The following is a 42910-nucleotide window of genomic DNA, read 5'->3' as shown; positions in this document are numbered from 1 at the left end:
TTTGGGATAAATTGTGTGAACACCCCAACATTTAGTGTAGAACCAGCTTTTTTAGATTCATGTGGTAGCCGATATTCCGCAAAACCGCTGCGCTTGCCGCGGGCGAGCGCCAAGCCTCCTCAGCCCGCTATCGCGTGCTTCCGGGGTCTCGGCTGTCTCGCTATCCCGCAGGCGTCTCGGCTGTTTTGCTCCATATCTAGATTCCAAAGCATACGTCAGTAAATTTATCTTTCGTGTTTTTATAAAAGAACCTTTTTGCTATTAAGAGATACCTTTGAATGAAGCGTCAGCCGGCGACTCCAGCGGGAGCAGCGTAGCGACGCGAGCTGAAGGCCCCGCAGGAGCGTTAGCGACGAGGAGACTGAAGCCGTTCCCGCGGAAAGCGTCCGGCTGAAGCGAAATGAAAAGGCTATTAAAAAAATATAAAATAAAAAACGCTGTACCTCTATTGAGGAACAGCGTTTTCCGTTTTGTCTTGCAGTTTCTTGAACTGGAAGAACATCGCGAGGCGCCATGGGACGATCATGCCGAATGCCAAGATCCAGAACATGCCGCCGAGTTCGCCGATATCGATCGTCGCGCTCAAGATTACTTTGCCGATCAAACGCACCAGCAGCAAGCCGATCAGGATGAAGACGAATGCCTTCGATTGCTTCAAGTAGATGTCGCCGTCACGCACTTCGAATTTCGATGTCCAGATAAGCACCGTCGAAAACAGCATGCCGACTAGCAGCGCTTCGACAATTTGCATCGGTGCTACCCGGAAAAATGGGAAGATGAACATCAATGCACCGGTCGACATGAACAACGGTGGCAAAATGATCTTTTTCGCCGAAGCCGGCTTTTTCGCTGATTTGGAGCGCACGAACATGGCCAGAACCCCCATGCCGGCTGCGCCGATCGTTGTGGCAATGAGCATCAGCTCAGGAGAAATCCATTCAAACATGCCGCCCCTCCTCTGCTTTCAGCCTGGTTTCTATATCGAACATTTCTTTCATTTTCTCCACCTGCTTAGTTAATTAAAATCCTTGGAAGTCGCCGAAGAACGGGCTTAGGATACGTATAATATACGTCATTCCGTCGAAGAATAGCAAGATGCCGACAGCAATCATGATGTAGCCGCCCGCTTTCATGATTTTTTGGCTATTGCGTCGCAGCCATCCGGTCTGTGCGACAAAGAATGACAGCACGAAGAACGGAATGCCGAATCCAAGGACGTAAGCGAGCATATACCAAATGCCCGAACCCGGGTTGGTTGCTGCCAGCGCGTAGATCGCCGCTGTGATCGGTCCGGTACAAGGCGTCCAGCCTGCCGCAAACGCAAGGCCGATGACGAATGTGCCCAAGAAACCACCCGGCCGGTTTTTAAAAGCGAACTTCCGGTCTTGCATCAAAAATTTCGGTGTAAAGATTCCGACGACGATCAGTCCGAAGATGACGATGAAAATCGCACCCATCTGGCGAATCAAATCATCGTAGCGCAAGAACCATTCATAGAAGAAAGAAGTGCTGAATCCTAATGCGATGAAAATGGTTGAAAAGCCTAGCAAGAAGAATAGCGTGTGGAACATGCCGCGCCGCTGCATCGTCTTTTTGTCGTTCTTGATTTCATCCAGCGTCATTCCTGTTATATAAGATAGGAATGCTGGATACAAGGGCAATGTACACGGAGAGATAAAACTCAGGAATCCCGCGCCAAACGCCAGAAATAAATTGATATCGGTCCCCACAAAAGTCACTCCTTTGGTATCTTCCCCTATCTTACCAAATTTCCCTCTACATCACTGCCCCTTTGCCTGTGACATCTTTGTGGACATTGGGCGCTGAACTGCGAATTTGCCCTTTTTTCAGTTGTTTCAGCTCTAGTTCTTGTTACGTTCTTTTTTTATTCAATAAAACCTTATGTAGTTTTGTACATTTATTTCTTCTAAGACCAGATTCGGTTTTTTGCCGAATTGCTGGAATGGATTGTGCATGAAAAATGGCGGCCGGAGCCGCCCTGTCTATCTTTTCGCTGTTTCGACGATGCCGTTTTGCAGCAAATACATTTTGTGGTAAAGCCCGCGGTGCGCCAGCAATTGCTGGTGTGTGCCCCGTTCGACGATTTCGCCGTGGTGCAGCACGAGGATCAAATCTGCATCCTGGATTGTGCTCAGACGGTGCGCGATCGCAATCGTCGTCCGCCCCAGCCGCATGCGCTTTAGCCCTTGCTGGATCGCCACTTCGGTTTCGGTATCGATGTTCGCTGTCGCTTCATCGAGGACCAGGATTTTCGGGTCTGCCGCCATCGTCCGGGCAAATGCCACCAATTGTCGCTGCCCGCTGGAAAACGTTGAACCGCGTTCCGTCACTTTTTGGTGAAAGCCGTCCGGCAATTTATTGATGAATTTATCGGCTTGGACAAATTGTGCCGCCGCCCGCACTTCTTCGTCAGTCATGGCGCTGTTATGAAGCCGGATATTGCTTTCGATCGTGCCGTAGAACAAGAACGGGTCCTGCAGCACGAGGCCGATTTTATTGCGCAGTTCCGCTGCAGCATATTCTTTCACCGACTGGCCGTCGATCAGGATATCGCCATCCGAGAACTCGTAAAAGCGCAGCAGCAAATTGATGATCGAGCTTTTCCCGCTGCCGGTGTGGCCGACCAGCGCGACGGTTTGCCCCGGCAGTGCCTTGAACGAGATGTTTTTCAATACGTCGGTTTGGCCGTCATAGGAAAATGTCACATTGCGGAATTCGATTTCGCCTTTGCTGATTTCGCCCGCTGTCCCGGCCTGCTTCGGAACCAGGTCTTCTTCATCGAGCAATGCGAAGACACGCGAAGCCGCGACAATCGCCTGCTGGAAAATGGACAGCCGCTGCATCACTTGGTTGATCGGTTCGAAAAAGCGGTCGATATACGTTACGAATGCATAAATGACTCCGACTTCCACAGAGTTTGAGAAAGACGTGATGCCGAAATAGCTGAGCACCATGATGAGCGCCAACGCGTAGACCAAATCGATTGCCGGACGCAATAACAGCCCGTCGATTTTGATGTTGCGCTTGCCAGCTTGCCAGTGCTGGCGATTGATGTCGTTGAATTCATCCTGCAAACGCGACTCCTGGCCGAAAGCCTGAATCATGCCCATGCCTTGGATTGATTCCGACAGCTTCGCGTTCAATTGCCCGAGGCGTTCGCGCAGATCCTGGTAGAACACCGAGCTGTATTTGCGGTACAAGTAGATGATCCAGCCCAGAATCGGCAGCAACACGACGGTGATCAACGCCAGGCGCACATTGAGGATGAACATCGCGATATAGACGCCGACCACAAGGAACGCGCTTTGCAGAAAGCCGATGAGCACGCTGACGAACATTTCCTTGATCGCTTCGGTGTCATTCGTGACGCGCGACACGATGCTGCCTGCCGGTGTGCGGTCGAAATAGCGCATCCCGAGGTTCTGCACTTTCGTGAAGACATCGATGCGCAGCTGCTGGATGATTTTCAGCGCCGCTTCCTGGAACTTCAATAATTGAAAATAACTGATGACGACATTCGACGCCTGGATAAAGACGTACGCTACTGCGAGCCCAACGACGGGTCCTGTCGGGAAATTCCCTGGCGTTAAATAATCATCGATGAACGTCTTGATGAGGATTGGCCCTAAGACGTCGCCGATGACCGTCAGGACGAGGAGGCCCATTGCCAACGCCACCATTTTCTTATGCGGCAATAAATACCCAAGCAGCCGTTTGAAGACGAGCCATTGGTCTTTTCCGGTCAATTCACGCTGCTTTTCCATTACGCTTCGCCTCCCATTTCGACGAGCGCTTCAAGCTGCTGCAGCTCATACATTTCGAAATAACGCCCTTTTTTCTTCATTAAACTTTCATGTGTGCCGATTTCCGCAACCGTTCCTTCGTGCATGACCAGAATCTGATGGGCATGCTGGATCGCGCTCAACCGGTGGGACGTGATGATCGTCGTCTCGCCGGTGCGGGTTTTTTTCAGCGATTCCAATATCGCTTCTTCGGTTTTGGCGTCCACTGCGGACAGTGAATCATCCAAGATGAGCAATTCTGGCTCCATCATCAGCGCACGGGCGATGGAAATCCGCTGCTTTTGGCCGCCTGACAGCGATACGCCCCGCTCCCCGACAACGGTGTCATAGCCGAACGTGAAGTTCAGGATGTCGTCGTGGATATGCGCAAGCTTTGCTGCTTGGTGGATTTCTTCTATAGAAGCATCCGGGCGGGCAAATGCGATATTGCCGGCCACTGTCGCCGAAAACAGGAAATGATCCTGCGGCACATAGCCGATTGCTTCACGCAGCCGCTGTTTTTTATAGCGGTTGATGGACACGCCATCGAATGTAATATCGCCTTCGTAATTGTCGAACTCCCGCAGCAATAAGCGCAAAATCGCCGATTTCCCGGAACCGGTCTTGCCGGCGATGCCCAGCGTTTCGCCGCGCTTGATGGTGAAATGGATGTCCCGCAGCGCCGAGCGTTCGTCGCCGGTGAACTGGAACTTTTGGAGCGAAAACTCGATATCGCCTGTCGGCCGCCGGTCAATGGCGTCTTCCCGGTCATCGATTTCAGCCGGCTGCGCGAGCAGCGCCCGGATGCGGTCGTAGGAAGCCCGCCCGCGTTCGACGATGTTGAAGAGCCAGCCGAATGCCAGCATCGGCCAGACGAGCAATCCAAGATACGCGGTAAACGCGATCAAATCGCCGATTGTCATCTCGCCGCCGACCACGAAATACGAACCGAAACCGATTGCCAGCAAGTAACAGACGCCGATGATTGCCGAAATGGTCGGGTCGAACATCGAATCGATTTTTGCCACGCGGATGTTCTCGTCGACGACTTCGCCGGACATGCGTTTGAAGTCTTCAATGTCCTGCTGCTCCTGGCCGAAGGTCTTGATCACTTTCATGCCGGATATGCTTTCCTGCGTCTTGTCGTTGAGCCCGGAAAAAGAAGCTTGTGCGCCGTGGAAGCGCTCGTGCATCAATTTCCCGTAATAATTCGTCATGTAGGCCATCAACGGCAGCGGCAGCAAGACGATCAACGTCAATTTCCAACTGACCGTCAGCGCCATCGCGGCAATAACGAAGCCGCCTGTCGCAATCGAATCGACGAGCGTCAAGACGCCTGCACCGGCCGTTTGCTGCACCGCCTGCAAATCATTCGTCGCATGCGCCATCAAATCACCGACGCGCCGCTTCTGGTAGAACGAAGGCGACATCCGCGTGAAATGGCGGAACAAATTCTCGCGCAAATCGCGCGCCAGAATGATCGCCGACCCGAAAATCATCAGCCTCCAGGCATAACGCAGCACGTACATGCCGAGCGCCGCTGCCGCGAGAACACCTAGCCACTTTCCTAGAAAACCTGCGGTCAAGGTGCCGCGGCTGATTTCATCGACGATTAAACCGATGATGCGCGGCGGCAGGACGCCGAGGAATGCCACAATCAGCAGCATGAAAATGCCAATGGCGTATTGCTTTTTCCGTTCCTTGAAAAACCAGCCCAACTCCAAAAATACGCGCATGTTCTTTTCCCCTTGCTGTAATGTATGTATTGTGTCTATTCAATCTTTTTTATTCTAGCAAAAATCATTCAGCAAGAGGAGAAAATAATTCGGTTTTTGAAATAAATCAGCCTTCTGGCGTAAACGGATTGCCGTCCGCCTTGTGGCCGCCGATCAGTTTCGCGCGTTCCCGTGCAGTGCCCGCTTCCGTATACGACACCGCGCGCAGCACCGCAGTCGAGCCGTATTTCTGGCGCAGCTGGTCCATCGCGCCGCCCAAGCGCCGCGTCTGCCATTTGCGCTGCTCGAACAAGCTCAGCTGCATCGACGTTTCGTCTTCCAATTTGCCGAGCGTGATGGACAAACGGCGTACGGGGCGCCCGATATAAAATTCATTCAATAGCTTCTGGCACGCCCGGTATAATTTCAGCGTGTCGTTCGTTGCTTCTTCGATCGTCAGCGCTCGGTTAAAGCCGCCGCCGAACGCGTGCTTGCTGTAGCCGACCGCGAGCGTCACCGTACGGCCAGCTTTGCCTGCGGTGCGGGCGCGCATCGCCACGTCTTCCGCCATTTCCAGCAGCACCGCGGAAATCTCTTCGACGGTCGTGTAATCGCGGTACAGAATCTGCCCTTTTCCATAGCTGACCTGCCCTTCGACGAGCGGTGCACCAAGCTCAGACAGATCGATGCCCCAGGCATGGTGGTAAAGCTGGTTGCCGACAATGCCGAACACGTCTTCGAGGTTCGTAAGCTCCGCACGCGCCAAATCGCCGACCGAAAAGATGCCCATGCCGTTCAATGTATTTTCCAAGCGCGAGCCGATTCCCCACATCTTGCTGAGCGGCGTGACCGGCCAAAGCTTCGCCTCTACGTCTTCGAATGTCCAATGCGCAAATCCCGTCTTTTTCGCATCCAGGTCGAGCGCCAGTTTTGCCAGCAGCATATTCGGTCCCATGCCGATCGCCGACGGCAGTGAAAACTGCCGGATGATGTCGTCCTGGATGCGGGCAATAAGCGTCTCCGGTGTGCCCCATAGCTTTTCCGTGCCGGTGAGGTCGACGAAGCTTTCATCGACGCTGTAGACATGGATTGCTTCCGACGGCACATATTGCGCCAGAAGCTTGGTGATTTCCATCGATACTTTCAAGAAAAAGCCCATCTTCGGCTCGATTTTCTGGATGCGCGGGTCATCCGGAATCTCAAACAGCCGCGTGCCCGTGCGCACCCCGAAATCCCGTTTCAGCACTGGCGATGCGGCCAGCACCACACTGCCCCGCCGTTCCTGGTTGCCGATGACTGCGATGCACGCCGTCATTGGATCCAAGCCAAGGTCTACTGCCGCGCAGCTCGCATAAAAGCTGCGCATATCGATGCAAATGATTGGCCGCCGCTCCATCTCTTCATACATATGAACCCCTTCTTTCTCATCGTTCGCTGCCATTACCTTCAGCATATACGAACACTTGTTCTTAATCAATAACCGTTTTGCCCGAAACCTAAACACCGCATGGTTTTTACCAGAACCGCAAAATGACGTCAAAAAAACAGGACACGGCATGATTTTGCCGTGTCCTGTTTTTTAATTTCCTTCTATTACCTAGACAATCCCAAACAAGGTATAAACCGCGATGACGACGAACACCGCCAATGTCTTGATGATCGTGATCACGAAAATATCTCCATATGATTGCTTGTGCGTCAGGCCGGTCACCGCAAGCAGCGTGATGACCGCGCCGTTATGCGGCAAGGTGTCCATGCCGCCGGACGCCATCGCGACGACGCGGTGCATGACTTCCGGCGGAATGTTGGCCGCAGCAATGGCTTGGTTGAATTGGTCGCCCATGGCGCTGAGCGCGATGCCCATGCCGCCGGAAGCGGATCCCGTGATGCCAGCCAAGGCGCTTGTCGTAACGGCGCCGTTGACCAGCGGATTGGTGAATGTGCCGGATATGCCGGCGCTGATTTTCGCGAAGCCGGGAAGGGCTGCGATGATGCCGCCGAAGCCGTATTCGGACGCCGTATTCATGACGGCCAATAACGAACCGTTGATGCTCGTGTTGAGCCCTTCTTTCATGTTCGCTGTGACCCGCTTCCAATCGAAGGCAAGCGCAGCAAGAATGCCGGCAACGAGTGCAATTTCAACGGCCCAGATGGCAACGTTCGCCGAGACATCGATCGAATAGCTGTCGAGCCCCATAGCGGCGAAGTCGAAGCCGTTCGGGTACCAGCCCGGGATTGCTTTCACCAGATAATTGTTCATGACCGCTACCAAAATGAGCGGCACGAAAGCGAAAATCTGCTTGAATAACGATTGGTTTGAGGACAGCGCTAAGCTGGCATCTTCTTCTTTGCCGTGCGTATCGACACGCGGTGCATCGGTTGCGAAGCCGCTATAGCCTTCTCCTGCTTTTTTCGCCTGTCTGCGCCTGAACTCAAGATAACTTAAGCCCGTGAACAATACGACCGCTCCACCGATGATGCCGAGAATCGGCGCGGCGTAGATATCCGTGCCGAAGAACGATGTCGGAATGACGTTCTGGATTTGCGGCGAGCCCGGCAGCGCGTCCATCGTGAACGTGAATGCCCCGAGCGCAATCGTTGCTGGCATGAGGCGCTTCGGAATATCCGCTTGCTTGAATAATTGCACAGCGAATGGGTAAATCGCGAAAACAGCGACAAACAAAGAGACGCCGCTATACGTCAGAATCGCCCCGAGAATGACAATGGCGAGCATCGCCTGTTTGGCACCGATCAAGCGCACAATCGTCTTGGCGATCGATTCCGCGATGCCGGACATTTCAATGATTTTGCCGAAAATGGCGCCCAGCAAAAAGACCGGGAAGTACAGCTTGATAAAGCCGACCATCTTCTCCATGAAAACACCCGAGTAAAACGGCAGGATGTTGCCTGGATCGATCAGGAAGACCGCCAGCAGCGCACAAAGCGGCGCGAACAAAATCACCGAATAGCCTCGATAGGCAGCGAACATCAACAGCCCCAGCGACAAAAGAATAATCAATAAATCCATCAGTTTCCCTCCAAAATAATGCAGAACTCCAATAAGAAGCAAATGAACGCAGCCGCTTACCGGACAAATTTTGAATGTTTTTGAATCGTTGCATTTTTAGCTTAATTAAATAATTCTAAAATAACATTTATTTCAAAAACATTTCATGTCCGCAAGCAAAATAATACATAACCGCTTTCAGTCTTTCCTACAGAAGCTTAATTAAAGAGCATTTTTAATAAAATTACAAGAAAAAATGAAAATATCGAAATAATTTATTATTTATTACGCTAAGCAATATCTATTTCAATATATCTTTATTCCTGTATAATGAGCATTGCTTTACTAAAGTAAAGGGAATTTTATGGATTGGAAAAGAGGTGAGTACATATGTTAAGCATTCTTATTGGATTGATCCTGTTATTGGCACTCGCCTATCTGGGATGGTCGATTATTTGGGTTGCTCCATTAGCAGCCGGCGTCGTCGCGCTCCTAAGCGGACTCGATGTCTACACGGCATATACGGATACTTACATGGAAGGTTTAGTGGGATTCGTTAAAAAGTGGTTCCCGATCTTCCTGCTTGGTGCAGTATTCGGAAAGTTGATGGAAGAAACAGGCGCGGCGAGGGCCGTTGCCAAGAAAGTCACCCAGCTGATTGGGGGCAAACGCGCGATTTTGGGCGTCCTCATCGCATCGGCTTTACTGACCTACGGAGGCGTCTCTTTGTTTGTTGTCGTCTTCGCGGTCTACCCGATTGCGCTTGAGCTGTTCCGGGAAGCCAATGTCACCCGTAAATTGCTGGTGCCCACGTTTGCACTTGGTGCCTTCACGTTTACGATGACGTCGATGCCCGGAACGCCGCAGATCCAAAACTTGATCCCAATGGATTATTACAATACGACGCCGACCGCAGGGCCGGTCATCGGAATTGTCACCACGTTGATCATGGCGGTTGGCGGCTATGCCTGGTTGGCTTACCGCGAGAAAAAATTGTCTGCTAAAGGCGAAGGCTTCGTCCAACAGGAAAAAGCCGGCGCATCGACTTCGGATGAAGCGGCTTCAACACCGAACTGGCTCCTATCATTGGTTCCACTGATTGTCGTCGTCGTGCTGCTGAACGTTGTGAAATTAGAACCGATTTATGCCTTGATTCTCGGCGTCGTCAGCATCATGCTGATCAACGCGAAAGATTACAAGAAGTTCGTCTTCTCGATCAATGAAGGCGCGAAGGGCTCTGTCATGGCCATTCTCAACACCAGTGCCGCTGTCGGTTTTGGAGCCGTCATCGCGATTGTTCCGGCATTCGACAACATCACCGAATGGCTGCTCAACGTATCGGACAACCCATTGGTCGCACAATCTTTAGCAATCCAGATCATGGCGATGATCACGGGATCCGCTTCAGGCGGCATGGGCATCGCGCTCAGCACGCTCGGCGATACGTTCTATAATTTGTCGCAGACAACCGGCATTGACCCGGAAGTGTTCCACCGGATGGCCGCAGTGGCTTCTGGCGCGTCCATCCTGCCGAACAACGGTGCGTTATTGACCTTGCTTGCGGTCACAGGCTTGACGCATAAAGAAACGTATAAAGATGTCTTCGTCGTAGCGTTGGTCATTCCGACAATCGCTGTTATCGCCGGCATCATCATGGGCGGCATCGGCTTGGTCTAATGCCCCTGACAACGCGAATAAAAAATAAATTACAAAATAATGGAGGAATTTAACATGGTAGAACAAAAAGTCGTTATTATCACAGGATCTGCACGCGGCATCGGTTTTGAAATCGGAAAGCATTTCGCGGAAAAAGGGTCGAAAGTCGTCTTGTCGGATATCAATGACGAGGTTTTGCAAGAAGCAGCTCAATCGTTGAGAAATTCAGGCTTTGAAGCAATGGGCGTCAAAGCGGATGTAACTAGCGAAGCGGAACTTCAAAACCTGGTTGCGGAAACGAAAAAAGCTTATGGCCGCGTCGACATCGTCATCAATAACGCCGGCTTGCAGCACGTATCGCCAATCGAAGAATTCCCGACAGAAAAATACGAATTGATGCTGAAAATCATGTTGACGGCGCCGTTCATCTTGACGAAGACGGTTTTCCCGATCATGAAAGAGCAAGGATTCGGCCGCATCATCAACATTTCATCAATCAACGGCTTGATCGGCTTTGCCGGCAAAGCCGCATACAATAGCGCGAAGCACGGCGTGATCGGTTTGACGAAAGTTGCTGCCCTTGAAGGCGCAGAGCACGGCATCACGGTAAACGCAATTGCACCGGGCTATGTCGATACACCATTGGTGCGCGGACAAATGGCTGATTTGGCTAAGACCCGCAATGTACCGATTGAAAACGTATTGGCTGAAGTCCTGCTTCCGCTAGTGCCGCAAAAACGCCTGCTCGAGGTCAGCGAAATTGCGGATTGCGCAATTTACTTGGCAAGCGAACAAGCGAAGAGCATCACGGGCCAAACGATTGTCATCGATGGCGGTTATACAGCTCAGTAATTTCCAACATAAATAAGCGCGGTGAGCATCCCAGGATGCCCACCGCGCTATTTTTCTGCTTTCAGCTGATTATTTGTTCATACCCGGTTAAGTTCTTGCGGACGCACCGGCTCGGAACGGTATGCCGGGAAAAATTCCGGTTTTCCTCCAGCCTCCAGCCGTTCGCATAATTCGTGATAAACTGCTTTATTCCATATTTTTCTTCCGGTGTAAAATTTAAAAGCAGTCTGTCTGCCGAATTGTTTTTTGAAAAGATAAAGGCTGTCGTCCGGGCTGTTCGACCGGCCTCCACCGCCGTGGATCAATGCCACATCGTGCTCAATTCCCCATAAAGCCAGCGCATAATTCAACACCGATGCTGCCGACAGGTGGTTGAACTCCGCAAGCGTGCCTGACAAATGCGTATGCGCCAACTTTCCGTAAATGAAATTCAATCCTGCTCCGATGACTTGCCCGTTGTAGAGCACTTCAACCAATAACACGTTGCCGCCCAACAGCGCCATCAAGTCCTCAAAATAATCATCGCCGAAATAATAAAACGAATCGGCTTGGTTGCGTTCCATTGTTGCGTAATAAATGCGCTTGAATGCACTCAAGTCCTGCGGATTTAGCACAGTGCGGTATTCAACACCGGCCTTCAGCGCCTGTCGGATGTTCTTGCGCGTCGATTTGGAGAATTCCAAGTCGATGGACGCCTCGCCGTCTTCCAGGTTCGTCCCCACGGTATCGCGCAAATACACCGCATCGTAGCACTTCAGAAAGTCTTGCGCATTTTGGAGCACAGGATGGAAGCGTACGAACTCGCTGACAACATCGTTGTCGGCGCAATAACGCTGAAACACCCGTTCAAACGCCTGCACCAATTCCTCTTTTTTGCCTTCTGCACAGTGCAGGATTTGCGGGCCGCCATAGCCGTATGGCGTCACGAGATCATAATATTGCCGCCCAGCCAGCGGCACAGGAATTTCACGCTTGATGAACGAATGCCGGATCGCACCGGACTCATGCTGAAATTCGAATACCTCAAAATGCCCCGCTTCAATTTTTTCGAATAAACGCCCGTAGCGTTCGTCAAAGTAGATGTCTGCCATATCATAGCCCCGCTTCTCTCGTCATTTGTCTAAATTTCCACTGTGCGCGCCTATTTCCGCATTTTTTATGCCAGGCGTCGCGCTTTTTTCCATTCTACAATCCTTAAGTGAAAATTGAGTGAAAATTCTATCTTCTAAAAATTTTTTCATTCTTTTCCAGTTGGGCTGGACATGCGGAGGCAAGAGCGGAATAATAATGGGACATAAGTCCTTTTGAGCTTTGCAGATAAGCTTTAAAGTAAAGAAAAAAGGAGCGTGAAAGCCATGAAAGGCATTTTATTCGCATTGGCAGGAGGTTTTTTTCTGACCTTCCAAAGTGTTGCGAACGCCGCCATCAGCAATGGAATCGGCACATGGCAAGCAGCGACGATGACGCAATTCACCGGATTCGTCCTGGCGCTGGCAATCGTCTTGGCGCTGAAAGACCGCTCGTACCGGAACTTGCCGCAGGTGCCTCCGCTTTATGCATCCGGCGGGATGTTGGCGGCAATCGTGCTGTTCAGCAATATGACAGCGGTCCACCGCATGGGCGTCACACTGACAATCGGCTTGTTTTTGATTGCACAGCTGATTACCGCTGTAGTAATCGACACAAAAGGCTGGCTGGATATGCCGAAAAAGAATATTGGCCGCAGCCAGATCCTTGGCGTTGCGTTGATGATTGCGGGTGTTATTGTCTTGAAATGGTAAAGGAGTGACGGGATGGAGAAACAAGTGATAGCAGTCTATCTGGAGAAATTCGGGCTGGCCACCATGTTTCCGGAGAGTGTCAAAAAAACGATGCGGCTGGAAACGTTCGCCAGTGGCAGCCAACTTTTTGCACAAGGCGAAGAAGCCCATGCCCTGTATTTGCTGGCCGAAGGAAAGTTGAAAATTTCAATGTTGTCGCCTGAAGGCAAGCGCCTTATTGTAGCATTCAAATCCCCTTTTGATTTTGTCGGCGATGTTGAATACGTTCGGAAATGCCAGCTGATCAATACCGTCGAAACCGTCACCGCGACGACCGTCATCCGCATTCCATACGAGGTGCTGGAAAGCGAAATGGCCGGCAACGCCGAATGGCTGCAATTTCTGCTCGAATCGATCACCCGAAAATTCGAAATCAAATCGCATGCCATGAACTTCAACCTGCTTTACACGGTGGATGTCCGGGTTGCGAGTTATTTACTGGCAATGACACCGAACAAAACGACGCTCGATTCCACCTCGCTCGTCGACATGGCCGATCTGATCGGCACGAGCTATCGGCATTTAAACCGGGTCTTGAAGCATTTCGAAGAACAAGGCTGGCTTGTCAAGAAACGCGGCAAGATCACCATCACCGACCGCAGCGCCCTGCTTGCACAGACGGGGCAGAACATTTACGAATAGGAGGAAATCGCATGGCCATCGGCATTTTATTGGCTTTACTCGGCGGCACGTTCGTGTGCCTCCAAAACATTTTCAACGCCAACGTCAAAAAGAAAGTCAGCGTATGGGCGACCACTGCCCTCGTGTTGCTGCTCGGCTTTGCGGCGTCATTGGCAGCGGGGCTCGCTTTTGAAGGCACAGCGCTTTTCAAGTTCCAGGCAGAGCCGTGGTTCTGGTTCAGCGGCATCATCGGCGTCGGCGTCGTCGCCTGCGTCACACAAGGCGTGCAGAACTTAGGGCCGAGTGCCGCCATTTCGCTTGTCATGGTATCCCAGATTTTCTTCGGCCTCATGTGGGACACGCTCGGCTGGTTCGGCCTTGAGCAAGTTCCGTTCACGTGGCAATCACTTGCTGCGCTTGTATTGATCGGCAGCGGTGCTTTACTGTTCCAGCTCGGGCCGAAACCCGAACCCATGAGCGCCGATTCCTCTGAAAGAGTGCAAGCGAACCGTGCCTGAAAACAGAAGCTGAACACATAAAAAGGCGTCTTAAAAGCTAAGCTTTTAAGACGCCTTTTGTTTATGCTTTAAAACGGATCAATTGGAAACTTTACATCGTGCTGACGTCAATGACGAATCGATACTTCACATCGGAAGCCAAAACGCGGTCATAGGCTTCGTCAATGCGGTCGGCCGAAATCACTTCAATCATCGGTGCGATATCATGTTTTGCACAGAAATCCAGCATCTCCTGAGTTTCCTGGATGCCGCCAATCAATGATCCTGCAAATGAACGGCGGTGGCCGATCAAATTCATGACACTGACAGGCAGCGGTTCTGCAGGCGCACCTACATTTACCAATGTGCCGTTTAGCGCAATCAGCCCTAAATAATCATCCAGGTTGATTTTTGCACTGACCGTATTGATGATCAAATCAAACTTCCCGGCCAGTTTCTTAAATGTTTCCGGATCGCTTGTCGCATAGTACTCGTCTGCGCCCAATGCCATCCCGTCTTCTTTTTTCTTCAACGACTGGGACAAGACAGTCACTTCAGCTCCCATGGCATGTGCAATTTGGACAGCCATGTGGCCAAGCCCGCCCATTCCGACAACGGCTACTTTCTTGCCTGGACCCGCATTCCAATGATTCAACGGAGAAAATGTCGTAATCCCTGCACACAATAGCGGTGCAGCAGCATCAAGCTCGATGCCATCAGGAATTCCAAGAACAAAGTCCTCAACTACGACGATGTGGCTTGAATAGCCGCCTTGTGTCGGTTCACCGTATTTATCCACTCCCGCGTAAGTAGGCACCATGCCTTTTTGGCAATATTGCTCTTCCCCGCGTTCGCAATTATCACATTCACCGCATGAGTCAACCATACATCCGACCCCGACACGGTCGCCCACTTTATATTTCGAGACCTCCGGCCCTATTTCCGTGACCATACCAGCAATTTCATGGCCAGGTACGAGCGGATAATTCACTTCGCCCCATTCCCCGTGTGCAGTATGGATGTCTGAGTGGCAGATGCCGGCAAAATGGATTTCAATCAGAACATCATGTGTATCAAGGTCGCGGCGCTGGATTTCAGTCGCCTGAAACGATTTTTTTGGGCCGTCAACAGCCCGTGCTTTAGCAGTATACATAGAAAAACCTCCAAGAGTTTGTAGTGTTCAAGAGAATTTATTGCTTGTGCAAAAGGCAATGAATTTATATTTTGCTTCATTTGCCTCTTCGCATCTTTTCCCCTTGCAAGCCTATCGTAACCCTTAGAGTTAACTCTAGGGCAAGCGATAAGGTCATTTTCTCGAGAAGTTTGCGGCACAGAGCTTTGACATACCATAAATGCCGTGATAAGCTTTTCGCATTTCATCGAGTTCGCTCGAGGTTTAGATCTGCAAAAGGAGGAACGACAACATGAGCACATATTCAATCAGCGAAGTGGCAAAAGAATTGAACCTCTCGGTATACACTTTGCGCTATTACGACAAAGAAGGGCTGATGCCTTTTATCGAACGGACTGAAAGCGGGACCCGCTTGTTTAAAGACTCGGATATCGCCGCTTTAAAAATCATTGAATGCCTGAAAGCCACCGGCATGCCCATCAAAGAAATTAAGCATTTCATCGACTGGTGCACGGATGGAGATTCCACACTCCAAAACCGTTTTGACATGTTTATGGAACGGAAAGCGATCGTCAACGCACAGATGGAAGAACTGAAAAAAACAATGGAAATCATCGAACATAAATGCCTGTATTACCAAACGGCTTTGGAAGCTGGAACCGAAGACATCCACAAAACCGGTAAAATCGAAATATCATGAAGGATTTAAAACCACCAGCATTCCATTTTCATGGATGAAATGCAGGTGGTTTTTAATTTGATCTAGCCCTGTCGCTTACATCAGAACTTTTCTAGTCTGAAATAAAAAACTTTTCAGGGTTAAGCGGTTACATTTGGAAAAGCAGTTTAACCCTGTATTCTCGTGGTATTTTAAGGAAAGTATCTCGATAAATAAACAGCCCCGACAGGTTCGGGGAATTCGTTCTTATTGGCTGTGTTTCTGGAATCTTTTCAGGAACATTGTTAATTCCAAATCAGAGGAGGAAAAGAATATGGGAAGATTACAAGATCAAGTTACGGTGATCACAGGCGGCGCAACCGGTATCGGTAAAGCCACTGCAGAAGTTTTTGCAGAGGAAGGCGCAACGGTGCTCATCGCGGATATCAAGCAGGAAGAGTTGCAGGAAACAGTAGACCAAATCAATAAAAATGGCGGCAAAGCGAAAAGCTTTGGCGTGAATATCGCAAAAGAAGAGGAAGTTAAGAACTTTGCAAACCATGTTAAAGAGGAATACGGCACGATCCATGCCTTGTTCAATAATGCTGGAATCGATGAAGAAGGCGGCCAAGTGCACGAATATCCCGTTAGCTTGTTTGACGAGATCATTGAAACCGATTTGCGCGGTACGTTCCTCGTGAGCAAGTATTTCGTTCCGCTTATGCTGAAAAATGGCGGTGCAATCGTCAACAACGCCTCCATGTCCGGAAGTTTTGCCGACTTGAACCGCTCGGGTTATAACGCAGCAAAAGGCGGCATCATCAATTTCACAAAATCCCTGGCAATCGAATACGGCAGATCCGGAATTCGCGCAAACTCCGTCTCCCCCGGAACGATTGAAACACCGCTGATCGATAAATTGGCTGGACCAAAAGACGAAGAAAGCGGCAAGCAATTCAGAGAGTCGAATAGATGGCTGGCACCTTTAGGCCGCCTCGGCGATCCCAAAGAAATCGCCACGACTGTTTTGTTCTTGGTCTCAAGCGACAGTTCTTACCTAACAGGCCAAGACATCGTAGTAGACGGCGGCATTACCGCTTACACATGGCCTGGCAAAATGGTCATGGACGACAGCTGGAAAAAAACAACTGAAGATCAATAAGAGTGCAGAAAACGATTGATCCCCGAAAGATGGACACTTAAAAAGTGGCCTCTTCGGGGTTTTTGTTTGTTTGATATTTAATATTTTTTCGCTTTAAAAGTTGCTCATTTTTTGCTTTTTCTAAAGAGAAGCAGCTAGTCATTTCTTGCCGTCTACCTCTTTAAAGGCAAGGTTCAATATCGAATGAACAAAAGCATCTTTCCCATCCGTATAGGCAGTCCGGTCGATCGCAGAAGCTGCTAGCTTCTTTTTCAACTCTCCGTATTCATATGCTGCTGACGGATTGTTCCGGAGATAGTCCCTAAAAGCCACATGCCTTTGAAGTTCCGCGCTTTCTTTTGAGCAAACGTATAAATGATGCTCCATCCAAACAGTATCCGTTCCATCCCACGGCACATACCCATCGACTCGCGCAAATGCTTCCCTGCCTTCTATTCCCAAATCACCTCTGTGATAATAACCCATTTTTTCGAGGTGATCGAACACCTCAGGCAGCAAGTCCCGATGATCGATAACGATGTCGACATCCAAGATAGGTTTTGCGCTAAGTCCGGGCACAGATGTGCTTCCAACATGTTCGATGGATTGTATTAAATTCGGCAATCCTTTTTCAAGGGCCAATTTCAGTTCATTGAATCGCTGCGGCCAAGCGGGATTATATGTCTCTATCACGACTTTTTTCACTTTATGCACTCCTTTTAGGTGAATTTAAAAACTGTCATTTCCGAATGGATTTTTAGCAATGTAAAAGAAAAAGGCGAATGAACTGAAATAAAAAGAAAAAAACCAATGCCATCCAGCGCTCGTATTTTATCTATTTCAAAATAAATTTCAAAAACAGTTGACTTCCTTTGGGAATAATCTGTATATTCTATAGATAATAGTATACCGAAAGCATTGATGAGAAGAGTAAATTAAGAAACTTGGTGCAAAGCGAGTCCGGACAGTGAAAGCGGATCTACCTTTTCTTTCTTGAATAAAGCCTCGGAGCTTCGCACGGATTCCTGAAGGGATGATGCTGCGACGGGATCTCCCGTTAACGAGATAGCGTATCTTTTTTTGGCACGCGAAGAGGTTGATGCGGTGACGCATCAACAAACTGAGGTGGTACCACGGGCAGCTAATCCCCGTCCTTAAGATTAATTTCTTAGGGACGGGGATTAGCTGCTTTTTTATGTGGAAACTATTTAGGGGGAATGATTATGCACTGGGCAGAAGAAGTGGCAAGACAAATTATTGAAAGGCATCCAGAGAAACAAGAATACGTGTGTGCTTCAGGAATCAGTCCATCGGGTTCCGTGCACATCGGAAATTTTAGGGAAGTCGTGACTACGCACTTTGTTGTGCAGGCGTTGTTAGATTTAGGAAAAAAAGTTCGTTTTCTTTTCTCGTGGGACGATTATGATCGTTTCCGAAAAGTGCCGTTAAATGTTCCTGAACACTTTGAACAATTTATCGGGATGCCTTATAGTGAAACACCGGATCCCTGGAACGAACAATCCTCCTACGCCCGCCACTTCGAAGTGGAATTTGAGCGAACCCTGGAACTGTTCGGAATACAGCCTGATTATATTTATCAAAACCAGGAATATCGAAGTGGCCGATACACCAATCAAATCATTCACGCGCTCAACCAGAGAAAAGCGATCTACGATATTCTTGTGAAATACAAAACGAGCGCCCATTCAACTAGGGAGCGGGATGCTTTTTATCCACTGACCGTTTATTGCAAGGAGTGCAGAAAAGACTCCACCACCATTCATTCCTGGTCTTCTGAAACGGAATCTTACTCTTACTCCTGTGCTTGCGGCTTCAAAGACGAGGTTTCGCTCCGTAAGGAACATCGCGCTAAATTAAACTGGAAAGTTGACTGGGCGATGCGTTGGGCAGCCGAACAAGTCGATTTTGAACCCGGTGGCCGAGATCACTCGTCGGCTTCAGGAAGTTATACGGTTTCAAAAGAGATTGCCATGAGGATTTTCGATTACGAAGCACCTATTTATCTGCCTTATGAATTCATTCGGCTTAAAGGGCATTCGAAAAAAATGTCCAGTTCCAGCGGCAACTTGATAACACCTGACGAATTACTAAAAATCTATCCGCCAAGCCTGATTTTGTTTCTCTTCGCCAAACAGAAAACCTCTACTTCTTTTCATATCGGTTTCGATGAAGATGTCATTCGCAATTATTCCGAATTTGAAAGGTACCTTGCGAATTTTGATCGACAGTCGACAGAGATGAAACAAATTCTTAGGTGGAGTGGCGCAATCGGCGAGACCGGAAAAACGCCCGCTTTTGCCCAAATGGCTGCCATAGCTCCTATGACCGACTTTAACCGCCATGTTTTAAAGAGCGTTTTAGATCAGGAGAAATTGGAATATGATGAGATCCCACTCGGACAGCAACTGGACCGCATTGAGTATTGGATTGCCAACTGGTCTCTGGAACGGAAATTCAATATTCGTGCTGCGCCAAATTCCGGCTTCTATCAGCAATTGGACAGCCCCCATAAAAAAACCTTGGGTGAATTTGTAGACTGTTTACAGACAATAGATAATGCTCATGGAAAAGTGCTTGATGCATTTTATGCGGTAACGCGAAGTGCAGATAAAAAACAGACTCAACAATATCAGAAAGAAATGTCTCGCATTCTTTATCAGCTGACACTTACAGAAGATCAAGGGCCACGGATTCCTTTACTGGTTCAAACCGTCGGATTTGATCGTTTTATTTCATTGATTTCATTTGACTAATATTTTAAAAAAGCAAGAGAGAGACGATGCGCTTTAATAAGCCTCTTCTCTCTCTTGCTCTGTAATTCAGCACTAAAAATTCTTGAAACTGGAAATTGATTAAGTTACTAACTTGTGTACACTTTTTCATGCCACAGCTTTAGATTAACTTTAATGGAGCACGTTACTTGGTCCCCTCTATTTTTAAATCCTAGTCGGAAGTACAAAGTTTTCATGAAATTGATTATGTTTGTTTTTCTTTGAAAAAAGGCGAAAGAAAATCCTTCGGCCTGAAAAATTGCTTCCAGCTCATTAAAAATATGCAGGGTCCATTTCTCTAATTCTGTTTCCGAGAAACTTTTGTCTAGAAGAGCATCAATGATAAATATAAGCCTTTCATCTTCGTCATCGACATAGATTCCCTTTTTAAATAAGCATTGTTCCACAGAGTTAAGCGCAACTTTTGACTCCTCGATAGGAAAACACGGATGCCCCACTGCTGACGCCAACATATCAGCACCATGCGCTATACTGTGTGCCCATCCTTTTTCATCTATGTACCCCCTTGTATCTTGTTCGGCGATTAAGTAATCCTGAATTTTCTCGAATACTCCACTAAAAATGCTTTCCGTTAAAAACCTTTTGTTTTTGTCTTTCTCCAAAATAGCCGCTATCACTAAAGAAGAAAAAGAACGTGTAAAGACAGAATCTGCAGTTCTTTCCCCTATGCCTAGAAATAAATGTTCTTGATCCAAGCAAGTTTTTAATACCGACTTTAAACTATGCATACTCAGCATTTCTTCATCTATAAGTCTATGAAATGTACTATAGATTAATTGATCTCTTAATTCAGCGTCTGGTGATCCAATATGTTTTAAAAGCGATGCCATTAGCTGATTTTCACCCTGGCTAACCTCAAGTTTCAGTTCTTCGTTATTCATGCCTTTAAATCGCCAAAGCATTTCTTTTAATTCGTGATTCGCTTTCAAGTTAACGCTCCTCTAAACTTCACTTTAAAAAACTCACTACCTCTGCGAGTTGTTCTGCATCATTTTGATTCCTAATCACATTATCCCAAACTTGCTAGGTGCTATATTTTTCTTATCAAAACTTTTCTGTCAATCTTAAGTACTCCTCAATGGCTTCTCTTAACGATTGTTGAGAATTATTCCAAAATTCACTCATTGAAATATCTGCATCTAAAAATGTTTGTGCCAATTGTTCTACTGTCATTCTTCCGGAATCGCGCAATAGGCTGTCGTATCGCTCTGCAAATCCATTTGGTTCTGCTCGGGCCATTTCATAAATTCCGCTGCTGAATAAATAGCCAATCGTATAGGGAATATTATAGAAAGGGATCTCCGCATCATAAAAATGGCTGATATACATCCACTTATAGAGACCCAAATTTTCAACCTCACCTTCGTAGAAGGCATTTTCAACTTCGCTCAACAAAAATTGTATTTCATCGACTGTTACTAACCCTTCTTTTCTTTTTCGATAAAATTGCTGTTCAAACAGAAACATATTTGGAACCGTTCCAATATACATTAGGCCGTTTTTGATTTTCATTTCAAGAAGAGCAAGTTTTTCTTGTTCATTTGTTGTCTGATTGATTACGGCATCAAGCACAAGGTTTTCCATGAAAGTAGAGGCTGTCTCATCAATGCTTGTACCTTTTTGTTGAGCTAAAGCCGGTTCTCCATGAAGGATGAAATTGTGATAGGCATGCCCTATTTCATGTGCTAAGGTTACTACATCTTGGTAGATCTCTCGGTATGTGAAAAAGATTCGGCTTTCCCCGGCTAATGGCATAGAAGCACAAAAACCACCTTCTGCTTTATCTGCACGATTTTCCATTTCAACCCAGTCCTCAGCGAATACTTTCTCTGCAAACGAGCCTAACTTTGAGTTAAAGCGATTAAACTGCTTAATGATTATGCTTTTTGCCTCGGCATAAGATACTTTTTCTGCAGATGCAAATATGGGCGAAGCCAAATCGAACCAACTTGTTTCCCCGGATCCGGTCAACTTCACCTTTCTTTGAATATAAGCTTGATAGAGGTCTTTGTTCTGGCTGATCGAAGCCAGTACAGCATCTATAGTTGCTTCATTGAGGTCATTTTGTTCAACAGCTTCCTTTAAAATATTTGGCCAGCCGCGTTGTTCGTAAACGTCTAAACGGGATCCTGCAATTCGATTAAGAATGGAAGCAAAAGAGTCAGCTTCGGCTTCACATGTATTGTTAATTCCTTGTGCTGCAAGCTTACGCAAACCCGGATCTTTTGAATGAATTGCATAGTTCATGGCTTGTCCAATAGAAACTTCCGTCTCTATTCCATCCAGCTCAATTGAAACTCTCAACTTTGATAGCATTAATTGTTGCTGCTGTTCCCAGCCTTTTATTCCATTAACCGATAAGTCGCTGATTAGTTTTTCCATTTCCCTTGGCAACCTATCCTTAATTGCCTGTCTCTCTTTATTTAAATAAAAGGAAATCGGTTTAACTGCTTCCAAGTTAATAAATTCATTCCATGTATCTTCCTGTATCGCAGCTAAGAGATGATGCAAATTTATTTTTACAGTGTCCATTATCGCTTTTAGTTCCGCGCTTTTATCCATTAATGTTAATACAGTAGTATCTTTGACATTCTCAGAATGCAAGCACGTCACGAATTCATCCAGCTCTTGCCATTCGATCAAGACAGATTGAAAACGATCCATAATATTGAGAAGTGTTTGGAACTCCTGGTTTTTAAGTTTAGGCTCTTGAGCTTCTAAATCTATGACTAATATATGCAGGTTCTCGACCAAACCATTTATGAGTTGTTTTAGTTTAATAGAACGGGTTCCACCTTCGTATAATGAATCGAGATTCCAGTTTTGCGCTGTTAATGGGTTCAAAGTCAATCTTCTTCCTTTCTTTATGTACTTTGATTAATTCCTATACTCTTAAGCGAATAGATTTATCTAGAAGTAGCTTAAATAAATAAGATTAATAGTATTTCTATTATTAACATTTAAAATCAAACTCGTATAAATTTCGTTTTTCAAGAACCGCATTCCCTTTTCTATATCTTCTACTTCGTTTGAAATCTTAAAGCAGATCCTTAACAAAATGGCTGCACTGGCCATCGTTGAAACTCAGAGTGTAACCTCTGTTCTTATAGAATTCAATTGCGTTATGCCACTCGTTATTCGTTTCCAGAACCAATTGCTGATAGCCGTATTGAATGGCCCACGACTCCAAACAATGAATCATCCGTTTCGCAATACCTGCTCTTCTGTATTCTTTAAGGACGGACATTCGACCCACTCTTCCTACATTTGGTGTTTCAAAGGAAATTGCGCCGGAACAAACAACTCGTCTGTTATAAATGCCAACTAAAAATACAGCCCCTTCTCGCGTATAGCTTTGTATAATGTTTCTCAAATCCGGATTGTAACTGGGATCGATAAATCCAAAACGCTCTTCTAGTCCCTTCAAAACAAGCTCTCTGGCTTCATTTTCGAATTCCTCGGTAATTTGTTGAAACTGTATTTCTTCTTGTATTTTCATCAAACTCAGTTGCTCCACTTCCTCTCATAATTTCAGTTTTACATATGAACAGCCTTTTGACTGCATCCTAGTTTTTATTCAAAACCATTGATTTATTAAAAAACAAAGGCATTTGCTAAACCAGCACTTCTGTTTCTGCATCTTCTTCCAGATAGAATTCAGCTTTCAACGGCTTCATTACGAAGTAAGAAAATACGATAGCGGATCCGAGCATGATGATGGCCAAAGCGGCTATGGTGATCCGCAAGGAAATTAAATCCGACAAGATGCCGATTCCCAATATGAATATTACCTGCAAGCCGCTCTGGATTAATTGAAATATACTGGTGACTCTTCCCATCAGGTGGACTGGGATGTTGTTTTGGTAAAAAGTAGAGATTCCTGCATTCATGAATACATTGAAAAACCCTAAAATCAGGAATCCGACCGTAATGGTCATGAATGACCACGAAAATGCATAAATGACGTAGCCGGCTGCCGTCATCATTACCCCTAGCACAATCATTGCCCTTAATGAGAATCTTGACGAAAAGACGGAAAGCAAAATGCCGCCACTGACTGAGCCGATACCGGTGATACTGATCAAGAGGCTATAATCCACTTCCGACAACCCGATCACCTGTTGCGTAAAAACGACTTCCTGGGCATCCATGGCGAATGAAAAAATCATGACCAGTATGAAGCTTAGGTAAATAAAGGCTATGTATTTGTTTTGGGAAATAAACTCTTTTACTACTGTAAAATCACTCCATACTTGAGCAAAGGTCATCGCTGGAATCGATTCACGGTCAATTGCTTCCTTCTCTGGAAGCCACCCAAGAAGCAGCGCTGCAATCACAAAGAAAATCGCATTTATCCAAAGGGTTGTGTGAACAGACGAAACCAGAAGCAAGGTCCCTCCGATCGCTGGGCCAATGATAAAAGCTCCTGAAGAAGTGACAGAACGGATTGCATTGAAGCGTTTCCGCTTCATTTTAGGGACGAGCATCGTGGTGTAGGTTATTGAAGAAGGCCCGAAAAAGGATTTGGCGATGCTTAAGAGAACCAAGATTGCGTAGATGGCGGCGATAGTAGGTGCCAATGGAATGAGCACAATAAGCCCCGCCCTTAAAAGATAAGTGACCATAATCACCTTTTTCTTGCTGCGGTAATCAATAAAGCTTCCTGTCCAAAACTTCGTCAAGATATTGACAAGCGGCCCGATAATCCAAAGTCCGGCCACAGCCGCTGCAGAACCGGTCATTTGATAAACGATGATATTAATCGCAACCAGGTAAATAAAGTCGCCGATGCTGGCAATACCAAGTGAAGCCAACAATACTGCTGGATTTTTCCACTGCCCTATATTTTCATGCACATCTGATCCCCTGCTTTCGAAAACTGTATAATGTTTTACATTAATTGGCTCTAAACAACTATAACCATATATTAACATTAATTTCACTATTAAAAACAACTAAAAATCACCTCCCTTAAAAGGTAGCTTTGACCAGTAAAAACCGGGCAGCCGGCAAGTACATTCAATGGTGTATACTAAAAGTAAAAAAGGAGGTCCGGAATTGATTATACTCCGCCGGCTTTACCTGCAGGCGACTAGCCTGTCCTGGCTTATACTTACGGCCAGTACAATCATCCTAATTGCATTCAGTACGTTCATGCTGCCGGTAATCGAGCCGTCAACTTTCACCAATTATGCAGATTCATTGTGGTTCACCATGACGACGATCCTCACAGTCGGTTACGGCGACCTTTATCCTTCCACCGGTGCAGGAAGAATTTTTACAGCTGTTTTTCTATACATAATCGGCATCGGATTGTTTGCTTCATTCATCGGAAAAGCGATTGAAAGCCTGTCCTTACATAAGAAACGCGAAGAAAGAGGTGAGTTGATGTTCAAGGGGCAAAATCATATCGTCATCATCGATTGGTCATATAAAGCGGAAAATGCCATTGCGGAGATACTGAAGCAAGATGACCAAATCGAAATCGTGGTGATTGATCGGATTGAAAAAACAAAAGAGTCCAATACAAGAATTCACTATGTCAGAGGAAATGCCACGCACGAAAAAGTACTGCGGCAGGCAAATGTCCAACAGGCGAAAGCGGTCCTGATTTTTGCAGATGACCGGATCGATGATCAGATGCTGACGGATGGAAAATCCCTTCTGATTGCCACTACTGTCGAAAGAATGTCTCCAGATGTATATACGACAGTGGAAGTGGAGCGGGAAGAACATCTCGCAAGTTTCTCACACATAAAAGTGGATAAGTTTATCATGTCCAATGGGACGATAGCGAAGATGGCCGTAAATTCCATCTTTTCTGAAGAGAAATAATCTCGGGGTCTATAATAAGCTTGTTTTAAAAGCCCTTGACAATAAAACCGGTGGAGAAAAAGAAATTCTTTTTCTCCGCCGGTTTTTTTGTATGGGATTAGGTCACGGTCTTCCACTCTGCACTTTTAAAACCACCAAGCAACTTATTTCATGTTGAATAAAGGCACTTAATCTCTCCAGTAATTATTGGCTGCAGCGACTGTTTGAAAATTGATAGCGACGACTTGGGAAGCGAGTATAAGACTATCTGCGTTATTTGCATAAACTGGACGCAATTTTTTACGGACATTTTCATCAGGCTGCGTCAGTCCTACAGCTTTACGTGCTAACTTGATGGCTAAGTTGTACCCTTCCTCAGGTGTATCCGTCTTTAATGTCGGCAACCATGATTCTTGGCTCATCAAATTCCCTCCTTTAATTTCAAGAATAAAAACCGGCTGATCTATTCTTCCGATAGCACAACATATACCGTCATCGATGCGGCTCCTGTATTTTTGATCGAGATTTTTTGCTGCGGATTACAGTGAATGGCATCTCCCTGTTGAATAGCGGAATCGATGTGATCGAGAGAACATATTCCTTCCCCTTCAATAACAAACACAAAGGCATTTTTATGGGGATGCCCATGCTGTGGCATCGCTTGCCCTGGCAGAAAGTTAAACGCGATAGCCTTGCTTTTGGGTTCATTGAAAATAATTTGTTTAGCCATCTTTTCTTCATCGTATGTTTGCAGGTCCTGCAGATTTTTTACCGCCATGATTTTTGCTCCATTCTTCTTCATAAATTTACTGTGTCTGTCTTTTTCAATTTACTTTCCTAATCCACCATCCTGTCACTTCCAAAGAAGTTGCGGAACATTTGAATCGTCGTATCGCGGTTCATAGACGAGATGGACGTTGTCAAAGGGATGCCTTTCGGGCAGGACTCCACACAGTTTTGGGCCATACCGCATTGTTGGATTCCCCCTGGCCCCATCAGTAGATTCAGGCGTTCATCTTTATTCATGGCACCCGTGGGATGCGCATTCATCAAGCGCACCTGTGAAATGGGAGCTGCCCCGATAAAGTCAGTTTTGTCATTGACATTCGGGCATACTTCCAAGCAAACTCCGCATGTCATGCATTTGGACAATTCATACGCCCATTGGCGTTTGCGTTCCGGCATGCGGGGACCTTCGCCAAGATCATGAGTTCCATCAATCGGAATCCAAGCCTTCAATTTTTTCAATGTATCAAACATGGAACTGCGGTCAACGATCAAATCACGGACCACAGGAAATGTTTTCATTGGCTGCAGCCGAATGGGCTGCTCCAGCTGATCGACTAACGCTGTACAGGATTGGCGCGCTTTGCCATTGATGACCATGGAGCATGCCCCGCATACTTCCTCCAGGCAGTTCATATCCCATGAAACCGGCGTCGTTTTTTTACCCTCCATATTCACAGGGTTCCGCCGGATTTCCATCAATGCCGAGATGACATTCATGTTCGGACGATACCCTAATTCGAATTTTTCCCAATAGGAATCTCCATCAGGAGTATCTCGTCGTTCGATTTCCAAAATAACCGTTTTAGCTGCTTCTCCCACAATATATCAATCCCCTCTTTCATGAATATGCGAATAAACATCAAGTACAGATTAAAGAACGCGCCCTAGCCGCGAACGGCTTAAAATTTTATTGAATAAAAATTACTGCAATTTAATGATAACATTTATATCTGAATATTTCGAAAATAAATCCCAAAGCACTTTCGTTAACTTCTTCAATGCGGCAAATTGGCACAAGGCTATTTTGTCCTTACTGCCGCCTCTTCCTTTAATATAGGCCATGACGGCTGCCAAGACCTTGATGTAAATCAAGCAGAATGTATATAAAATCTAATCAAAATGAATTACTGTGTATACCCACTCGGTCAGGCCACTTCGCTTTCCGTGGGCTCAGCTTCAGCCTCCTCGTCACTGACGTGTCTGCGGGGTCTTCAGCCTTCGCTGTCCCACAGGAGTCTTCGTGGCCAGACCGGTTGTTAGCTAGTAGCTCAAATTAAAGAGAGCAACCAACTCATCCACTTTTCGTAAGCAATCTCTCAAGGATTCGAAGCGCAATACGGCGAAGGGCAAATATGTGCTCTTTCATCACTGCGCTAACAAGGTTATGAACGTATTGATTAAATGTCCAGCTTAAACCTAAGCAAGTCGATTTCATTCCCTTTTAGAAGGAGTTTCCTTCTTGCTTGAAGAATAACAAAATTATCCTATTAATAAAGGGCTGTGGTTTTATCATGAAGTACCAAGAAAAAAGTTTCACCCCGGAACTAAAGGCAAAGATACAAGACATGGAATCAGCTTTAAAAGAACACAGTAAAATTTTATTGCAGGAAAACCGTTTCATCTTTGAAGAAAAAAACCTTGAATTTCATGCTAGTCTCGATGTTGATGGCCATAATCATTTCCAGCCAGGATATTGGTCTAGCATAGTTATTGGCGTATCCGAAAAAGCCGTTCCCGATAGCGATCTTATTAACATGCAGCTGATTACAATATGGAAATGCGTACGGACCGTTTTAGGATTAGAGGTTTCAACAAATATACCTGGCAGTAAAATTATTGGAATGTTCGTCGATGAAACCTTGGAAGAACTTAAAGAGGAGTTGAGAGAATATATCGAAGAATTTTTAAGCGAAGAATATTAGGAAGTTCTATGATATTTTTCCCTTACTCTGTTAAATAAGGAGGTTAGACATGGCTCTCTTCTATAAATTCTCTTTTTGGCTGCCGCTTTTAAGTTTCGGGTTAATCACGTTCGAATTGTTTGCGCGTCCTGCGAAATCTCTTGTCTGGACGGTAATCGATCCTGTATTTACATATTTCCATTCACTTTTGCCGGAAACAGCTAACGCACTTTTTATCCTTCTGCCTCTCCATTTTCTTTTAGCGTTGCTCTATGGGTTCGCCATTGATGCCTTGATCAAAAAGGTTAAGGAATCACCGACTAACTTGTAATCCTTGCAGAAGCGTTCCTAAAGGAAGTTACTAATGATTTTTTCTCAAAAACATCTTATCGCTTCCTTTCGCTTCTTTTTTTCTAATTTTACTCGTCCCTTCTTTTATTGCATCCTTTGGCACACCTGCATCTAAAGTGGCCTTGAGTAAATCGCGTTTAGTAAAGATATGTATAGAAGGAGAATTATTCATGACATGCTACCGTTTTTCCACAACTGATCAATATTTCGAGGACTTGGATTTTCACGATTGTTCACTTGTCTCAATACAAGAGTCTTCAAATGAAATAATAATCGAGCTCGACTTTTTTAACCTTTCGGAAAAACATCCCTTGAACCCAGGTGTTAATGCAGTCTCTACTGATTCATGCCTATTAACTTTCCAAGATGTATCCTCAGCTAGTGCAGAACTATACATTGATGTTAACCCCCAGTCCATTGCTGACTACTTAGAGGGAGAAAAGGAATCTAAGCTGGAAACAAAATTCGTCCACATTCCTTATTTAAATAAAATGGAAATTGCATCGTTCAAAGTGGAGAGAAGTGAACATGAAAGTATTTTTAACCTACAAGGGCTTGATTGGAAATCAAGTGAATTATGCGGGTTGATTGTCCAAGCGAAAAGTTTTACATTGGAGTGGAATGAATTTTTAGAGGATGCCTGGTATGTTGGTTTTGAAGAAAGCACAAAACCCAATAATATGTGATAATCACCATCATAACTATAATCATTTTAAAGCTGTTATACAGAGAAACGCCTAACAGGAAATCTGTTAGGCGTTTCTTTTTTTGTAATTCACTTATCCTGATTCGCTTCTTCTGTGTCCCGGACGTTCTTCTGTACAGTAACCACAGCGAACAAGCTCAGAACGAACGAGATGCCATAAAAGCCTTTCTCGCTTAACGTGATGCTTCCCGCGTTGAACAGGCCGATCGCCATGAGCGCAAGCGCCGCAATTAGTGCAAACCAGCTAATGCCGAAATACAGGTTCGTGACACGTATCCCTTCGTCACGGTCCCGCACTGCTTTTTGAAGCGACACTGCAGCGTAAAGCCCGAGAATCAATAAGGTAATATAATAGCCTTTTTCGTTCAATTCCATTGTCGCGTTGTACAACCCTATTAAATATGACGCTACCCCAATCAGCAGGGAACCCCAGGCCGCGCCTTTAAAAGCGCCTGTCGGTTCGCCAAGCCTGCGTTTCTCTACTGGCTTCTTCTCGAATACATCTTCATCTCTCTCACCCAACATACAATTAGCCCCTCTCATTTGCAACGCTTCTTAATCTATAGGCAGGACTTCGTTTACAACCAACTGCAAACTTTTGCGCCCGTTGACCTTCATGGATCGGCAACTAGCCGGCTAGGTTTAAGATGTCTGGATTTTCCGCAGCACTTAAGCTTAGTCGGCTTGGAAAGGCACACCGATTGCCATCGGCTTGCTACCGTATTCTCCCATAGGAACAGTTATATTTTATCATAAGATGCCTGTCTAAATAACTACTTATTCGACAGAATTTTTAAATAAAATCCACTCTTTTTGGAGATTCCAAACTTCCACCCATCTTGAACTGGTTAGAATACTCGTTGTTTGTCTGCTTTTATTGTTTTATATCCATATATAGTTCCTGACTGTCTAAACTGCCTTGCTAATTTCAGCATCTTTACATGTCCAATAATACCTCAAATAAAAATGATCATTTTGCACGGGAATTAAAAAACCCAAATGAGCCACTTCTTAAAAGTGTCTGCCATTTGGGTTTCAGTCCAATTCGGGCAGTCCGATTTTTCGCCGATTAATTCAAACTGAACTTTGTTTAAGCTCTCGTTTATCTTGATAAAGTCCGATGGCCACACCTGCAACCGTTCCGAGCGTACTCATGATAACAATATAGTTCAAGTCGATGCCGTTCCAGAACTGCCCTTCCATTAATCCAGCCAGGAAGACGATTGCGGTGAGAACAACTCCTGCAATCAAACTTATCAGAATGAAAAATCCAAGCTCTTTCTTGCCATGCAAAATCAGTCCCATAAATGTACCGTAAACTGTCGCTGCAGTGACGAAGAAAATAACATTCGGCATGATGTCGCCAATTGGAAGAAGCGAGGAAGCTTCTCCAATCCCGAATCCCACCAAGAACGCCACCACCAGGCCAATCATGCTCAAGCCAACGTTTTTCAGCAAGTTTTTTCGATAGCCAAGCAACACCAGGAACAGAAAACTCCCGACTCCCCCCGTTACAACTGTGATAAACAACCCTGGCGGAAGCAATAAACTGGATCCTAGACTGCTGATGAGAAAAACAAGCAACCCGACAACCAACCCAAATATCCACTTCATCCGAAAACCTCCTCCTACTTATTTATGCCAAATCTCCTTTTTCTCTCTATTACTCTATACCCTTATTACTAGAAAATTCTTTCTTATTTATTGAAGAATTTCAGGCTCATTCTTTTAGCGGCAACTTTGTTTTGCCTTCTGCATAATCGGAATACATCGTACCGATCATATCCACATCGGAACAAGTTCCATCACTGCAACTGAAAAGATAAGCCTGCTTGTCTGTCTTTACAACTACGACATAATTGTAGGGCTCACTGCCACCTTTACTTCGATCTACGCCTGCCGTGATTGAGTAGACAGTCTCCTTTCCCGCTAATCGCTGATATTCGTCAGTTTCCAGCATCATTTGAGTCATTTCGCCAATAATAACGTCATCATTTTCGTTTGGCGTAGACAGGGAAAGCCAATATTTTTCTGCAACAAGATAAACGTTGGCGCAAAGGCTTGCTGCTAATATCCACATCAGCCTTTTTTTCTATGATTCTTCCCCCTTCTTAACTGGCTTGCTTTCACTTATTTCATTTTTATAATGATTTTCCCTTTCGCTTTTCCCTTCTCCAAATACGCCAAAGCTTTTTGAGCATCTTCAAAACTGAAAACCGTATCAATAACAGGCTTGATCTTTTCTGCTTCCAGCAGTTTTGTCAGCACCTGCAGCTGCTCGCCACTAGGCTTCATAAAAAGGAACGTGTACTGGACATTGTTTTTTCTCGCCAATTTCATCAGTTTTGCACTGGCTAACGAAAACAAGATTTTCTTAACGATCCCTAATCCATTTTCTTCCGCAAACCGGCCCGTAGGCGTTCCAGAAACTGAAACAAGACGGCCTTCTTCTTTCAAAATTGCAAATGATTTTTCTAAGCTTGCTCCCCCGATGGTATCCAATACAGCGTCATATTCATGCAAAACATCTTCAAACTTTTCTTCTTTGTAATTGATCACTCGATCGGCCCCAAGCGTTTTCACTAAAAGGCTTCCATCGCTCGCCGTTGTTGCAACCGTTGCTCCCATGGATTTTGCAAGTTGGATTGCAAAAGTTCCTACTCCACCAGACCCCGCATGAATGAGCACTTTTTCTCCCGCTTTTATCTGGAGAATGTCATGCAATGCTTGATAAGACGTTAATCCAACCAAGGGAATGGCTGCGGCTTCTTCGAAAGTCAGGTTTGCTGGTTTCATAGCGATATCATCTTCATGGACAGCCAGATATTCGGCGAAAGTGCCGATTTTTTCAGCTCACGGACGCCCATATACTTCGTCGCCCACTTTAAACTTAGTCGCTTTATTCCCCAATTTAATGACTTTTCCTGCAAAGTCGTTGCCCAAAGTCAAAGGCATCTTATAGTCAAGAAGCAATTTCAGCTCGCCATTCCGGATCTTTGTATCAAGCGGATTCAAACTTGCTGCATGTATTTCAACCAGCACTTCAAAATCTATTGCTTCTGGAGTCGGCCGTTCCGTAAAAATAGGGTCTGCTTTATACTTTTCAATCATCAATGCTTTCATCCTAAATCCTCCACTTCTTGGATTAAAAATTTTCCTAAGCTTATTCAGTCTGGAAACTTGTTGCCGTGCGGTTCAATATTTAAGGATGCTAATTCTAGAATGAAAATTCTAAAATAGGTAAAAAGAAATTCAATTCAGCACGGAAAGTGTTAGATCGACAATGCTTTCAAGTTCTTCTTTTGTATAATTGGTTTTTATCAATACCCTTAGTCCAAGCAGGTTATTGTGCAAAAAACGGGACATGGCATCCGGATCGATTTCCTTTGATAACTCGCCGCTTGTTTGTCCCTTCATTATTAGATAGCGAAATACACGTTCTGTTTTTTTAAACAGTTCAGTTGAAATCTGAGCTATTTCTTTATCCAATAGGGATAATTCAACAGCTGCATTGACAGCCAAACAACCTTTTGGGTAATACTCCGCTGTATTTAAGGTGAATGAAAAAACTTCCCTTATGGCCTCTTTACTTGGTCCACCAGCATTCATCAACTTTACCAGATCATTTGTCAACATCTCTTCATAATAAGCCAAAGACATCAAAAACAATGCTCGTTTGTCGCCAAACGTATCATAGATGCTTCTGCGATGAATTCCCATATGGTCCACCAAATCTTGCAGCGACGTTTTTTCGTACCCTTGTTTCCAAAAAAGCTCCATCGCTTTTTTCAATACTTCTTTTTCGTCAAAAGCTTTATGTCTGCCCATTTTTCTCTCCCCCGGCACCTTGTTTGATTGAAATTACGAAGTATAAATTATTCAAACACTTTCTAGAACATTCATTCTAAATAGGGTAAAAATTAATTGATTCTGATTTAATAATAGCTCATTCTAGAACGATTAGTAAAGAATTCGAACTGTGTAATTTAAGGCAATACAAAAAGCAGCTTATGGGAAACGATTTGATGTCCCCCACAACTTCTTTCTTGGATTTTTTCAATAAGTTACATTCGTTTTAGTAAGAGAGGACTTATCATTTTTCCAATTAATGTAACTATCACGCCTTTCTCACGTCTAAATAAAAAGTCAGGTGTTCATTATTCTTTAAAGAGAAGGAGAAACGATCGTATGAAAAAAACATCGGTTATTATATTAATTTTATTATTGAGTGGATGCAGAGAACAAGGAGAAAATACTGAAACAGCAGAACAGACAACTCATGAAGTAAATGGAACCATAACAGAAATAATTCAAGATAAAATTCTTTTGGAATTATCACAAGAGCTACAGGAAAACGAGAAAGAAATATTGGTTGTTGTTAACGATGAAACCAGCATTCTAAATCTTCAAGAAACTAAACTAAATCGAGATAGTTTGCGTCCACAAGATGAGGTGAGAGTTACTTTAAGAGATTCGTGTGCAGATACTATACCAAGAACTTGTTATGCAAAAGAAATATTTTTAGATAAAGAAAACTGAGGTTTGACCGCACTTTGAATTTCACAAAAAACAAGAGAAGAAGCGCTGTCGGCTTCTTCTCTTTAAAAGTTTTACATGGGTTCAGTCTTACAGTTGATTCAGCAAACTAACCCATACATCTAACCAGAAATTCAATTTTTTTATTTCAATAATTGCATAACCTGTTCTTGCGTAGGAAGCGAAGAAATCGCCCCTTTTCCTGTAGTAGTCAGCGCTCCGCTGGCATTTGCGAATGTCAGTATATCTTGATGATGTTCACTTAATAAGAGCTCTAAATTTCCTGGTTCTGCATCCATATTCAAGAGCTGATAGATGAAGCCACCGATGAACGCATCTCCTGCGCCCGTTGTGTCCTCTACTTTCACAGCATATCCCGCGGCTGAATATGTTTTATTGTGCACGTAGAGATCTGCGCCTTTCGCGGCTTTTGTCAGCACCACTGCTTTTACATCCCCCGTAAACAAAGATGCAATGGCTTTTTGTTCTTCCGCTATGCCCGTTATGAACTCCAGTTCATCATCAGCGACTTTGACAAGATGCGCCATTGGAATAAATTCCAGAATCGTCTTCCGGCATTCCTGCGGGTCGTCCCAAAGCGGCAGGCGCACATTGGGATCAAAACTGATGATCCCGCCGCGCAATTTGGCTGCTTGGATCGCTTTCACATGTGCTTTTTTCATCGGGCTCTCGACTAAATCCACCGAACAAAAATGCAATACATCCCCTTGATTGAACCACTCGGCATTTATTTCCGAATCCCTAAGCAGCAGGTCTGCAGATGGATCCCGGTAGAACGAGAAGTCGCGTTCTCCATTTTCGCGCAAGGAGACAAAGGCGAGGCCGGTTTTCGCCTCTTTTGTTCTGAATACCTTATCTATGCCCACACCGGCCTCTATAAGCTGCTCCAAAAGAAAATCACCAAAGGCATCTTCCCCTAATTTGGTGATCAGCGAAGCCTTTCCGCCAAACTTTGCAACCGCAGCTGCCACATTTGCCGGTGCACCGCCCGGGACTCGCGTAAACGAAACGACATCTTTCAATGCCACTCCTTTTTCATTCGGAATAAAGTCTATTAATAGTTCGCCAATGGAAATCAGATTTCCCATTTCAGCACACCTCCTTATTCATACCTTGCGCTGTTTTATAATCCCACTTCACCGCTTTAAACGATGCAGACCCACCTGTTGCAAAAAAGCGGATTTCCTGGCTTTTGCCGTCCGGGAAAATCCGGGAGCTAAACACTTCTTCTCCATCGTTCACAAAAATCTCCACCGATGAAGAATCGACGAACAAATGGAATTTGTACACATCGCCATCGATGTGGCATTTCCTGACCGTTCCAAATGTACTGCCGATCACTTGGCCCGATTGTGTGCGGTCAAGTATGACTTTCTCCTGGATCGCATCATACGTGATCACCGTTTTTTCATTTCCATCCGCCCGGAATTCTATCCCGTATTCCAAGGCATTACCTTGTTCGAACTCACACACCAGTTCATAGGTGTCACCAGAAAATCCTTCAACCACTTTCTTTTCATTTGAAAGGATATCCGCTGCTTCGACTTTCTTTTTGCGCAGCGATTGAAGTTCGGGAACAGGTTTTTGGATCAGCTTCCCATCGTCGACCGACAATTCCCGAGGAATCGTCAAACAATGCGCCCATCCATTAATATCGGTCGGGTACTCGATTTCAGGCAATCCCATCCAGCCGACCAATAGGCGTCTGCCTTTCGGATCTTGCATCGTATGGGGCGCATAAAAATCAAAGCCTCTGTCCAGTTCGATGAAATTCCCGTGGATCAATTCTTTTCGCTCCAAATCGATTTTCTTGCCCATCACATAACCTGCTTGGTAAATATTTTGATAAAGATCCCCTTCAGGTTTCAGTCCTTGTGGAGAGAAAATCAGGACGCCTTGATTTTCAATTTCAAAATAATCCGGACATTCCCACATGAATCCGAAGGAATCCAATTCTGTATCCAGTTCCCCTTCAAATTTCCAGTCCAGCAGATTAGGTGAACTTAATAAACACACGGTCCCTGTTTTATCCGTTCGTTGCGCTCCGATCACTGCGTAAAAACGGTCTCCCTCTCTCCACACTTTCGGATCGCGAAAATGCTCCGTATACCCCGCTGGGACATTATCCAGAACGGATTTTTCCAATTTCGTGATTTTCCCCTCAGCATCCATAATGGCGATGCATTGGTGGGGATGTCTTTCAAAATGCTCATCCCGCGTATTGCCCGTGTACAATAAATAGATTTTCCCTTCGTGTTCCACAGCACTTCCCGAATACGCCCCGTGGCTGTCAAAATAATTGTCCGGTTGGATGGCGATCCCGACATTTTTCCAGTTCACAAGATCTGCGGACTTCGTATGGTACCAATATTTCAAGCCGTGGACCGGCCCTAACGGATGCCATTGATAAAACAGATGGTATTCCCCGTTGTAGTAACAGAAGCCGTTCGGATCATTGAGAAGCCCGGAAACCGGTTGAATATGAAACGTTTGCCGCCACAAACAGCTATTGACCTTTGAAATCAATGAATCGATCTCTTGCTGGCTGACTTGATCGAGCCGGATGTATTTTTTCTCACGCTGCAGTTCCATTTTTTAGTCTGCTCCTTTTAATAAAAGCAAAATCTTACGGTATAACACGTTACCAAAACCTTGAATATCGCTCAACTCCTTTCTCCCTAGAAAAAGCCCTTTTTGGAAGCGGTTCCAAAAAGGGCTTTAAATTCGCTTGTCTTCTTGTCACCTGTGATTCTTCAATCAAGACAACTGAAATACATCGAAAAGAATAACTTTTCTTGCTCTACACTGCTGGTGTGGATTTGCCAAAGCAAGTGAAGCCGATGACAACTTTGTTGACGGACTAATGGAGCTATAATCCGATTTTTCAGATTCGAAATATCACGATGAGGCTCTTCAGACTCCTACTTGCTCATACCTAATTATATCATGGGAATAACGAAATCTACTTGCCGAACAACTTGGAAAAATGTGCTTTTTATAGTCGGGAAAGCCTCAAATGGACAGCCTGAATTCTTAACTTGCCGGCATCTTAGCTTGTTAATCGGCTGCTCCTCGGATAAGATTTCTTCCAATCTTTAAAAGGATTGATTGAATAATAGCGTTATTTTGCTACAATGATTTTCTCCGCGAATTCCTTATCTGAAGCTGCTGCTTTAGTCCACACGCTCACATGATCGCCTACTATTAATTCATTTATAAACGTCTTTTCTCCCTCTACCTTCGTCTCTTTGTCGATGAATACTTCATATGCAGGATAGGAAGCTTCTGGGTCGGCAGCGGGCGGGCCAATCATCATCTTTCCATTGTCAATTTCAAGAATCCGTAATTTTACATATTCAGGAGCCTTGTTTGCATCTTGAGAAGAGATATTTTTCTCTTCATACTGCATATCCTAATTTATTTTTGAGCAATGAAGTACAGATGCTTATCAGCAGCTTTGATTTCCGTTATTCTTCTCGGTTGTAAAACGAATATACGGTTCTCAAAATATATGAACAGAATCTTTACACAGGATTCTTGGAGTTAAATTCTTTTGTATAGAGCTTAAAGTGCATATAGTAAATGATCCAAGAAAAAAGCGATAAAGAGAACATAAAGCCAGCAATTATGATGTTCCTTGCCAGACTTTCAGTTTCATCGTGGTATATTTCAAAACTTAAATGGACAAGAGAAAGAAAAAATAGAACAGTATACCCAATTGCGGCATAATTTTTAGGTTTTGATGGATCTGTCTTTGGTCTTTTTTTAAACATATTGGCTCCTTTAATCCAGAAAATCGGAAGTGGAACTCGATTTAATTCTGAAGGTTTTTATTTAAGAAAGTCGAGTGGAATGTTTCGTAATTGCACATAAATCATACTCACTTTATTTCAAATTCAGGCTCATGCTTACGGTCCTCGTTTTGAAACCTACGTTCTCATAGATTCTGACCGCTGGATTGTCAGCTTTCGCGCTTAGACGGACTTCTGCATATCCTTCCTGCCGGAAATGCATGATTGCTGCTTTCATCAATTCTTTTGAAAATCCCTGGCCCCGGTAATCTTTGAGAATATATATTTCGTAAATGAAGCCGATTGCCTCGTCCGTAAATTGATCTTTTGTTGTTCCCAAAAGAAGCCATCCAACGATTTTCTCTTCGTCTATCGCAACCAAATAGAAGCCCCCTTTCTCCAGTAAAGGGTTAACCATGCTATCAATCTTCGAATGAGAAGGCCTTGCTTCTCCAAGCGTCCCGTCAAAGACAGCTTGTGGTGATAAAGATACAATTGTTTTCAAGTCATTGTTTTCTGCTTTTCTAATGTTCATATCTTGTATATTCCCCTTTATCTTCCAATGGATTAATTTTACCATTGTATTTCTTTAAGGATATAAGTTAAACAAATATTTGCTGCAAAAATAATTGATCGTATAAGCACATTTTTCAGACAAGAAAGGGAGAGAAACGGAGCTGCAAACAGCCCTTTCTCTCCCTTTATGTTCAACCCGTTTATGATTCATACTCTTATAGTACATCCCATTTTTTAAGTGCATCATGAATCCGAATCTTAACGGTGTATTCGGCCAAGCCCAAATGCACAGCGATTTCTTTATTCGAGATGCCTTGGATCAATTTCATTACCAAAATATCACGGTCTAATGCGCCTAACTCACTCAGCAGTTTCAAGAGTTCGAACCGGTTTTCTCGTGCTGCCATCAGCTCCTCTTCCATAGACAAGGTGCTGCTTGTTTCCATATTCCCATATCTCATTTCAAGCTTCACCCGCCTTTTTCATTGCCACTGATTTTCACTTTTATAGGGTTGGCAAGTTCTGATCCGCCTCAAGTTCTTTCATTATCAGGAAACAGCATTGCGCATCAAACGATGTCTTTTCGGAATTCACGTCTCCATATCCATCCAAAGCTTATAAAGATGATTCCAAATAAAACAAGATAAGCTGCGGGTACGAGCATTTGCGGTAGATAAAGGATGATGATATCGCGGATTAAGTACATCGTAACTCCTGCAATCATGATGAACAGGACGACAATCTGAATGCCGATCAGTACGATTGCATTCGGTACAATGGTTGAAATAGCCATCGACAGTACTCCAAGCAACATTGCAACGACGAAAATCGCAGTGACCGATAAGACAATATACTGGAAGAAAGTCATGTCATACCAATAATCGTACCAACCGAACGACGACAATGGCGTTGCAAAATGGGAAGCCGTTCCATTCGTCCAATAGAGACCCATATAAATCGCCAGGAGCAAAACCGTCAAAATTGCCGTACTGCATAAACCGGCCAGCCACTTTGCCCGATAGACGCCTCTTCCAACTTTGGCTGTATATTGGATCGGCAGCATTCCGGCGCGGTAGTCCCGCAGAAAAACCGGCGACATTAGAATAGTGATGCTAATCAGGATAATGATGGCCATATATGTCTTGTAGTTAAGAAAATTGTCAAGCACCGTACTGGAATAGAAAGCAAATCGTTCTTCTGCTAACTGCTGTTCATAATGCTGCTGGCGTGCTCCGTCCGTCCTTTCAATCTGTGCTTTTATGGCACTGTCCCGCGCTTCAAAATTTTCGATCAGCAATTCCCAGGCCTGCAGTTCCCAAAGGAAATCCTGGCCGCTCTCGAACATCAAATCCGAATAATATGCTGAAAGTTCCGGATCGGCTGTATCCATAGCCTGGAATTCTTTGTAACCAGTAATTCCTAGCACCTGTGCATTGTCTTCTTTTTCAAAGAAAGCATTGGCCGCTGTTACCCGGTCGGTGTACAGGGCTTTTATTTCCAATAATTCATTTTCATCGATTCTTGCGCCGTATTCCGGAATCAGCTGCTGTTCAATCCGAAAGAGATCCGTTGCTGGCCGGCCGTTTGGAAAATGCTCGAGTTCGAACTCCAAGCGCAGGTAGAACAACAAAACGTTGACCACGGCAATCAGCAACAATAGTTTCCATGAAAAAATCTTTTTCATTTCCATTCCAAACAAACGCATTCTCCTATACCACATCCTTTATCAAAAATCTTCGTATTCCCAAACCACTTCCCAGCAGCGCAATCAGCAGCCATAAAAGAATCGTCCACAATTCAAAGAACTGAATCATGCTGAATGTAGTGCCCCCATTAAAATACATATGAGGATTCAGCAGCACCATTGTGATGTTCAGGCTGGCAATGAACTGCAGCACCGGATAAGCCGTTAAAAACGAAGGCAGTAAAAAAATCGCAACGAGCATAGCGATACAGAGTATCCAGCTAAAATAACTATTTTTCACGTAAAGACTGATGGCGAATGCCAACATAGCGACAATCAGGACAACAGCCAATTCTGTCAGAAGCGCTAAGATAAGGAATTGCCAAACAGTCAATGGCCACCAGGTGATATAAGGAAGCTTATACTCCCAATTCAGCCCGCTGCTGATCGGCGTCTGCCAAACACTCGAGTAATCATATGTAAGAAAAAAGATTCCAAGTGAAAAACCTGCCAACAAAATGAAAATCAGCAAACTGACACCCATCGCCGCTGAGAATTTATGCCAGATCAGCTTGCGCCCTTTTTTCGTCGTATAGACCGTGGATTGTGTTCGCTGCTCCACTTCGTAATTCGCGATGAGCGCAGTCACCAACACAACTAGCAGCACACTTTGGACGGCGATGTTTTTCACCAGTGAACGGAACAGCTCACTGTGCATGCGGTATTGGCCCGCAAAAAACCATTCTTTGTATTCTGCCGTTTCCACAATTTCTTCGTACCGATCCTTCCACTTGGTGAATTGGTTTCCCATAAATCCAGCTAACCACCCTTGCATCTGCGAGGCCTCGAACAAATCTTCTCGTAGTTCGTCCATATCGATTGACGTGTAACGAGATTCAAGTTCTGCCCCTAATGAATAGTAGGTATAATTCAAGCTTATTTGATCGATTGCCTGTTGCTGGAAGACATCCTCCTGCTCGTATTTTTCAAACGTCATCGCTTCCAAATAGTCCTGGACTTCTTCTTCCGTCCCCAATTTCTTTGCATCTTGATCAAGCGCATCCTTCATCTGCTGCAAACTGGCGTTGGTGAGCGTTCTGCCATATAAAAAGGTGATATCATTCACGACCTTCAATTCTTCTTTCGCTAAAGACTGGCCGATCACTTGAAACCCATTAAATGCAATAAACAACACGAGTAAAATGACAATGACCGGAGAGGTGATCGCTTTTTTCATTTCATGCCAGGTTATTAGCATCCCATCACCTGACACTGCTTTCATTGGCATATTCGATCAGAAAAACGTCTTCCAGTTGAGGAACGGCCGGCGTCCACTCTGCTTCTTGCTGTTCAGGGGCGTAAAAGCGCACCAGCATATGCCCTTGCTCCTGTTTTTCCTCGAGTGTCAGGTACTGCTTCCGGAAATCTGCAAAATCCTCGAATGGCATTGCCACTTCGTAAATCTTCCCTTGCAAGCTGCGGCAAATCGCTGCACTATCTCCTTTGTACAAAAGCGTCTGATCTCGTATCATGATGATTTCATTGGCAATCGATTCAATATCTGAGACGATGTGCGTTGAAATCAGGATGATGCGCTCGCGCGCCAGATCCGAGAGCAAATGGCGGAAACGGGCGCGTTCTTTCGGATCGAGCCCGGCTGTCGGTTCATCCAAAATCAAGATTTTCGGATCCCCCAGCAATGCCTGGGCGATGCCGACGCGTTGAATCATGCCGCCTGAAAACTTCCGCATCTTTTTCTTTTTCACTTCACCAAGTGCCACCATTTCCAATACTTCGTCAATGCGCTGATCCACTTTGTCTTTTTCCAAGCCTTTTAAAGCCGCCAAATAGCGCAGATATTTCTGGGGCGTATAATGCTTGTAGTATCCGAAGTGCTGCGGCAAATAACCGATCAGTTCCCGGTAAGATTCTCCAAGTGCTTCGATGGGTTTGCCGTTGTAAAGGATTTCACCGGAAGTCGGTTTTATTAACGTAACGAGCATTTTGATGAGTGTGGTTTTTCCAGCTCCGTTTGGCGCCAGCAACCCATAAATTCCGTTTTCAAATTGAAGGTTCATCCCTTCAAGCGCTTTAAAATTCCCATAATCTTTGCTCACGTTGCTGATTGTCAGCATGTCCATAACCCCTCCTGCTTTCGTGTAAATGCTTTTTTGAATGTATAGAAAAACAAACCGGCCAACATGAGCAGGATTCCCCCATAAACCACGAGCGGAAGATGAAAAATCACTTGCAAATAGGCCTCTTTCATAGCGAATAACCAAGCGCTATTGATAGCCAGCCATCCGGCCGTAAAAATTACTGAGCGGCGCAAGACATTGCCACGGGCGATAAACCACAGCAGACCCGACGAAAAACCGAAAAGGCCAGTTAACGTAATGAACCAGATCCGTAAAAAATCCACCTCGAAATTCATGGCAGCAATGAAGGACCCCGTCATATTCAAGAACAGCGATATGCCGCTGAAGACAAGCATCCGCACAGCCATCACTTGAAAAATTGTGAATTTCGTGGTCATTTCGAGTTCGAGTGTCTGCTTCTCCAACTTTTCATAAAAGGCATAAGCGATCAGAAACACCAGGGATAGAGGCGACACCAGAAACGCATAGCCGTAAATGGATGGTGAGGTCGTTTGATTGGCTGAAGCCGTAAACCATAAGCCGTAAATGCTAAGTACCAACAACAGGCTCGTAAAAATGATTTCGCTGCGGTTCGGGAAAAGATGCCCCCATCCCACCTGGGTCTTAAATTCTTGTATTTCTTTAAAAAACCAGCTCTTTTCGGGAAAGGCTTTCTGCACAATAAGAGCAGCTTGCCGCTCTATTTCCTGTTCATCCGGATACGGGATGTCCCATTTATCCTTTGCCATGTCGCTTCTCCTCCATTTCCTTTCGTATAAAGCGGATTGTTTTATAATACTTCGTTTTAATGGTCGATTCCGGTAATTGCAGCGTGACGGCTATTTCAGCAAAAGTTTGATCGAGATACAATTTATAGCGCACGATGTGCTGCGCTGTATGGTCACAAAGCGCCAAGCTCGCTTGCAGTTCCTGGACCTGTTCCTTCTG

43 protein-coding genes and 1 pseudogene (1 of these 44 running past the window's edge) are annotated in these 42910 nt (G+C 45.2%); 13 read left to right on the top strand and 31 right to left on the bottom strand.

The window, feature by feature from the left end:
* Positions 1–445: 445 nt before the first annotated feature.
* The 6 genes from EGV91_RS14545 to EGV91_RS14520 all read right to left on the bottom strand — a co-directional run bounded on the left by EGV91_RS14545 (position 446) and on the right by EGV91_RS14520 (position 8546).
* Positions 446–946, bottom strand: a complete 501-nt coding sequence (locus EGV91_RS14545) for a CcdC family protein (protein WP_135504907.1) — start codon at positions 944–946, stop codon at positions 446–448.
* A gap of 73 nt (positions 947–1019) precedes the next feature.
* A complete protein-coding gene (locus EGV91_RS14540; protein WP_135504905.1) occupies positions 1020–1730 on the bottom strand; it encodes a cytochrome c biogenesis CcdA family protein in 711 nt (236 codons plus the stop codon).
* 273 nt (positions 1731–2003) lie between these two features.
* Positions 2004–3785 (bottom strand): ABC transporter ATP-binding protein, encoded by a 1782-nt coding sequence (locus EGV91_RS14535; protein ID WP_135504903.1) that lies wholly within the window; start codon positions 3783–3785, stop codon positions 2004–2006.
* Entirely contained in the window at positions 3785–5539 is a 1755-nt protein-coding gene (locus EGV91_RS14530; RefSeq protein ID WP_135504901.1) for an ABC transporter transmembrane domain-containing protein, read from the bottom strand. Before EGV91_RS14530 ends, EGV91_RS14535 begins: the two co-directional genes overlap by 1 nt.
* A 106-nt stretch (positions 5540–5645) precedes the next feature.
* The gene (locus EGV91_RS14525) at positions 5646–6926 is read right to left on the bottom strand and encodes a Y-family DNA polymerase (RefSeq protein ID WP_135504924.1); all 1281 of its coding nucleotides are present in this window, start codon (positions 6924–6926) and stop codon (positions 5646–5648) included.
* Between the two features lie 189 nt (positions 6927–7115).
* On the bottom strand, positions 7116–8546 hold the full coding sequence (locus tag EGV91_RS14520) for a GntP family permease (protein ID WP_135504899.1): 1431 nt from the start codon (positions 8544–8546) through the stop codon (positions 7116–7118).
* 369 nt (positions 8547–8915) lie between these two features.
* Here EGV91_RS14520 and EGV91_RS14515 point away from each other — a divergent pair, with 369 nt between their 5' ends.
* Both EGV91_RS14515 and EGV91_RS14510 read left to right on the top strand, forming a co-directional pair.
* The gene (locus tag EGV91_RS14515; protein WP_135504897.1) at positions 8916–10202 is read left to right on the top strand and encodes a GntP family permease; all 1287 of its coding nucleotides are present in this window, start codon (positions 8916–8918) and stop codon (positions 10200–10202) included.
* A 54-nt stretch (positions 10203–10256) separates the two neighbouring features.
* Positions 10257–11033, top strand: a complete 777-nt coding sequence (locus tag EGV91_RS14510) for a 3-hydroxybutyrate dehydrogenase (RefSeq protein WP_135504895.1) — start codon at positions 10257–10259, stop codon at positions 11031–11033.
* 77 nt (positions 11034–11110) lie between these two features.
* Here the strand turns inward: EGV91_RS14510 and EGV91_RS14505 are convergent, their stop codons facing one another.
* On the bottom strand, positions 11111–12124 hold the full coding sequence (locus tag EGV91_RS14505) for a GNAT family N-acetyltransferase (RefSeq protein WP_135504893.1): 1014 nt from the start codon (positions 12122–12124) through the stop codon (positions 11111–11113).
* Between the two features lie 264 nt (positions 12125–12388).
* Here EGV91_RS14505 and EGV91_RS14500 point away from each other — a divergent pair, with 264 nt between their 5' ends.
* Genes EGV91_RS14500 through EGV91_RS14490 form a run of 3 tightly spaced genes read left to right on the top strand, consistent with a single transcriptional unit; the run spans position 12389 to position 13992 of the window.
* On the top strand, positions 12389–12814 hold the full coding sequence (locus tag EGV91_RS14500) for a DMT family transporter (RefSeq protein ID WP_135504891.1): 426 nt from the start codon (positions 12389–12391) through the stop codon (positions 12812–12814).
* 12 nt (positions 12815–12826) lie between these two features.
* Entirely contained in the window at positions 12827–13495 is a 669-nt protein-coding gene (locus EGV91_RS14495; protein WP_135504889.1) for a Crp/Fnr family transcriptional regulator, read from the top strand.
* Between the two features lie 11 nt (positions 13496–13506).
* Positions 13507–13992, top strand: coding sequence for a DMT family transporter (locus tag EGV91_RS14490; protein ID WP_135504887.1), 486 nt, complete (start codon positions 13507–13509; stop codon positions 13990–13992).
* Positions 13993–14083: 91 nt separating this feature from the next.
* On the opposite strand, the gene EGV91_RS14485 is transcribed toward EGV91_RS14490, so the two are convergent.
* A complete protein-coding gene (locus EGV91_RS14485) occupies positions 14084–15124 on the bottom strand; it encodes an NAD(P)-dependent alcohol dehydrogenase (protein ID WP_135504885.1) in 1041 nt (346 codons plus the stop codon).
* A 271-nt stretch (positions 15125–15395) separates the two neighbouring features.
* Here EGV91_RS14485 and EGV91_RS14480 point away from each other — a divergent pair, with 271 nt between their 5' ends.
* Together EGV91_RS14480 and EGV91_RS14475 are read left to right on the top strand one after the other, a co-directional pair.
* Positions 15396–15803: a MerR family transcriptional regulator gene (locus EGV91_RS14480; RefSeq protein ID WP_135504883.1), complete on the top strand. Its 408-nt coding sequence runs from the start codon at positions 15396–15398 to the stop codon at positions 15801–15803.
* Between the two features lie 292 nt (positions 15804–16095).
* Complete coding sequence (locus EGV91_RS14475) at positions 16096–16923, top strand: SDR family oxidoreductase (protein WP_135504881.1); 828 nt, start codon at positions 16096–16098, stop codon at positions 16921–16923.
* 138 nt (positions 16924–17061) lie between these two features.
* Here EGV91_RS14475 and EGV91_RS14470 read toward each other — a convergent pair whose 3' ends face one another.
* Complete coding sequence (locus tag EGV91_RS14470) at positions 17062–17607, bottom strand: GrpB family protein (protein WP_241666199.1); 546 nt, start codon at positions 17605–17607, stop codon at positions 17062–17064.
* Between the two features lie 518 nt (positions 17608–18125).
* On the opposite strand from EGV91_RS14470, the gene lysS reads away from it, so the two are divergent.
* Complete coding sequence (gene lysS / locus EGV91_RS14465; protein WP_135504877.1) at positions 18126–19676, top strand: lysine--tRNA ligase; 1551 nt, start codon at positions 18126–18128, stop codon at positions 19674–19676.
* A gap of 107 nt (positions 19677–19783) precedes the next feature.
* On the opposite strand, the gene EGV91_RS14460 is transcribed toward lysS, so the two are convergent.
* The 4 genes from EGV91_RS14460 to EGV91_RS14445 form a co-directional block, all read right to left on the bottom strand.
* The gene (locus EGV91_RS14460) at positions 19784–20644 is read right to left on the bottom strand and encodes a DUF2785 domain-containing protein (RefSeq protein WP_135504875.1); all 861 of its coding nucleotides are present in this window, start codon (positions 20642–20644) and stop codon (positions 19784–19786) included.
* Positions 20645–20759: 115 nt separating this feature from the next.
* Positions 20760–22559 (bottom strand): M3 family oligoendopeptidase, encoded by a 1800-nt coding sequence (locus EGV91_RS14455; RefSeq protein WP_175580323.1) that lies wholly within the window; start codon positions 22557–22559, stop codon positions 20760–20762.
* A gap of 193 nt (positions 22560–22752) precedes the next feature.
* Positions 22753–23214: a GNAT family N-acetyltransferase gene (locus EGV91_RS14450; protein WP_135504920.1), complete on the bottom strand. Its 462-nt coding sequence runs from the start codon at positions 23212–23214 to the stop codon at positions 22753–22755.
* 115 nt (positions 23215–23329) lie between these two features.
* Complete coding sequence (locus EGV91_RS14445) at positions 23330–24571, bottom strand: MFS transporter (protein WP_241666198.1); 1242 nt, start codon at positions 24569–24571, stop codon at positions 23330–23332.
* A gap of 202 nt (positions 24572–24773) precedes the next feature.
* Between EGV91_RS14445 and EGV91_RS14440 the strand changes: the two genes are divergently transcribed.
* Positions 24774–25550: an ion channel gene (locus tag EGV91_RS14440; protein ID WP_158290625.1), complete on the top strand. Its 777-nt coding sequence runs from the start codon at positions 24774–24776 to the stop codon at positions 25548–25550.
* A 167-nt stretch (positions 25551–25717) separates the two neighbouring features.
* On the opposite strand, the gene EGV91_RS14435 is transcribed toward EGV91_RS14440, so the two are convergent.
* Genes EGV91_RS14435 through sdhB form a run of 3 tightly spaced genes read right to left on the bottom strand, consistent with a single transcriptional unit; the run spans position 25718 to position 27137 of the window.
* Entirely contained in the window at positions 25718–25951 is a 234-nt protein-coding gene (locus tag EGV91_RS14435; protein WP_135504871.1) for a hexameric tyrosine-coordinated heme protein, read from the bottom strand.
* 41 nt (positions 25952–25992) lie between these two features.
* Positions 25993–26307: a cupin domain-containing protein gene (locus EGV91_RS14430; RefSeq protein WP_158290624.1), complete on the bottom strand. Its 315-nt coding sequence runs from the start codon at positions 26305–26307 to the stop codon at positions 25993–25995.
* 59 nt (positions 26308–26366) lie between these two features.
* Positions 26367–27137 carry a succinate dehydrogenase iron-sulfur subunit gene (gene sdhB / locus EGV91_RS14425; RefSeq protein WP_175580322.1) on the bottom strand — a complete coding sequence of 257 codons (771 nt, stop codon included), beginning with the start codon at positions 27135–27137 and terminating at the stop codon, positions 26367–26369.
* Positions 27138–27781: 644 nt separating this feature from the next.
* On the opposite strand from sdhB, the gene EGV91_RS14420 reads away from it, so the two are divergent.
* The 3 genes from EGV91_RS14420 to EGV91_RS14410 all read left to right on the top strand — a co-directional run bounded on the left by EGV91_RS14420 (position 27782) and on the right by EGV91_RS14410 (position 29256).
* Complete coding sequence (locus EGV91_RS14420; protein ID WP_135504865.1) at positions 27782–28240, top strand: hypothetical protein; 459 nt, start codon at positions 27782–27784, stop codon at positions 28238–28240.
* Between the two features lie 49 nt (positions 28241–28289).
* Positions 28290–28550: a hypothetical protein gene (locus EGV91_RS14415; protein WP_135504864.1), complete on the top strand. Its 261-nt coding sequence runs from the start codon at positions 28290–28292 to the stop codon at positions 28548–28550.
* A gap of 190 nt (positions 28551–28740) precedes the next feature.
* Positions 28741–29256 carry a hypothetical protein gene (locus EGV91_RS14410; protein WP_135504862.1) on the top strand — a complete coding sequence of 172 codons (516 nt, stop codon included), beginning with the start codon at positions 28741–28743 and terminating at the stop codon, positions 29254–29256.
* 89 nt (positions 29257–29345) lie between these two features.
* Here the strand turns inward: EGV91_RS14410 and yiaA are convergent, their stop codons facing one another.
* The 5 genes and pseudogenes from yiaA to EGV91_RS14385 form a co-directional block, all read right to left on the bottom strand.
* The gene (gene yiaA, locus EGV91_RS14405; protein ID WP_135504860.1) at positions 29346–29801 is read right to left on the bottom strand and encodes an inner membrane protein YiaA; all 456 of its coding nucleotides are present in this window, start codon (positions 29799–29801) and stop codon (positions 29346–29348) included.
* 549 nt (positions 29802–30350) lie between these two features.
* Complete coding sequence (locus EGV91_RS14400; RefSeq protein WP_135504858.1) at positions 30351–30890, bottom strand: hypothetical protein; 540 nt, start codon at positions 30888–30890, stop codon at positions 30351–30353.
* 106 nt (positions 30891–30996) lie between these two features.
* The gene (locus EGV91_RS14395) at positions 30997–31356 is read right to left on the bottom strand and encodes a hypothetical protein (protein WP_135504856.1); all 360 of its coding nucleotides are present in this window, start codon (positions 31354–31356) and stop codon (positions 30997–30999) included.
* 50 nt (positions 31357–31406) lie between these two features.
* Positions 31407–32399: pseudogene (locus tag EGV91_RS14390) on the bottom strand (NADP-dependent oxidoreductase).
* Positions 32400–32528: 129 nt separating this feature from the next.
* Positions 32529–33104, bottom strand: a complete 576-nt coding sequence (locus EGV91_RS14385) for a TetR/AcrR family transcriptional regulator (RefSeq protein WP_135504854.1) — start codon at positions 33102–33104, stop codon at positions 32529–32531.
* A gap of 360 nt (positions 33105–33464) precedes the next feature.
* On the opposite strand from EGV91_RS14385, the gene EGV91_RS14380 reads away from it, so the two are divergent.
* Positions 33465–33815 carry a hypothetical protein gene (locus EGV91_RS14380; protein WP_135504852.1) on the top strand — a complete coding sequence of 117 codons (351 nt, stop codon included), beginning with the start codon at positions 33465–33467 and terminating at the stop codon, positions 33813–33815.
* Between the two features lie 140 nt (positions 33816–33955).
* On the opposite strand, the gene EGV91_RS14375 is transcribed toward EGV91_RS14380, so the two are convergent.
* The 10 genes from EGV91_RS14375 to EGV91_RS14330 all read right to left on the bottom strand — a co-directional run.
* Positions 33956–34921: a carbohydrate kinase family protein gene (locus EGV91_RS14375; protein WP_135504850.1), complete on the bottom strand. Its 966-nt coding sequence runs from the start codon at positions 34919–34921 to the stop codon at positions 33956–33958.
* A 1-nt stretch (position 34922) separates the two neighbouring features.
* Positions 34923–36425, bottom strand: a complete 1503-nt coding sequence (locus tag EGV91_RS14370; RefSeq protein ID WP_135504848.1) for a glycoside hydrolase family 32 protein — start codon at positions 36423–36425, stop codon at positions 34923–34925.
* 529 nt (positions 36426–36954) lie between these two features.
* The gene (locus EGV91_RS14365; RefSeq protein WP_135504846.1) at positions 36955–37242 is read right to left on the bottom strand and encodes a hypothetical protein; all 288 of its coding nucleotides are present in this window, start codon (positions 37240–37242) and stop codon (positions 36955–36957) included.
* Positions 37243–37718: 476 nt separating this feature from the next.
* Complete coding sequence (locus tag EGV91_RS14360) at positions 37719–38204, bottom strand: GNAT family N-acetyltransferase (RefSeq protein ID WP_241666197.1); 486 nt, start codon at positions 38202–38204, stop codon at positions 37719–37721.
* A 151-nt stretch (positions 38205–38355) separates the two neighbouring features.
* Positions 38356–38601 carry an RNA polymerase sigma factor gene (locus EGV91_RS14355; RefSeq protein WP_135504844.1) on the bottom strand — a complete coding sequence of 82 codons (246 nt, stop codon included), beginning with the start codon at positions 38599–38601 and terminating at the stop codon, positions 38356–38358.
* A 107-nt stretch (positions 38602–38708) separates the two neighbouring features.
* The gene (locus EGV91_RS14350) at positions 38709–39839 is read right to left on the bottom strand and encodes a hypothetical protein (RefSeq protein ID WP_135504842.1); all 1131 of its coding nucleotides are present in this window, start codon (positions 39837–39839) and stop codon (positions 38709–38711) included.
* Between the two features lie 10 nt (positions 39840–39849).
* On the bottom strand, positions 39850–41082 hold the full coding sequence (locus EGV91_RS14345; RefSeq protein ID WP_135504840.1) for a hypothetical protein: 1233 nt from the start codon (positions 41080–41082) through the stop codon (positions 39850–39852).
* Positions 41083–41086: 4 nt separating this feature from the next.
* Positions 41087–41965 carry an ABC transporter ATP-binding protein gene (locus EGV91_RS14340; protein WP_241666196.1) on the bottom strand — a complete coding sequence of 293 codons (879 nt, stop codon included), beginning with the start codon at positions 41963–41965 and terminating at the stop codon, positions 41087–41089.
* Complete coding sequence (locus tag EGV91_RS14335) at positions 41953–42711, bottom strand: hypothetical protein (RefSeq protein ID WP_135504838.1); 759 nt, start codon at positions 42709–42711, stop codon at positions 41953–41955. Before EGV91_RS14335 ends, EGV91_RS14340 begins: the two co-directional genes overlap by 13 nt.
* Positions 42698–42910, bottom strand: partial view of an RNA polymerase sigma factor gene (locus tag EGV91_RS14330; protein ID WP_135504836.1) — the 3' end only. The gene runs 345 nt beyond the window's last position; the window shows 213 of its 558 coding nt (coding positions 346–558); its start codon lies beyond the right edge, outside the window; its stop codon occupies positions 42698–42700. Before EGV91_RS14330 ends, EGV91_RS14335 begins: the two co-directional genes overlap by 14 nt.

It is taken from the genome of Planococcus koreensis, assembly GCF_004761975.1.
GTDB lineage: Bacteria > Bacillota > Bacilli > Bacillales_A > Planococcaceae > Planococcus > Planococcus koreensis.
The sequence above is the reverse complement of the archived record's forward strand: the minus strand, read 5'-3'. Positions and strand labels throughout refer to the sequence as shown.

What these genes read in the sequence shown, in the direction of transcription:
- EGV91_RS14545 (WP_135504907.1), bottom strand. Translation starts at nt 946, where the DNA reads ATGTTTGAATGGATTTCTCCTGAGCTGATGCTCATTGCCACAACGATC.
- EGV91_RS14535 (WP_135504903.1), bottom strand. Translation starts at nt 3,785, where the DNA reads ATGGAAAAGCAGCGTGAATTGACCGGAAAAGACCAATGGCTCGTCTTC.
- EGV91_RS14530 (WP_135504901.1), bottom strand. Translation starts at nt 5,539, where the DNA reads ATGCGCGTATTTTTGGAGTTGGGCTGGTTTTTCAAGGAACGGAAAAAG.
- EGV91_RS14525 (WP_135504924.1), bottom strand. Translation starts at nt 6,926, where the DNA reads ATGTATGAAGAGATGGAGCGGCGGCCAATCATTTGCATCGATATGCGC.
- EGV91_RS14520 (WP_135504899.1), bottom strand. Translation starts at nt 8,546, where the DNA reads ATGGATTTATTGATTATTCTTTTGTCGCTGGGGCTGTTGATGTTCGCT.
- EGV91_RS14515 (WP_135504897.1), top strand. Translation starts at nt 8,916, where the DNA reads ATGTTAAGCATTCTTATTGGATTGATCCTGTTATTGGCACTCGCCTAT.
- EGV91_RS14510 (WP_135504895.1), top strand. Translation starts at nt 10,257, where the DNA reads ATGGTAGAACAAAAAGTCGTTATTATCACAGGATCTGCACGCGGCATC.
- EGV91_RS14505 (WP_135504893.1), bottom strand. Translation starts at nt 12,124, where the DNA reads ATGGCAGACATCTACTTTGACGAACGCTACGGGCGTTTATTCGAAAAA.
- EGV91_RS14500 (WP_135504891.1), top strand. Translation starts at nt 12,389, where the DNA reads ATGAAAGGCATTTTATTCGCATTGGCAGGAGGTTTTTTTCTGACCTTC.
- EGV91_RS14495 (WP_135504889.1), top strand. Translation starts at nt 12,827, where the DNA reads ATGGAGAAACAAGTGATAGCAGTCTATCTGGAGAAATTCGGGCTGGCC.
- EGV91_RS14490 (WP_135504887.1), top strand. Translation starts at nt 13,507, where the DNA reads ATGGCCATCGGCATTTTATTGGCTTTACTCGGCGGCACGTTCGTGTGC.
- EGV91_RS14485 (WP_135504885.1), bottom strand. Translation starts at nt 15,124, where the DNA reads ATGTATACTGCTAAAGCACGGGCTGTTGACGGCCCAAAAAAATCGTTT.
- EGV91_RS14480 (WP_135504883.1), top strand. Translation starts at nt 15,396, where the DNA reads ATGAGCACATATTCAATCAGCGAAGTGGCAAAAGAATTGAACCTCTCG.
- EGV91_RS14475 (WP_135504881.1), top strand. Translation starts at nt 16,096, where the DNA reads ATGGGAAGATTACAAGATCAAGTTACGGTGATCACAGGCGGCGCAACC.
- lysS (WP_135504877.1), top strand. Translation starts at nt 18,126, where the DNA reads ATGCACTGGGCAGAAGAAGTGGCAAGACAAATTATTGAAAGGCATCCA.
- EGV91_RS14450 (WP_135504920.1), bottom strand. Translation starts at nt 23,214, where the DNA reads ATGAAAATACAAGAAGAAATACAGTTTCAACAAATTACCGAGGAATTC.
- EGV91_RS14435 (WP_135504871.1), bottom strand. Translation starts at nt 25,951, where the DNA reads ATGAGCCAAGAATCATGGTTGCCGACATTAAAGACGGATACACCTGAG.
- EGV91_RS14430 (WP_158290624.1), bottom strand. Translation starts at nt 26,307, where the DNA reads ATGGCGGTAAAAAATCTGCAGGACCTGCAAACATACGATGAAGAAAAG.
- EGV91_RS14415 (WP_135504864.1), top strand. Translation starts at nt 28,290, where the DNA reads ATGGCTCTCTTCTATAAATTCTCTTTTTGGCTGCCGCTTTTAAGTTTC.
- EGV91_RS14410 (WP_135504862.1), top strand. Translation starts at nt 28,741, where the DNA reads ATGACATGCTACCGTTTTTCCACAACTGATCAATATTTCGAGGACTTG.
- yiaA (WP_135504860.1), bottom strand. Translation starts at nt 29,801, where the DNA reads ATGTTGGGTGAGAGAGATGAAGATGTATTCGAGAAGAAGCCAGTAGAG.
- EGV91_RS14400 (WP_135504858.1), bottom strand. Translation starts at nt 30,890, where the DNA reads ATGAAGTGGATATTTGGGTTGGTTGTCGGGTTGCTTGTTTTTCTCATC.
- EGV91_RS14395 (WP_135504856.1), bottom strand. Translation starts at nt 31,356, where the DNA reads ATGTGGATATTAGCAGCAAGCCTTTGCGCCAACGTTTATCTTGTTGCA.
- EGV91_RS14385 (WP_135504854.1), bottom strand. Translation starts at nt 33,104, where the DNA reads ATGGGCAGACATAAAGCTTTTGACGAAAAAGAAGTATTGAAAAAAGCG.
- EGV91_RS14380 (WP_135504852.1), top strand. Translation starts at nt 33,465, where the DNA reads ATGAAAAAAACATCGGTTATTATATTAATTTTATTATTGAGTGGATGC.
- EGV91_RS14375 (WP_135504850.1), bottom strand. Translation starts at nt 34,921, where the DNA reads ATGGGAAATCTGATTTCCATTGGCGAACTATTAATAGACTTTATTCCG.
- EGV91_RS14370 (WP_135504848.1), bottom strand. Translation starts at nt 36,425, where the DNA reads ATGGAACTGCAGCGTGAGAAAAAATACATCCGGCTCGATCAAGTCAGC.
- EGV91_RS14365 (WP_135504846.1), bottom strand. Translation starts at nt 37,242, where the DNA reads ATGCAGTATGAAGAGAAAAATATCTCTTCTCAAGATGCAAACAAGGCT.
- EGV91_RS14360 (WP_241666197.1), bottom strand. Translation starts at nt 38,204, where the DNA reads ATGGTAAAATTAATCCATTGGAAGATAAAGGGGAATATACAAGATATG.
- EGV91_RS14355 (WP_135504844.1), bottom strand. Translation starts at nt 38,601, where the DNA reads ATGAGATATGGGAATATGGAAACAAGCAGCACCTTGTCTATGGAAGAG.
- EGV91_RS14345 (WP_135504840.1), bottom strand. Translation starts at nt 41,082, where the DNA reads ATGCTAATAACCTGGCATGAAATGAAAAAAGCGATCACCTCTCCGGTC.
- EGV91_RS14340 (WP_241666196.1), bottom strand. Translation starts at nt 41,965, where the DNA reads ATGGACATGCTGACAATCAGCAACGTGAGCAAAGATTATGGGAATTTT.
- EGV91_RS14335 (WP_135504838.1), bottom strand. Translation starts at nt 42,711, where the DNA reads ATGGCAAAGGATAAATGGGACATCCCGTATCCGGATGAACAGGAAATA.